Origin of the sequence: Psychromonas sp. Urea-02u-13, from assembly GCF_002835995.1 — a bacterium.
Taxonomy (GTDB): domain Bacteria; phylum Pseudomonadota; class Gammaproteobacteria; order Enterobacterales; family Psychromonadaceae; genus Psychromonas.
Genome location: NZ_PJBZ01000039.1, coordinates 1 through 57671 on the forward strand (window position 1 = coordinate 1; position 57671 = coordinate 57671).

Here is a 57671-nt window from a genome sequence, read left to right on the forward strand (position 1 = left end):
TATATTTGAGAGTGTTGTGGCTTAGTTAAATTGGCTACAGATTTGTAGTTTCTAAGTCTAATGATGGGCGTAAGTGAGTTGGTTCTTTGGCTCGATCGGGGCACATACCGACTTAGGTTTCTAGTACACTCAGTGTGCGTAAGTGAGGAATTATGTAGGGTTACATAATTGTGCATAATTAAGGGTAATTGGCTATCCTATTAGTTACAATCAGCACATTTTCGAGCTGTCTTTCTGAGGTGCCTGGGGCACAAACTGAGATAGGAATTTGTGCTGATTTACTCTAAATCAGTAGCCAAAATCACCGTACCACTACAGCATCTCTTGATCGTTTATTCCTTTTTTAGATTGCTATATGCTTTTTATTTTGAATATCAAGATCACTTAAACCATCCATTTTCCACAGTTTAATGTGACTTAGATTACTTTTTTGTTATTTAAAATAAATTGAACTTGAAGCTGTTTTTTTACCTGTGCATTGTATATATATATAACTACATATAGTGGTAGGGCTTGACTACTCGTACTATATGTTGTGTTTTAGGTGGTTTTATTGGATGGTGTATGAAAAAAATATCTATTGGGAATAATTTGATACTAGGCTTTCATCCAATGCTTGATAGATTAATGGAGAATGATCCTATTTCATTGAAGTCTGGTCCTGATATATCAATATTATCAACAAAGCAGTTGAGCATATTGTGCAAAAATATCATGTTAAATGTAATGCAGTCAGGTGATGGGAAATATTTATTATTATCACCCAATCTAATATATAACCAGCTTATCCAGCACCCTGCAGCAAAAAATGAAGTTGTAAATGTATTGATTCACTCTCCTGAAAGCGAGCAAGAGCTTCTCGCGTTAATTGATACTCTGAATTTAGTTCAGCCAGCCTTATCTTTATTAGAATCTGCTAACAAATCTAAAACTATTAATGCTCGTTATCTTCAACTAAATAAAATGGGCTACAAACCAACGCCTCTCACATTTTTAGCTAAATTGGCTAACAAATGCCCATCTACATTGAGAGGTTAAGAGTATGAGTAATAAGCATATTGAAAAGTCTAATCGCTCTAATGCAGGGGGTACACCTTTTCCTCTTGTGCATGAGCATATGCAGAAGCTTCGTTATTGGTATCAGAGTAAACTGACTAATACACAGTTGTTGGTATTATTACTGACCTGGTTAAAACAAGATTTTAAAGCAGTCACAGAACAACAAACCTTCCCTCTGTTTTATCGCTCTAATTCTAATTATTCTAATCAAGCCGAAAGTAATTGTCTGCGAATTCTTCGTGGGGGCAATAATGTTTCATGGGTGGAATACTCAATTGAGATTGGTAATGAAGAATTTATTTGGATGCCTATTCCTATTGTATTAAGAGGTTTTTTTTGGAGGGTGTTACAAGAGAACTCTTATGAAAAACCACTATTAAATAAGAGGGAAAGTAGGGTTCTTTATGATTTTTGGATAAGCAAAATGGCAAGGCCTAGAGCAGACCGTGGGATTAAGATGGCCAATAAAACAGCCTGGGCCAATTATATTAATAATTACTGTCAGGCTGATACCGTACTTTCTAGTAATTCGAAGGCTCTATACTTCTCCAACCTACATCATTCTTCAGCAGATGCTTATCAAACAGAGACCATTGAGTCCGATCGTTATCAGTTATTTAAATCTATCAATAATAGTATTAACCGTTTAATTTTAGAGGCTGAAAAATGGGGGATATTACCGGATTTTGAGCGCTCTGTTAAAGAACATCACGTTATCCCAAATCGATATGAAAAGTTAGCTCAATATCTTATAGAAACGCCCGGCTTGATCAGCGAGATCAACATTGATTATAAGGAGCATCACCGAGAAGTCACTAAGGTAAGAAGTTCGCGTATTGGTACAAAGAGTGGTGTTGATAAGTTTGCTGTTACTCATTTGTTTAAAGAGCTTAACGATTTATTGTCTGTCAGTAAGCGCAAAGCAAGTAGTCGTTCTGCATTCATTTATTATTATAATCAGTGTACCTATATATTTTCCTTGCAACTTATACTGCTCACCAGCCTACGGCCTACTCATCAAATTAGCCCGTCATTGGCTGCATTATCTGCAGACCGCTTTAGTGTTAAAGATAAAGGTCAGAGTAGAAATATTCTATTAAGTACTTTCTTACAAGAGCAGGTTATTCGTTATCAAAGTATCCAGCGTAAGCTACAAAATATAATGCCTTGTTCAGAGAACTCTCCATTTTTGCTTTTCCTGATTGATGATGATTTTAAGCCTGCGCAATTATCAGCTAAAAAGCTGCGCATATTTACGAATAAGCACTGGCCTGGTCATGTTCCTTATCAGTTAAGAAAAATGTTTTCCCAAACATTGATGGAATTAAAACTGCCTAATCATTTACTTGATCGTGCAATGGGGCACTCTCGACTTGGGGAGCACGATGGTGCAATGACTGTCTTCCCACATGAGGAAAAAGTAATGCTTAATGCTCTAAATCAATTGCCTGATATCTTCAAAATTAAGCTATTTGATGATTAGTTTTAAAAGTGTAACCGACTGGTTAAATACACAACTAGAAGTCCCGCCTATGAGTGACGAGCTCCGTTGGGTGCTGAATCATTGGTCTGAGGTACACAGTGCAATGCAGCCTGTCTTAAGTCGATCAATGTTGGTTGCTATTAACTCTAAAATAAGAAAAATCTCAACAGGGAAGAGGAGAGGATATCAAAAAGCACTTTCAGTGATTACCGTATATTTATCAGAGTACTTACAGTGGTCGATTCCTGAAAAAGAAAAAGTAAAACTTCAAGATGCCAATAATAAGTGGTTTGAAGAGGTCACTGCTCAGTCTGCAAATTCGGAGTGTTTAGTTAATAGCCATCAAAAGCTCATAGAGGATGCAGTAAAGCAGCCTATTAAAGTTAATGCTGCCATGCTGAGTATTACACTCTTATTAGAAACTGCACCGATATCACTACCTGCTATTTTTTACCTACTTACCCATCCTGCTGTGCTAGAAGAGGTGGGAGGTATTGCTACGGTTTGTTATCCAGTTTCGCTCGATGATGAAGGTGAACAGAGGCAATATGCTCGTTACAAGTTGTCAGCACTTTCATATCGTTTATTGAAAGAATATTTTAGAGCTGGTGGCCCTCTTAAAAACATAAAGGCATTACGTCTTAATATTCGAGAGTACCTTGGTTCAGCGCCATTTTATCTGGAAAATGTTTCTGATAGTCAATTACTGAAAATGATCACCTGCTATTGGCAAAAACGACTACCGAACTTTTTCGTAAAAGATTTTATTAATCCATCCAATCAATTTGCACTACACCCAGCCCGCTATTTGATTGCAGCTAATTGTTCAGATAATTCAAGGCTAACTCAAAATAAAACACTATTTCATACTCATACCACCTTAGATATTAATCCGAGTGGTAAGCAAAAGTGGCCACATAAAAAACTATTAAAGGAATATAAAAAACTAGGTAAGAAAGCAGTGTTAAAGCTGCTTAAAAGTGAACCTTCAGTAGTCTGGCCACAAGACAATATTCTGCCTCAATTATATTACTTTTATGTTGCAGAGTTAATTGAGTTTGGTGGGGTTAAAAAAGATACTCTTAGGGTGTCTACGATCGAAACTTATACCAATGGCGATGAGTACCTTAATCTACACCCACTCAGTTTTGATGATGCAATATCTGAGGAAGCTTTGAACAATTGGGCTGAAGGTTTTTATAAAAATGCTCAATCAGAATCAGTCCGATTACATCTGTTTTACTTCTTGCGGTTTATGGCTGAGCAAGAGCTTACCGATGCACTTGATATCGATGCCTTTCAGCCAGTCAATTTACCCAAAACTGTCGATGCTAATTTAGTCTCTGCCAAAGAGTTAAATGAGATCATGCATCTGCTATCAGAAAGTGAGGCTGAAAATAAATTTCAACAACTGTTCTGCTTGGTTGCAGTGATCTTAAGTTTTCATGGTTGTTTAAGGCGTGGAGAAATCCTTAGATTACGCATGCAAGATGTTGAGATAAGTGAACCTAAAGGAACGCTATTTCGGCTAACTATTACTAATACTGCAGAAGGGCGTACTAAAAATGGTAAGTCGAGAGTTGCGCACATTGAATTACCAATTGAGCAGGCTAAGTTATTAAGGTTATTACTTAAAATAAAAGAAGAGGCGCACTATTTAGATCCATTGATTGGCTTTTCTGGAGAACTTATCTCTTCTAGAGAAAGGCAATACATTTTACCTATAACACGTGCCATTAAAAGTGTTTGTGGGCCATCGGCTCGTTTTCATCATTTACGTCATGGTGGCGCATTTGTCCTGGCGAGCCAGGTATTTGTTCTCTTCACAAAAAACGTCTCTTCGGTGAACTGCGTATATTTGTCAGCGCTATTACAGGAACCGTTTGTTAAGAATCGATTTTCTTACTGGCTTGAAGGGCGGGGAATTGAACAGGTAAATTCAGTCGTCGCATTGGATGTTATTGCAGATATGATTGGTCATAGCTTGTTTGAGACCACACGTAAAAGTTATCTGCATGGGCATGAATGGATTGGGGGCTACTTTACGCCTCAGGTACAGCAATATTCTAAACTCCTCCTTCGCTATATTTTGGGGTTAAATGTTGGTTCAAATGACATATCCAGACAAGTAAATATCCTCATAAGTAACGACATAGAAAATTTACAATCTATTTCCCATAGTAGTACTAACTTACTCCCTCGAAGGGTTCATGAGATGGCGGTTAACAAGGCCAGTAAACTATCTTGGCTAGCTACATGTGATACAAATTTAGTAGATCCTAATTGGACTGCTTTTTGGATAGAAAAGCTAGCTAGAACTTCTGATTGCTCTTTAGATTTATTGATACAAAACTCTTTAAATACCAAAGCAATAAATAGCTCTGTGACTTGGGAAGAATTAAGTAAGATCAAGCAATTACTCTACAGAAACAAGCTATCCACTCAATACAAAAAAACGACTTACAAGCTAATTAAACAGCTACTTTGCAAGCTAGATATTAAAGAGTGCTCTTTCGAAATGGAAATGACAAAAAGGGCTGCTGTTAGGTATGAAAAAATATTTAAGCTACCTGAGTTTGCTGTTTTTAATCGTCATTTCACTTTGTTTAAGAACCGAGGGACTTTAAGTGACAAGCAAGAGTTGTTCATTGCGCATGAAATCTTTATCGCTAACGAAAAACTTATGGTAGAGCCCATTCATTTAGGAAAAACAAAGCTTGTTGTTAGGCTGGAGTTATCTGGTATTTCAGAGCAGTGGCTAATCAATATTTATCGACAATTATTTTTATAACTGAGGTGTAGTATGGAAACAACAATTTCTTTATGTGCGGATAAAACAAAAGAACTGATTATTTTATTGGAAACAGCTGATAAAAAGTCTCCTGAATATAGAAAGTTTTTGCTTGAGCTAGATAAAAAATCTGGTGAAATTACATTTGTTGTCGGCAGCTCACAGGTGATGAGTCGCTTAATAGTTGGAGAAGGTAGTCTTGACCAAACTATGAATGACAAAGAGTATTTTTCTCATAATGCAGATTTATTGCTTAACGTTTTATCTAGTCCTGCCACTTCGTTAAATATAACGTTGAACTCAGATAAGACTGGACGAATAGAGATGACTTTTCCTAGCCTACCCAAGTTACGTAAAGGGTATTGTAAAGGCATAGAAGATGTACACCTTCAATATCTGAACGCAATTGATGATGCTAGTGTCAAGAAGTATGACAAAGATACGCTACTTGGATTAGTGCAGTTAGTGGATGAACAATGCCGGCCTTTTGAGTTTGTATTATTGAACTCAGAAGAAGGTGGGGACAGTGTCAAAGTGCAAAGAGATGGCGAAGTATTCTCTGAAAAGCTAGATACGAATACCCATTTAGGTATTGAGCTTTGTTTAGACAAAAAAACAATTAGCATAATCGATGACGTGTGTGAAAGTAGTACTGAAAAAGAGATCGGAATTCATGTAGGGCAAGGAGAAATTATATTCAAATTAAAGGATCGTGTTACCTCGGTATCTATACCAGACCATAGTGATTTTTTGTCAAAGATCGAATCCAAAAAAGACACCGTCATTAGCTTTATATTAAATGGCTATAAATTAAAAGATGAGCTGGGTGGTTATGTAAAAATGCATGACATTAAACAACAAGAGCAAAGTTACTTGCTGTTTCACAAAGGAAAGTTGGTTGTTTGTGCTAAATCAGAAGATCAGGATTGTGCTGATATATTAGATCTCATTGATGTAAGGTCTAGTGAGGATGACTTGTTGTTAATGGTTAATCTACATTTATTTAAAGATTTTAAAGTTAAAGATACAACAGAGCATCATAAACTAAAGGCATCAATAACAAAGTCGCATGATGGAGAGTATTGCTTCTCATTTTATAGTAGTTCTGATCCACGTAATGCGTTTTTCTCTGTTCCTTGTATAGCCGCACCAAGTCATATGAGCGAAATTAAAGATCTACACGCTCAACTGAAAAAGCAGTTAATAGCTCAGAAGAAAAAAGTAAAAGTAAGTCATGAGCAGCTTGATTTGGTTGGATATGGTGAGTTGTTGGATGTGTGAGGCAAGAAAGTCTTCTACCTAATTACTGGCAGAAGACTCGCTATATTACTTGTAATATTGTTTACATCTTTTCGAATTGTGTTTCCAAGAACGAGACAACTCACTAACAATAGATGGATAATCATCCCAAGGGTCTGGTAATACTCGCCCTCTAGCCGCTCTTAATTTAATGGGATAACCTCTAGTTTCAATCAAATGTATGAAGTAGAAGCTCTTTTCTTGCTTTGTGCTAAAAGACTTATGGGTTCCACTGCGTATGCTTGGATATATTTCCCATGAATAATTGCAGTGGCTACGCTTAACGCAATTACGATAATGCTGTTTTAATTTTTTCATTTACCCTCCAGGTTTACAGTACCTAGAAAGGGTCTCCTTCAAAATAATTCATTTATGCTCCAGTTTTAATAAAGTTATAGTGGTATTTTAGTATGAAATTCGAGCAAATACACATGATGATAATAAAAATTCTTATTGTTAGGTTATTAAGGGTAACCCTTACCTCTTGTAGCGTGTAAAGTTTGATTTACCTGCTCAGCCGTGTAATACTTTGTTTACTTGTTATAGCGTGTAAGGTGAAACATGAAAATATCCACAACAAAACAACTCAGTGCATATTTAAAGGATGTTCGTTTAGATAATGAACTATCTCAAGCGGATGTCGCTAAAAAGGTTGGGGTTCGCCAAGATACGGTTTCAAATTTTGAGTTAAGAGCTGGAACGACCAAGATGGATACTTTTTTTAAGCTACTTTCTGCGCTTGAGTTAGATTTTGAAATTACACCTCGTAATGGAAAAAATAGCGATGATGGTTCAGGTTGGAAAGAGGAGTGGTAATGGCTACCTTAGATGTCTACCTCAATGGTTATCTTGTTGGTGAGTTTAAAAAATCGAGCAATGGTGCCCACTCTTTTAGCTACTCAACGAGCTGGCTGGCATTGAATGGAAGCCGACCAATATCATTATCAATGCCACTCGCTAAGTCTGAATATCGTGGTGATGTTGTGTATAACTACTTTGATAATTTATTGCCTGACAACTCAGAGGTCAGACAACGCATTGTTGCGCGTTATCAAGCAGGCTCTTCTTTACCCTTTGATTTGTTATCTATGATCGGTAGGGACTGTGTAGGTGCTTTACAGCTATTACCAAAAGGAGAAGCCCCTCTTAACGTTAAAAATCTAGAATATAGAGCATTAGGTAATGAAGAGTTAGATAAAATAATAATGGGATATCGTGCCGATATGCCACTTGGTATGATTGAAGATCTGCAAGATTTCCGCATATCCGTTGCGGGAGCACAAGAAAAAACAGCGCTATTGAATATCGATCAAACTTGGTGTTTACCCTTAAACTCCACACCTACTTCGCACATTATCAAACTGCCTATTGGGCAGATTCAAAGTCACTCTTACTCACTAGATATGTCTGATAGCGTAGAGAATGAATTCTTATGTATGCAATTACTACAAGCTTACGGCTTATCTGCTGCTGGCTGTGAAATATTAACATTAGAGGAGATGAATGTACTTTCTGTTGAACGTTTTGATCGCCAATATTCAAGTGATAAAAAATGGTTAATGAGAAGACCTCAAGAAGATTACTGCCAAGTATTTAATGTACCTTCAGCCTTGAAGTATGAAAATCAAGGTGGTCCAGGCATTGAGCAAATCATGAATCATCTATTAGGCTCAAAGAATGCAGTAAAAGATAGAGCTGATTTTATGAAAGCACAAGTGCTGTTTTGGCTGATGGGAGCATCAGATGGTCACGCTAAAAACTTTTCTATTTTCATTTTACCTGACGGACAATTTCAATTAACACCATTCTATGATGTGTTATCTGTTTTCCCTGTCGTGAATAAGAAAGGGCTGAATATTCGTCAGGTAAAACTGGCGATGGGCTTAAAAGCGACGAAAGGGAAAAAGTATCATATTAATAAAATCTACCCTCGACATTTTATTGAAACAGCGAAGCAAGTTGGCTTTGAAACAGCCAAAATGGATACTATACTAAGTGAGATTAAAGCTAGCACTGAGCAAGTAATTATTGATATTCAAGCTAGGTTGCCAGTAAATTTTCCTGAAAATATATCAGAAAGTATATTTTCAGGGATGCTAAAACAGCTTAAAAAGTTATAAATTAAGTTTCATATGTTGAATTTTTTCAATAGTAAAGCTCAGTAATTTTGTAGCTTAAGAATTTAAATTGTCGTTATTGTTGTGGCCAAATGGTGGCCAATAATTTAATTTGACCGTTTAATCCGATCAAAAAAGGGCTTAAATGGTGTGGTTTATTGTGTTTTAACTGTTTGTTTTTAATGTGTTTTGTTGTTTTTTAGTAACTTGTGCTAATTTTGTGTTTAAGCCTTCCAAGCTGATAATGCGGGTTCGATTCCCGCTGCCCGCTCCAAGTTTTATCTACACTAAATCAACATTATGGTTGATTTTTTCGTTTCTGCTCTCTTGTAAAATTAAATTTTCTAGTAACTTATAGCACACACTATTTTCATTTATTAGTAATGCTTCGTCACACTTCCATTAACTCGTTCCAATAAAAACATCTCTCTATTTTTAAAATAAATTTTCTGCAAATGATTCTCTGCCACCTACTTTGTATAATTCCTCTATGAGCAATTTAAGATACGCTACATAGTGTATCAATCGACTCAAGTTCTACTCTTGTTATTCTCTCGTCAAATACCTGTTTAATCGTTTTATTTAAAAATTCCTTGATCAATATTAGAGTAATAATTCTTGTAGAAAGCTGCCTCGCTCTATTTTGTAAGGCAGGGACTCTGTAAATACTTGCTTTAGATCTCTTTTTATCTTGGGTAAATACAGTTTATCTATGAGTCTTGCACCAAAATAGCATTTCATTCCATATCATTAACTACCTACTATCGACTTATAACAATTTAAGTGTGACGACTCTGACCGTTGATGTTTATGTGTTTTATTTTATTGAAATCATAATGTTTAACGGGACATGAGAAATTATATTCAGTCATTAGTAAAACAGGAAAAAAAATGGAATTTAAAATCAAGACATTAGCTCGTTTGACCATGCCACTATTTGTTGTAGCAACCTTAGTTGCATGTGGTGATAGCAACAATCAAGAGCCTACACCCGGTGATGATAGTAATGGCGAGCTTAACTATTTACGGAAAGATGCGAGCTATGATGGCTGGGGGTTACATATATGGAATGATAATCCTGATTGTGACGGTGCGGCTGATAGTGCAGTGACAGATTGGGATCATCCGTTATTAGCGACTAGCGTTGGTGAAAACGGTGGGGTTTATGATATTCCATTGAAGCCTGGTGCAACCTGTGTGACTTATCTAATGCACAAGGGAGGGGAAAAAGAACCCGGAGGTGATCGCCAATGGGACATTAGTACTATTGGTAAAAAAGTATACCTAGTTCAAGGAAAAGTAGATCTTTCTGATTCGCCTATTCCATTGTCTATTTATGATGGCTCAAAAGGCATTTTAATTGATGCGTCTACCGTTGCTTGGGATGCAAGTAGTGCTGATACCTTTGAAGTTCATTACTCAGCCAATGGAGGTTTTGAAGTAAATGATGCTACTGGCGAAGTTATTTCTGAAACTCAATTATTAATGCTTACGAGTAAAACTAAGCCTGATGGCGTTGCTAAACGTTATGAAAGTTATCAATTTTTTGGTTTTGAACTACCTGAAAACCTTAACGAAACTAGATTAATGAGTGGGCAATTAGTACTTGTTGCTAAAAATGCAGAAGGTCGTATTTATGATGCAACAGGGGTCCAATTAGCCCCTGCTTTAGATGTAGTATATGCAACAGGTGAGGCAGGAGCACAACATGAAGCTCTAGGTGCAATCGTTTCTGGCACTGATGCAACATTTAAATTGTGGGCGCCAACGGCAAAAAATGTCGCACTTTATCTTTATGATGACAATTTAGCGATGGTTGGTGATGCAATCACTATGGTGCGTAAAGATAATGGGACGTGGGAAGTTGCAGATGTTTCGAATGCGCTAGGTAAATACTATCGCTATGAAGTTGAGGTCTATCACGCAGCGCTAGATAACGTTGAAACACTGCAAGTAACCGACCCTTACTCTCTAAGTTTATCTGTTAATAGTATGTATTCTCAAGTCGTTGATTTAAAAGTTGATGCTAAACCTACAGGCTGGGATACGCACACTATACCAACAGTGACTAACCCTGAAGCTCAGGTTATCTATGAAACACATCTTCGTGATTTAAGCTCCGCTCCGAATGATGGTGGAACAGATGCACTGGATGGTAAATATATAGCAATCACTGAAACGGATCGTGAAAGTGTTAAACAGTTAGCTTCTCTGGCTGAGAATGGTTTAAATACTATTCACTTAATGAATCTATTTGATATTGCAACCGTTGATGAAAATCCTGAAAAACGTGTTGAATTAAGTGATACGGTTGGCAAGCTTTGCGAATTAAATAAAAGCGCAGCTGTTTGTAATGATGGTGTTAATGCTTCAACGATACGTGAAGTGCTCGAAGGTTATGATCCAACTTCAAGTGACGCACAAGCGTTAATGAATGATTTACGTATGTACGATAGCTTCAACTGGGGCTATGACCCATTCCATTACACGGCACCAGAAGGTAGTTACGCAACTGATGCAAAAGGTACTGCACGTATTGAAGAGTACCGCACTCTCATCATGGAACTGCATGCAATGGGTTACCGCGTAGTGATGGATGTGGTTTATAACCACACTAATTCTGCTGGCACTGATGATAAGTCAGTATTGGATAAAATTGTCCCTGGATATTACCAGCGTTTAAATGCATCGGGTTATATTGAAACATCAACTTGTTGTTCAAATACAGCGACAGAAAACATCATGATGGGTAAGTTAATGACTGACTCTCTGGTTACTTGGGCACAAGAATACAAGATTGATGGTTTCCGTTTTGATTTAATGGGTCATCAACCTAAGCAACTTATGGTCGACTCACTTGCAGCTGTCAAAGTTGTAGATGCGGATACTTATTTTTATGGAGAAGGCTGGAACTTTGGTGAAGTCGCAGATGATGCGCTTTTTGAGCAAGCAACACAGGCGAATATGGGCGGGACTGAAATAGGTACCTTCTCAGACAGACTGCGTGATGCGGTGCGTGGTGGTAGTCCATTTGATGATGGCGATACATTACGTGAAAACCAAGGTTTTGCTAATGCTGGAGTTTGGAATGAAATGCAAACAGACTCAGATGCATCGCTAGTTAAGCTAAGAAAAGACGGCGATATCATCCGTTTAGGAATGGCAGGTAACTTAGCCAACTTCGTGCTACTTGATCAACAAGGCAATACTAAGCGTGGCCAAGATATTGATTATAATGGTCAAAAAGCAGGTTATACCATTGATCCGGCTGAGAATATCGCCTATGTGTCTAAACATGATAACCAGACACTTTGGGATAATAATATGTATAAGATCGCATCGGATGTAACCTCTGATCAACGCGCTCAAATGCAGATCATAGCATTAAGTACCAACATGCTTGGCCAAGGTATCCCTTTCTTCCATATGGGATCAGAACTGTTACGATCTAAATCAATGCAGCGTGATAGTTACGACTCAGGTGATTGGTATAATATCGTTAACTACGATATGAGTAGCAATAATTGGAATGTCGGTTTACCACGTGAAGATAAAGATGGCAGTAACTGGCCCTTAATCTCAACTATTATTGCAGATACAAATGCAGAGCCTATGGTCGCAGATATTGAATGGACGAATGCACGCTTTAAAGAGCTACTAAAAATTCGTACCAGCTCACCGCTATTTAGTCTTGAAACGGAAGCAGATATTAAAGCACGTGTTGATTTTCGCAATACAGGTATTGATTCTGTTGCCGGTGTCATTGTAATGAGCATTGATGACGGTGTAGGCCTTGTTGATTTAGATGAGACAGTTGATGCAATTGTTACTGTCATTAACGCAACGAATGAACAGCAAGTTATTCCAGTCGTAGGAGCAACTGATTTTATATTACATGGCGAACTAATAGCAGGTACGGCTTCTTTTTCTGGGAATGAATTTACTGTCCCTGCATTAACGACAGCAGTGTTTGTTAAAGTACAATCTGGTGCACAAGGTGTTGGTTTATCAGTTGATAATAGTAAGAAAGATTTATCATCGATTCCGCCATTTGGTAATGATATTCCTCATGTTCGTGGTGATATGAATAGCTGGGGTGATGCCGATGCAATGGATTTTGTTAGCGCGGGTATTTACAGCATGACGATGACATTGGAAGCGGGTACTTATGGCTTTAAAGTCGCCGATCCAACTTGGAATGCAATTAACTACGGCACTGCAGGAGCATTAGTACTAGGTGAAGCGTTAGCATTAAATGGTAGTGATAATATTTCACTAACATTAGATGCTAAATCAGTCGTTACCTTTAGTTTTGATGCGAATGATAAAGATTTAGCAATGTTAACCGTTACTGCAATTGAAAGTTACCAGTTGTAGTGTATTTGATGACAGTGCGAAACTGCACCACTTACTTTTGATATTTATGTTAAAGGTAATCAATCAGAATGGGGAATTTCACCTGAGTATCAACTCACTTACAAAGGTGGTAAGACTTACCAAGCTAACTTCGATTTTGGTGGGGATGTAGAGTTTAAACTTGCTGGCGATGATTGGGCTAATAATTTTATCGTCGCGGATGGTGCGACCCTGTCTGCTGATGTTGAATACCCTGTCATGCTAGGTGTTGATGGCGCCGCTAATAATAAAGTGACATTACCTGATGGCCGCTGGAGTTTCGGACTTACGTTAGACGATGATTTAACAACTGGTACGTTGTTAATCCAGGAATGCGCTCAGTAGATAGATAACGACAACTAAGCCAATCTCAGCCGGGTTATCCCGGCTTTTTTATATCTGTCACTTTATAATATCAATTACATAATCGCCGATGTTTATTGGATAGAGTAGGGGGATTTTAGTGTTTTTTACAGATAAAAAAGATCCATAAAATTTTTTGATTGTAGTAGATGATTTTTATGGAGAAAAATTAATATTTAAACTATTTTTCTCCATAAAAATTAATATTTAAACTATTTTTCAAAGCCTTGAATTAAATAAACGGTTCATTAAATTCGATTTAATGCATAAGTCTGGCGTGAAGTCTGTCACATAGATTAATTCACTTAATATGACTTAATCTTGAAAATCTCCAACCTACGTCACAATTTAATTGCTAGGTATTTATTGTTGCTATGGTTATTGCGCCTAAATAGCATTTCCTTCTATTTCATTATCTCCCTAATATTAATTTATTAAGTTTAATTAAATTATTATTAGGGAGGATATTCTCAATGAAAACACACTCTATAACGCCTCAGCAGCAAGATAAAAAATGGTGGCATGATGCGGTGGTCTATCAGATATACCCACGTAGTTTTATGGATGAAAATAATGATGGCATGGGGGATCTCGCTGGGATCATCAGTAAATTAGATTACCTTAAAAAGCTGGGGATAAATGTAATTTGGTTATCGCCAGTGTTTAAATCTCCGATGGATGATAACGGTTATGATATATCTGATTATCAAGCGATTTCCTCTGAGTTTGGCACGTTAGAAGAGATGGATAAGTTAATCGCTGAAGCTGCAAAGCACAATATTAGTATTATTATGGACTTAGTCGTTAATCATACGAGTGATGAACACTATTGGTTTACAGAGTCTAAAAAATCAATCGATAACCCTTATCGTGATTATTACATTTGGCGTAAGCCACAAGCCGATGGTTCTGCACCAAATGATTTTCATTCATACTTTGGTGGCAGTGGCTGGGAGTTCGATGCGAATACGGGCGAATATTATTTCCATCAATTTTCTAAGAAACAACCAGATTTAAATTGGGATAACCCTGAAGTGCAGAAAGTCGTGCACGAGATGATGAACTGGTGGTTAGATAGAGGCATTGGTGGCTTCCGCATGGATGTTATCGACTTGATTGGTAAAGAGATCGATAACCAGGTTATGAGCAATGGTCCGCGCTTGCATCCTCTGTTACAGGAGATGAACAAAGCAACTTTTGGTGATCGTGATGTATTAACCGTCGGCGAGTCTTGGAGCGCGACGCCTGAGATTGCCAAACTGTATTCAGATCCTGCCCGTGAAGAGCTATCCATGGTTTTTCAGTTTGAGCATATTACTATTACCTTCGACCCAGTTGAAGGAAAGTGGAAGCCTCGCGCGTTTGATCTGGTTGAATTTAAGCAAGTGATTAGTAAATGGCAAATCGGGTTAGCTGACTGTGGTTGGAACTCTTTATTTTGGAACAATCATGACCTACCTCGCGCAGTTTCAAAGTATGGTGATCCGGGCCGTTACCGAGTGCAATCGGCTAAAATGCTGGCGACAGCATTACATTTTCTTAAAGGCTCTCCTTATATTTATCAGGGAGAGGAAATTGGCATGACCAATGTGCAATTTGATGCCATTGAAGATTATCAAGATATTGAAACACTGAACCTCTATAAAGAACGTATTGCAGAAGGCTCCTCACACGAGGAAATGATGGCAGGTATTCATGAAAATGGTCGTGATAATGCGCGTACACCGATGCATTGGAACAACACTGCTAATGCCGGTTTTAGCAAAACTAAACCTTGGCTAAAACTCAACCCTAACTACGCCGAGATTAATGTCGAATCTGCATTAAATGATCCTGATTCTATTTTCTATCACTACCAAAAACTAATTCAACTGCGTAAAGACCATGAAGTAATGGTTTACGGTGATTACTCTCCGTTATTTGAATTGCATACGCAGGTTTTTGCTTACCAGCGTGGTCTTGGTAATACACAGGTATTGGTGATTAATAACTTTAGCAATGAGTCAGTACAGTTAGCACTGCCTGAATCGTTACAAGGGCTGAAGGGGCAATGTCTGAGTAGTAACTATGAGCAACGTACTGAATTAACTGATGCCTTAGATCTTGCTCCCTATGAGTCTTTTGCTCTGTTATTGAAATGCAATGAACAGGAATAATAAAATGAAAAATTATAGTTTGGTTGGTGATGTCGGCGGTACTAATGCTCGTCTGGCGTTATGTGATATAGAAACGGGCAATATTTCTCATTCTTTAACCTATTCCGGTTTAGATTACCCTTCGCTAGAACAAGTCGTAAAAGCTTATTTAAAAGAGCAGCCATTGAGTGTTGAGCAAGCCTGTATCGCAATAGCATGCCCTATCCAAGGGGATAAGGTGGTAATGACAAATCATACTTGGGCATTTTCTATTACTGAAATGCAAGAAAACCTGGGTCTTAAAAAGTTAATCATTATTAATGATTTTACTGCTGCATCAATGGCAATCCCGATGCTTGCCGATGCTGACAAAGTACAGTTGGGCGGTGGCTCAGCACAGTCTGATAAACCGATTGCTGTTTATGGTGCGGGCACTGGCTTAGGTGTCGCGCATTTGATACCCACTGGTGATCGTTGGTTAAGCATTGCGGGTGAGGGAGGCCATATAGATATGGCCAGTAATAACAAGCAAGAAGCACAGCTGATACAACAATTACGTCAAGAGTTTGGCCATGTTTCGGCAGAAAGGCTGCTCTCAGGACCGGGATTAGTTAATATTTACGCTGCTTTGATTAAGTCTGAAGATCGTGTGCCAGAAATATTAACCCCTCAGCAGGTCAGCGAACGAGGTGTTTCTGGTGAGTGTGATGATTGCCATCAAGCACTAAGTCTCTTTTGTGTATTGATGGGACGTTTTGCTGGCAATCTTGCATTAAATCTTGGTACCTATGGGGGGGTTTATATTGCTGGTGGCGTTGTCACTCGCTTTCTTGAGTTTTTTAAAGCTTCTGATTTCCGCATCGCTTTTGAGGACAAAGGGCGTTTCAAAAATTACCTAGCGCCAATTCCTGTTTACGTAATTACCCATCCTCAGCCGGGACTTTTAGGTGCAGGCGCTTATTTACGTCAGTCCTTAGGGATTCGTTTGTAATAGCAACGCATTGACTAATCCAACTTACTGCTTAAAAGAAACGAAGAGATCCAGTGCTCGCACCACTACTTCTATTCTCGTTTCAGCGGTTTCATAAAATTAAGATAATAAGACCATAATTATGAAAAGTGAAACAAAAAAAAATACAGCAACAATCAGTAACATTAAACGAAATTGGTGGAAAGAGGCGGTGGTTTACCAAATTTATCCGCGTAGTTTTATGGACTCTAATGGTGATGGTATTGGCGATCTTCGTGGTATCACAGAGAAACTTGATTACCTCCAAGATCTTGGCATTGATGTAGTCTGGATTTGCCCTATGTTTAAATCACCTAATGATGATAATGGCTACGATATCAGTGATTATCAGGAGATCATGGAGCAGTTTGGCAACATGGCTGACTTTGATCAGCTACTGGCTGCGATACATGAGCGTGGCATGCGTCTGATTTTGGATTTAGTGGTTAATCATACTTCCGATGAGCACCCTTGGTTTGTTGAATCGAGCTCGTCGAAAGATAACCCGAAGCGCGATTGGTATATCTGGCGTGATAGCCAAGAAGATAAAGCACCAAACAACTGGGAGAGTATATTCAAGGGGCCTGCTTGGCAACATGATGCCACTACACAACAGAGCTATATGCACCTTTTCTCGACTAAGCAGCCGGATCTCAATTGGGAAAATCAAGCGGTTCGTGATGCGATCTACAAAATGATCAACTGGTGGTTAGATAAAGGAATAGACGGTTTCCGCCTCGATGCAATTACACATATGAAAAAAGAGCCTGGTTTAAGTGATATGGCTAACCCTAATAGCTTAAAAAATGTGCCTTGCTGGGACAAAATGATGAATGTCGACGGCGTGCTTAATTATATTGATGATATGTGCCGTAAGACGTTTAACCACTATGACATTATGACGGTGGGTGAGGCGAATGGTGTTTCGGTAGATCAAGCAGAAGAGTGGGTAGGAGAGCAGAAGCAACGTTTAAGCATGATTTTCCAGTTTGATCATCTACAGCTTTGGAACGAAGATTCAGAGTCTCAATTAGATCTTATTGAATTGAAAAGAATTTTTAGTAAGTGGCAAAAAGGACTACAAAATTCTGGCTGGAATGCTCTCTTTCTAGAAAATCATGATATCCCACGCATTGTTTCTAAATGGGGTAACACGGAAAAATATTGGTTTGAAAGTGCCACTGCATTGGCCGTTATGTATTTTCTAATGCAAGGAACGCCCTTTATCTACCAAGGACAAGAGATAGGTATGACTAATACCCAGTTTGACGGTATTGATGATTTTGATTGTGTGGGCGCTAAAAACCATTATGCCGAGTTACGTGAGCAGGGTATGCCTGAACAGGAAATTTTACATCTTCTAAGCAAAATTGGTCGAGATAATTCACGTACTCCTATGCAATGGGATGCAACAGAGCATGCAGGTTTTAGTTGTCATGCTCCTTGGCTTAAAGTTAACCCTAACTATCAAAGTATTAATGTGGCGGAGCAGCTACAAGATTCAGGATCGGTGCTTAATTTCTACCGCCGTCTGATTGCCCTTCGTAAAGCGGAGCCCGTATTAGTTTATGGCGAATATGATTTAGTACTTGAAGCGGATGAGAAAATTTATGCTTATACGCGTAGTTTGGATGAGCAACAACTGCTGATTATTTGTAATCTAAGTAAAGAAAGCGTGCAATATTATTACGATAATAAGGCATTAAGGGAAAAAAATATGATACTTAGTAATTATACCAAGGGGCTTGATAATGATTTCCTACTTCAACCTTTTGAGACGAGAATTTATCGTCTTGGTAAAGCTTAATCGCATCTAGTTATTCCTGCGTAATACACTGATTATATTAATAATCAGTGTGTTTTTTTTAAATAAAAATTCAGTATCGGTTACGTACAATAAAAATTCACTAACAGGCAATTATTTTTTAGCGTTTTATCTATTTTCCTGCGCTATTAGTTTCATATCAATATTATCCTTCTCCCTTAATATGAGGGTTCTCTTTTATCAATGATTTAAACTGCTCCAATAACGCGATACTTTGCTTATCTTGTCGGCCATCTTTATGCAGGTAAGCGCCGATGGTCGCTTTGTTAAAGCATTCTTGCATCTGCAGTGGGACGATATCAAAATTTTCAAAGTATGCTTGCATATCAACCGGGTAAGGTAAAATAGCATCACTATTTTGTAATAAATCAATTGCGGTTAAAAATGAATTTGTCGTGTAAGTTACTTTTTCTTGCAAGTAATGGCGTTTCTGAAAAGAGCTAAGCTCAGGGCTTGGTTGTTGCAAATGCGCATAGCGTTTTTTGGAGACACCTAAGTCAACAGAAGGGAAGCGTGCGATATCTTCATTACTACATACTAACTCCAGCAAAGGGTGGCCTTTCCTAACATAAACTTCTTCGTGGCTACTGAAAAGAGGATAAAAAAGAATATCTTCGTACTGTGCTAATCCGACTATTTCATGTCCAACAAAAATACTGATCTCATTACTGAGTAATAGATTCATCAGCTGTAGATTGTCCCCAACATCAATGGTGATATTAGTGTGCGGATAAGCCGTTCTAAAGTCCTGTACGCAGTCACGAAGAAATAGATGCCACCATGCATCACCACAACCTATTTTAAGCTCCGCCTGGTGTCTTAGCTTGTTTTTCTTAAGCTTGATAAGGGTATTATCGTATAAATGTTGCAATAACTTAGCTTGTTCATAGAGCAGCTCTCCACTGGAGGTAAGCGTAATGCCTTTGGAGTTACGATTAAACAATTTACTCCCAAGCTTCTCCTCTAATTTTTGCATATTATGGCTTAAGGTCGGTTGGCTTAAACACAGCAGGTTGGCTGCTTGAGTAATATTTTGTGTCTTGGCCACCTGTGTAAATTGAAGCATTAACTTGAACATAATTGATCTTATTTGTGCAGGGAAAGTTCTATTTTATGTTGCTTAAGCTTTTATTTCTATACGGGCCTACTGCAAGATTAAGAATCATGAGTCGAAGTGATCATTCATTTTTCTTTCTCATCATTCTTAATAATTTAGTGATCTTGTATAAAAGATGCCGTGTGAATACCAGTGCTTTATTTATTGAAAAAAACACTGTCACCAACATTTTTGATTAACGCTTAAACAAACAGTTAGATACTTCCTTGGGAAAATTAATGGCAATGCTTGCGTGAAAGCAAGCTTCTATTTTTTATTAAGACTACACAACTTCTATAAGTTACGGAAGGTTATAGAGTGCAAACCCGAATGCAGGAAGGGTTAATGTTTCTGCTAATTGACAGGTTTTTTCATTGTAAATATCGATTACCGTACGACCAGAAAGTGCAACCGGAAGCTTCATGATAGAAGGCTTATCATTGTTATTGATCGCGATAAAAATGTTATCTGCATTATTCTGTTTTTGATAAATAACACTCTTCTGGGTGTTATCCGTTACTAACCATTCAATTTTATGAGCTCGTAATGCACTATAGGTTTTACGTAACGTAATAATCTTTTTAATGTGTTGTTTCATATTAAGGTCGTGTTTACTTTCATCCCAAATCATACATTTTCGATTAAGAGGATCTTCTCCGCCCTCTAAACCAATCTCACCACCGTAATAAATACAGGGAGAGCCTGTTTGAGTAAATTGGAATAAGTATGCCAATTTTGCTTTATCTTTGTTTGCTCCACATTGGTCAAGAATACGTGATGTATCATGGCTATCTAATAATAAAAATGAGGCTTCGCTTACATTAATTGGATAACTAACATTTATCTCGTTCACCGCTGATTTAAATTGCTCTGCATTTAAGGTATCAGTGGCAAAAAAACCGAGAATGGCATCGGTGAGTGGATAGTTCATTACCGCATCAAACTGATCTCCACCTAACCAGTTCATTGAGTCGTGCCACACTTCACCTAAAATATAGAGTTCAGGTTTAATCGCCTTTAACTCATCGCGGAAGCGTCGCCAGAAACGTTGATCTACCTCGTTAGCGACATCTAAACGCCAAGCATCAATATCAAAATTACGCACCCAATAGCGTCCTGCCTCGAGTAGATATTCCATCACTTCAGGGTTTTCAGTATTGAGTTTGGGCATGTTTTTCGCGAAAGCAAAAGCACGATAGTTAAGCATTTCTTTACTATGACTATCTCGTTTTGATTCATTAATCAGTGGGAACTGCTCAATATAAAACCAATCTACATACTTTGAGTTTTTTCCATTTTTCAGCACATCTTGCCACTGTATTGAGCTGGCGCCAATATGATTAAAAACAGCATCAAACATGACTTTTATGCCTCGTTTATGCGCTTCGGTAATTAATGTTTTTACTGTTTCTTCATCTCCAAAAGCAGGGTCTACTTTTAGGTAATCTGTCGTATCATATTTATGATTACTCTCACCTTCAGTAATCGGGGTGAAATAGATACCGGTAATACCGAGATCTTGAATGTAATCTAGGTGGTCAATCACACCTTGTATATCGCCACCAAAAAAACTGTTTACTGTTGGATCTTTAGATCCCCAAGGCAAAGCATTTTTAGGGGAAATAGCAGGGTTACCATTAGCAAAGCGTTCAGGAAATATTTGATACCAGGTCGTATCTTTAACCCAAGATGGCGCATTAAATACATCCGCGGGGTTAATATATGGGAAGCCGTAAAAATTAGATAACTGCGATAGCAGAGGATCATTATCGCGGTTATCAATCGCTATGATCTGTTTTTCACCCGCGAGTAATAGTTCGTTATCTTCACTTTCAAGAATAAAGGCATAACGAGCGCGATAGAATTGCGGACGAGCTTCGCAGAACCAATAATCAAATAGTTCAGTTTCACACTCTTTTTCCATCACCATATTTTCAGCCCCTATCCAACCGTCGGCGTTTCCTGCATTTAGATTTCCGCCACCGCCTCCTTTCGACCAATCGAAGGGGTCTCCAATACGAAGTGTGACATTATCTACCTCTCCTTTTGCACTGCGAATACGCAGGTGAAGCGTTTCCTTATCGTATGCGTAAGAGTAACTAGAATGGGACCTGTGGTAGATAGCTGCTTTTGTAATCATTTGTAATACCTTAATACTTTGTTAATTATTTCAATTATTGGTGGCACATATTATTGTGTAATATTTTCTTCGTAATACTTCAGCACGCGTAAGACTTCACTAACACTCCAAGCTTGAGCAAAACATCCACGAGACTGATTCGGATTGTAACCATCATGGATTTCCGCCAGTTGCCCAATACAACCTTCATAAAGTGCCCCTTGGTTATGCTCAATAAATTGTTCGACAATATGCATGAGTGTTTTATCGTTTGAAAAGTGACGTAAAATTCCCATTAAAAATTGTCCTATCATAAAGCCCCACACCGTACCTTGGTGGTAGGCCATATCACGCTCAAAATGCGAACCTGTATGTGTGCCTTTAAACTCTGTATCACTCATGGCAAGCGAACGTAAACCCAATGGTGTATAAAGATGCTGATAGATATTAAGAATTACCGAACGCGCTCTTTGTGGGCTTAAAATAGGAAAAGGAAGGCCAACTGCGTAGGCTTGGTTCGGACGTATTTGTTGATTCACTTCACCGTCTTTAAACCAGTCATTGAGGTAACCGGCGGGGTTATAAAATTGATCGTTAAAACTGTTTTTTACGCGCTCTGCCAAGGCCGGTAATTCGGGCATCGACTTACCAAGTGCGTAATTAAAGTGGTCTAAAATAGATAGAGTGTTATACCAAAGCGCATTGATTTCTACCGCACAGCCATGTCTTGGTGTAGGTAAAGTATCAGCGTACCGAACATCCATCCATGTCAGCTGATCAAAGCCACTGCCACCACTAATTAAGCCACTTTCTAGCATCTTAATATCGAAATCAGTGCCATTTCGATAATGTTGATAAATACTCACCATACAGTCGTAAGCTTCATCACGAATAAAATCGAGATCGCCACTTACTTGGTAATATTCGTAAAGACTGACAACTAAAAGAAGTGCTGCATCTATCGTATTATAAAGAGGGGCTACGCCGGCTTCGGGAAATAGGTTAGGAATAATGCCACGACGCTCATAACGGATAAAAGTACGGAATATTTGTTTGGCATCGGCAAACTGATTGGTGGATAAATTACATCCCCAAAGTGCGATCATGGTGTCGCGTCCCCAATCTGCAAAGAAGGGGTAACCCGCAATAATTGATTTAGACTCGGTCGAGTCGCGTGTAACAACAAATTGTTCGCTAGCGCGTACCAACTGTTGAGCAAATGGACTTTTTAAACCTGCTTGCAGAATATACTGCTGTTGACGCTGGACCTCTTCATCGATCATTGATTCAATATTCTGTGCAGGTAACTGTTTGCCTCGCGCCTCTTCTGCTTCAAAGATAATATAAAAATGTTCTTCTGCTTGCTGGCCATCAAACTTAACCGTGTGTAATGCCATTTGTGCATCGGTGGCCGTGCGATCATCGCGGGCATCATAAGCGAAGTACAGCCCAGGTTCGTAACGCTTGGTTTCAAAGGCATGGTCTACACCATTATGGCGATAGGCGAGAGATTGCCCATTACTGTTAATTAAACCTTCTTTATGATTAAAGCCTTGCTCTTTTGAAAGGCTTTCACCTTTAGCGCAGAAGTGATATTTCGGAGTAACATCAAGCGTGAAGGACTGTTTTAAGGGGTTAAATATTCGGTACTCTACGGCCATACGGTTCAAACCCTGCACCATGACTAGTGTTTTAGTTATCTCAATACCTTGTATTCTATAGGTAAATTTAGGTAAGTAAGTTTGGCTAAAGTTGTCAAATAACAGTGTTGCATCGATACTATCAAAAGGATTTACGTTCGCTTGTGAAGAAAGTGCATAACATTGCCCATCGGATAAAATAATACGGTCGTCCAAATGACGGACGAAACAAAAACGGTTATTGGGCGCAACAAGACTACCCATAAAAAGTGCATGATCATTTCGGCTACAAGAGCCCGCAAGGGTCAATGAAGAGTAACCGCCGAGTCCGTTGGTTAAGAGATAGTTAGATTCTTCAAGGCGATTCATGTCGCGGAAATTTGCTTTGGAAAGAGAAATTTTCATATAAACCTTATATTTTGTTAAATGTTATCCAGTTATTCCTGATTCTTTCTATCAAAGATAAAAATCAGGAATTTCAAAATAGGCAGGAGGATCTTGTTCTAACGTTTAATTTCGTTATAAACGAGTAATAATTTTTGTACTTCACCCTGAGTAAAATCAAGGTTTTTACTCTCTTCGTATCCCCATAGAGGTTCAACAAGCACAGAGTCTTTTAGTGGTGAGACCTTAATGGCGACAATTCGATCTTGATTTTTATCGGAGATAAAAAATAGGTAGGGTTGAGGTGTGCCAAGTAATGCGCTGTAAAGAGAAGAGGGGGTGTAAACGGCATTGACTGCTTTAACGTCTTCGCTGTTATAAAATTTTTGAGCTTGGGCTAAAACTGGCAGTGCCATTTCTTGAAGTTGTTCATAGCTACTCTCAACATGAAATGTGCCACAGTTAGTCGGGATCTGCTCACGTAGCAATTTATATTGTGCTGAAATATCTTCTAATGGTAGTTGTCGATAATCTTTCTCAAAAACATCTGCGCTTAGAAAAAGAGAATCATTATTAACACACTGCTTGAATGCCAGCTGCTGATCAATAAATGCAGCGTGTTCAAATTGTGGCTTTGGTAGATTGCCAGAAACAATAATAAATCCGACAATAAATATGATCACAGCCACGGCGATATGAAACATGTAGTCGTGAATACGTTGGAGTTGTCCGCGAAAAATCAAACTGGTATTCCTTTTGATAAAAAAGTTGGGCTAGTGCTAGAGCTGTTATAGATTATTGCAAGTCAATCTTTGAAAGCGTTCTTAGAATAAACCTGGTGATTAGGGTGAACTCTTTTCCCAATCACCAGAAGTAATGAATGAAACTTACTTCGCTGCTTTCACATTAAACTTTATCGATTCTTCTGTTTCAGAATCAAAAAAGTGAAGCTTAGTATTGTCGATGACTAATGTGATTTTCTCATCAATCTCGACTTCACGTTCACCGGTGCCTAAGGTGCCGACGAACATGTTCATTGGTGCAGCATCAAAAAATACATTGACGCTATCACCAAGGTACTCGACGTTCTTAGCCGTGGTTTCAAAACAAGAATCAGGGAACGCTTGTTCATATTTTTTACCTGAGCGGATCGAACTAGAACGTGCGCCTAAGAAAATTAATTTCCCGTCGTAGCCAGCACCATCGAGAATGATACGGTCAGAATCACATACCAAGATAGTGAATGCTGGGCAACTAAATTGACCATCTTTATATGTTCCTTCAATCAGGTTCATAGATGGCATACCAATAAAAGTGGCAACAAAACAGTTTTTAGGGTTAGTAAAAAGTTCTTTGGGGCTACCAATTTGCTGTACTTCCCCCATGGACATCAAAACGATACGGTCAGCCATGGTCATCGCTTCAACTTGGTCATGGGTTACATAAACAGTGATAGCGCCCTTTGCACGATGCATGCGCGATATTTCGGTTCGTGTTGTAGTACGTAGTTTTGCGTCTAAGTTACTTAATGGTTCATCCATTAAGTACAATTTAGGTGTACGTACCATTGCACGGCCTAATGCAACACGTTGACGTTGACCACCAGAAAGTTCTTTAGGTTTGCGTTCAAGGTATTGAGTTAGAAACAGATCTTTAGATATTGCATCAACCTGTTTCTTGGTTGTCTGGGCCGGATAATTACGCAGTTTTAAACCATAACCAATATTTTCACGTACCGACATATGTGGGTAAAGCGCATAGCTTTGGAAAACCATGGCAATGTCTCGATCTTTTGAACTGACATTGTTAACCACTTCTCCGTCTAGAATGAATTCACCCTCGGTAATATCTTCTAATCCTGCGATCATACGAAGCGTCGTTGACTTGCCACAGCCAGATGGCCCAACAAGTACGATAAATTCGCCTTCTTCAATGTCGAGATTGAAATCTTGTACAGAACAGTGGTCTGCATTAGGGTATTTTTTATTAATGTTTCTTAAAGAAATTTTACTCATTAGCCTTTTACTCCGCCTGACGTTAAGCCGCCAACAATATAATCTTGAAATTTATAGAAAACTAAAACAGGGGGGATTGCTGCTAACACTGCACCCGCTGCAAATACGTTATAATTTGAATCTTTGATATCGTTAATTAACCCCATTAAACCCACTGCCAGGGTTTTTGAATCACTACTCATGCTTGCGATAAGGAATTTTGGCATGATGATGTCGCCGATAGGGCCTAAGAAACAGAAGATGGCAATAACCACAATCATCGGTTTCACAAGTGGCAATAGTATCTCTGTAAAGATTTGCAGTTGAGTTGCACCATCAATCTTCGCCGATTCATCCAAATCACGTGGAATCGAGTCATAATAGCCCTTCATTAACAGGGTATTCATGGTGGTGCCACCCGCGGTGTAGATAAGCATCATAAAGATGTAGGTGTATAGCGTTGCATTCTCTGAGCTGTATATGCCGATCGAACTAGCCATCGCATAAAGCGCAATCAAGCCACTGCCTGATGGTACAATTTGAATCAGCAATAATGACATTAACGCCGTTTTACGTGACTGATAACGGTAACGCGAGTAAACAAAGCCCGATATCACCACAATAATCGTTGAAAGTATCATAGTGACGATCGAAAGAAGGAAGGTATTAAAGTACCAACTGCCGTACGCTGTGTTAGCAAATAATTGTTTGAAATTATCTGTCCAACTAAAATTCTCCGGGAAGAATGAAGTTGAATAGAGTGAATTACTGACATTAAAGGCACTCATGATGGTGATTAATATCGGATAAATAATCACGATCGCCATCGCAATAAGAAATACGTAACTCATAATGGTGCCCATGTTACGGGCAATAAAATTACGATTTAAGGATTTTGTTTTACTCATTACATGACCTCCTCATTTTTAAACGCACCTGCTTTAAGCCACGTATAAAGCACTATTGCACCTACGAAGGTACTCGCGATTAAGGTATAAACAGCGGCTTCGTTATACTTGGCATCCATCATCAAACGGAAACCCAGTGAAGAGATAGTATCCAGTGGTTTATACACTGCACCCACCGTTTGTACCGTGGCTTCACCTAACATATAAACAATGGTGACGTTGTTAAAGTTAAAGGTAAACTGGGTGATAAACACAGGGGCGACACTGATTAGTATCAATGGCAAGGTAATATCAAAGAAATTAGTCCACGCATTGCCACCATCAATACTGCTCGCTTCATAGAGATCATCAGGAATTGTTTGTAATACACCTGTCACTAAAATAAACACATAAGGGAAACCGAGCCATGCTTGGATGAGGATGATGGTTATCTTGGCATAGTCGGCATTAAGGAAGAAACCTATTGCTGTTGATACATCATATTCATTGCCCGTAAAGAAAGGGATAACCATGGTATTCATTCCACCTACTTTTGAGAAAAAGAGTTGGAATACTAAGATGGTTAAAAATGCAGGCACCGCCCAAGGTAAAATATAAACAGTGCGGAAAAACTTTTTCCCTCTGATATTTTTATTGTTTGCAACAACAGCTAGCACGGTACCTAATACAATTGTTAGGACTGAAGCACAGAAAGTCCATGTCATCGTCCAGGTTAAAGTATCCCAGAATCCAGAGGCTAATCGTTCATTAGTAAATAGGCGTTCAAAGTTAGAGAAGCCTTTCCACTCAAGTAAAAATGCGGGTGGTAGTATTGGACGTTTGTAGTTGGTAAACGCAACCGCTATTGACACAATCGCGGGCAAGAAAGAGAAGGCGAAGAGTAAAATAAATTTTGGTGCGGTAATAATATTAGGCACTATTTCGTGAGATAACCCACGGACTTTTTCGGTAAAGGTAATCGCAAAACCATTAATATCTATTTGACGTTTTACATCTTTGGCATCACGTGCAAAGCCATAGTGTAATGCGACAAATACTAATAGCATTATGGCACCGAGGGTTGAACCCACCATGATAAGAAAGGAGTCATCAACAAAGCGCTCCAAGCCAATAGTAATTTTTCCATTCGCTTGTTCGACTGCTAATAATCGGAAATTGGGCAGTATAAATTGGAAGTAAACTAGAATCTCTAAAGCGAGTAATGAGAACCCAAAGAGGGTTTCTCGCACACGACGCAGTAGCATATGGCCACTGCCGGGTATCACCATAGAAAGCCAGAAAATAAAACGTTGACTCATTTGTAACCTACTTTTAATGAATTATTATAAATTTTTGTTTAAGAAGGGATTTTGTTTTATTTTTTACACGATGGCCTGATTATTTGGACATCGTGTAATTAACATAAAAAGAATAAGGATTGGCTTCAAAATTACTTGATCTTTTGTTTTCAAAATAACCAGTCAGTTAAGGTTTTTTGAAAATAATTTAGTGCAAGTTATTTTGTAACGATTCCTAAGCGCAGTAATGGCAGCGCTTATTTCAGGCTACATTTCATCAATATCCATTTTGATATTGTCAACGGCAGCTTCTAATGCGCCTTTCACATCTTGGCCCTGTGCAATCTGAGCAAGGGCTGTTTTCATTGGGCCCCAAACTTTACCGAATTGAGGGATGTTTGGCATAGGTAACCCCGCATTCGTCGCATCAAAAATAGCTTTATGAATTGATCCGTCTTTATAATGAACCGCAAGATTCGGTGAAATTTCACGTGTCATTGCATACCATTTATTTGCATATTCAGGTGTTGCTGCAAATTTAAGGAAAGCACGAGCGCCTTCTTTATTGCTACTGTAACCATTAATCGCGATACCTTTTGTACCCGTTAATGCTTGGTATGGAGTACTGCCATCCCAGCTTGGAATAGGAGCCGCACCTACATTGATACCTGCTTTTTCAATATCTGCAATTGCCCATGGACCATTGATAACAGCGCTGATTTTACCTTCAGTGAAGTTTTTCATCATAATGTCGTAAGCAACGGTATCGTCTTGCATCAAGGTCCAATGTGTTACGCCACTGTGGTAAAGACTTTTTGCTGCAAAACCTGCTTTGATAGAGCCATCATTCGCTAAGCCAATATCTGTAGGGTTATTATCTTTAAAGATATAACCTTGGTTAGCCATAAATAGACCACCAGTGAAATAGAAATCAGTGAATTTTGCGGCCCAGTCTGCAGGTGCAAGTTCTTTTAATGTTTTTGGCACTGTTTTCAGTTTGTCTTTGTTATAAAGGAATAATGTTGTGTCAGTCGACATCGGCAACATGTAATTCTTACCATCGTAACTTGCCGATTTAGTTGATGTATTTGTATATCCTTTTATTTCAAAATTAATTGAGTCAACTAAATGTTGATTTGCTAAATCACCAATACGGTCATTAGGCACCATAAATAGATCCGCTATATTTCCTTTTTGCGTTGGTAATGCATCTAACAAGTCAAACATTTTTGCTGTCGTTACTTCAACTTTGAAATCTTTACCTTGATTGAATTTTGCCGCTAATTCAGTGAAGTAGGGAACATAGGCTTTTTCTACACCGACCATCACATTGTCTGCTGCCATTGCATTGTTTGCCAAAAAAAGTGCTGCAGAAACGGCCATCGTTATTTTCTTAATCATTTGAACTCCTGATAGGGATAAAGTGTTTAAAATAGTAAAAATACGTTTGTGGAAACAGTTCCCTGCCATCATTTACATCAAATGTGATGAGGCTTATTAACCATAAACGCTGTGCGCTTAAAAATTTCTCGTAACTATTGTTGATGATTGTTTGACTGAGATTAATTGGTCATCATGATATGCGAGAGATAAGGGCGGTTGAAATACGATTTACTGTGAATGGCCATAGATAAAATGCATTTCACTACGATAAAGTGTTAACTGCATCAATGATTTTTCTATATCACTCACCTCAATCGGATTAAAAAATGTGATGTTAATGAGAAAAAAATAGTGAACGTGAGATCTCTGTTCTTATTGCTAAAAAACAAACCTACTTTGATCACCTAACCCATAGCTTGACGTTAAGGCACACGGTGCTTATCGGTTATTTTAAGGAGGAGAATAGATTGAAAAAAACAATGCTTATCATTTATTATTTTTCTCACAATAGGGAGGGGGTATTCTATTAGCGCTATGAAATTATTCGCTAAGCTCTCCTTTTCAGATCGCTTATTGTAAACCTGCTGTGTAATTTAAAAGTATCGTAATACCTCCAAACCATTATAAATTCTCTTAAAAAGCAATTAGCTACTAGAGAGTTGAAGAGAAAGAGGGCTAAACAGGCAACCTGCTTTTTTAAAAGCACTGTTTAAGCGAAGTGACTTTGTGATTATTCTTTATGAAAGAAAACGTTTTGCAAAATTCTCTGTAAAACGGGTTACCAAATACCCCCTACAAAACGATCTTACAAAGTAATCGGACAAAACAAACAACAGGCGATAAATGAACTTAAAAAGGGTTAATCCGTTTGCTGTTTTCTAATATTTTCCTCGATACCTGTATATTTTTCATTTGATGTCATTGTTTTTAAGCGTGGTGCATCACTCCATATTTTTGATGACGCAATGAGATTGTTACTGATGTTTTTATTATCCACTGATTAAAAATGCAACGTTTATTAAATAAAGAGAACTTTGTCACGATATTTTAATGTACTTGTTTTTCTCAATACGGGCAGTGATATCAAAATCGCTGTCGGACTTCACGCTTTACCTATCTGGCATGCCTTTTATCTATGGGCATTGCGGGTAAATTGCATTTCCGGCTTCCTCGTGCACTGCATATCATAGCGACCAGTTAAGTTCAGTCAGCATATTTTTAGATTCAGCAGAGCAGAAATATTGACGACAAATTTAATAAAAATGGTATATGGATATTTGATGACAACGTAGTTTTATCTTTCAAAACAGCCTATTCAAAATACTATTTTGAATAGGCTTGTTTCAATTAAGGTGGGCCCATAACTAATGCTTGCTTCGTTGTCTTCGTCCAAAAGTATTTTTAAATCAAAAATAATAATTTAAAAAAGAAAAGGAATGAAACATGAAAATGAATAAATATAACTTATTAGCGATGGCCGTTTCTACTGCTTTATTTTCTGGTGCTGCCTTAGCAGAAACAGACGTTGCTTTGGATGTGATTACCGGTGGCGAAGCTGCACCTAAAGTAGAAAAAACGAATGGAACTGATGTTTTAAAAGATGGCTGGGAAGTACATGGTTACGCTTCTATGAACTTCCGTATGGTTGATGGTGAATCTATCGACACAGAATATGGAAAACGTGACTACAAAACGGCGGGTACTCACGGGAAAAGTACTAATCAGGTTGAATTTGTTCTTAAAAAACACACTGAACATGTCAATGGTGTTTGGTCAGACTTTATTGTCAGAACGGAATACGGTAATGGCAACTCTTATGCTTACTCATCACCTGGTAGCCAAAAAGACAATACTGATGCGCAACTTGAAGTCAAAGAAACCTTTGTTGAAATTGGTGGGTTATCGTACTTAGGTGAGGATACGTCAATTTGGGCTGGTCAGCGTTATTTTAACCGTTCTGCGGGTATTCTTTCCGGTGAGTTTTGGAAGCAATCATCTGGGCTAGGTGCTGGTATTCAATCTAAAATCGCGGGTAATACGGCTGGATTTGCCATTGTTACTGCCGATACAGATGGTGATATTAATAACGGTGTAAACACAGGAGAGCGAACCACATTGACCTCGTATGATCTTTATTATTACGGTGTGGATGCGGGTATTGGTAGTTTAGATTTTGATTTGAAATTTATGCAACAAGCGAATGTCGACGAAGATAGTGGTTTTGGTGCATCGGTTACATTGAACTCTAGTTATTACGGCTTAGATGGTTGGACTCAAACTGCCATTGCTTATGGTAAAGGAACCGCTCAAAACCGAGGTGTAAACTTTGGTAGTTGGTCTGGTGGTGATGATAACGCGGAATCTATTTTCTTCACTTCTTATGGTGTACTTAATATTTCTGAAAGATGGCAAATGGGTTCTGAATTCACTTATTTTGCTGCGTTAAATGAATTATTTACCGCTAAAGATCTAGTACGTTACATCGTCGCAGTTCGCCCTTCATACAAAGCTAACGAAAACCTACGTCTTGAGATGACAGCATCTTATGGTCATGAAGAAGGCGCAGAGGGTTATTGGGGTCGTACTGGTGATGACATTGAAAGTAATATTTTTAATGCAGAATTAGCGGCTGCATTTACTGTTAATGCAGATTACTTTGGACGTCCACAAATTAAGCCATACGTAAGCTATATTTCTGCCGATGATGAAGCAAGCGCACGTCAACTTGGCATTAAAGATGGAACGTCTGAAACTGTCATTGGTGTACACACTGAAATTTGGTTCTAATGGCTGAGGTTTAGTTTTAATTACCAACATGAATAAAGGTAGCAATTAAGCTACCTTTTACTTTTTTGATTAAATTGGAGAGTAACGATGAGCACTAAGACGGTATTTATCAGCTTATTTATAAGCATTTTCTTAAGCGCATGTACTTCGACAGAAACGATTAACCAACCCGTCGAGCCAATCTCTTCTGCGAAAGTCTGCTGTGATGATTTTTCTCAATTTAGATGGATACCACTTAGCACAACAGAAGACATCGATTTCCTATTAGATTCTGATTCACCTATCGGTCACTTCTCCGATGGTAACAGTTATTTTAATGCCTTTAAATTATCGGGTCGATCACAAAAAGTACAATTAAGCCTTTCTAGTTTAATGATTAACAGTTCGGTTGTCGCACCTAAGCTTATTACCCTTAATAAAGAATTTGAGATTGTTAGCAGTAGCGATTTAGAACAGTTTACAGTTAAAACATCGAGTGCTTTCTCTCGTACTCAATTTCAGTTGAATGTTGAATTAGACGCGACTAAAACGCCTTACTTTGTTATCTATTCTTCAGATTCTTATTTAGGGCAATCTATCAAAGTAAAACATCCAGCAAGAGTCAGAGCAGAAGAATTTGGCGAAGTCATGCCAATCGTCACCGATCCTATTTACACCTATGAACGTTTTGGACGATTAACGCTAGCATTAAAAACACTGTCATTACAGGCAAGTAAAATATCAGAAAAGTCAGTTCAAGTAGTAACAAAACCGGTGCAACCAGAAACGCAAAATTTTTATAAAACGGCGATTACCACAGCCATTAATAACAGTGATATTCAGAAAGCATTAAGTTTGCTAGAGGAAGCCAAAGGACTAGGAATAAAAGATGCCGAAAGTGCCTTTATTAAAGCCCTAGAAAATAGCAAAAAATAAATATAACGACTCAGGCCGTCGCCATTTTCGTTACTAAACTGCATTTTTTTCGCATTTTTATAAGCATAAGTGGCTGAATCCTGAGCATTTAAAATAGATATTCATACCAACAGCTCACTCTACCTATTAATAAATCTTCAGGAGAAAATCGTGGTTAAATGGAATACAGAGTTAAAACGAAATGTAAAAACGTGTATTGCGCTTGCAATAGCCGTCTCTTTATCAGCTTGTGTCAGCTCAGACTCATCCTCACCCGCTAAAAGCACCCTTGCTTATGCGTGTGATACAACAACTTCATCAGGCATTAATGATTTACGTATGTATCAAGTGATGGTCGAAAGTTTTGTAAATGGGGATGACAGTATTGGCCACGGTACCGGTTATGGAACGAGCCATCACAACGGTGATATACAAGGCATCATTGATTCGCTGGAGTATATTCAATCACTGGGAGTTAATGCGATTTGGCTAACGCCAATATTTGATTCTACTCCCGTTGAAGGGCAAGACCATTGGGCAGATAGGCTCGATGCAACGGGGTATTATGCAAGTAATTATTTTGCTATTGATCCTCGTTTTGGTTCAATGGAAAAGGCGAAAGAGTTAGTTGAAGAAGCGCATAAACGGGGTTTGTATGTGTTTTTTGATGGCGTATTTGGGCATCATAAAGATAATGTCAGCAATTCTCCTCAAGGAAACTCACCGCAGGGGAAAAGCAATCCGGTTAGCTATCCGGAGAGCATGGCATTCTATAAAGAAGTCGCAACATATTGGATAACCGAATTAAAAATTGATGGTTGGCGTTTAGATCAAGCATACCAAGTTCCTACCGATGCATGGGCAGAATTACGGAAAAGCGTAGACCAAGCTTCTAAAGCCGTGACCTATATAAATGCTGATGGGCAAACGGTTAACCCACTGGGTTATATGGTGGCGGAAATATGGAATAACGAAAACTATATCAATGAAACGGGTTATGGTTCAGCTGAAAATCCAGCATTATGTTCTGCTTTTGATTTTCCTGTTCGTTACAGAATTGTTGAAACGTTTGCTGTTAACGAAAATAGTAATGGCGGAAAAGGCGGTGAATGGCTCGATGAAGGTATGTCGTTACATAGCCTTTATCCCGCGCATGCAAAGCCTAATTTAATGTTAGGTAATCATGATTTGGTACGTTTTGGTGATTTGCTACAGCGTGGCAAGATTGCAGATATTGAAGACGACGAATATTGGCAACGCCATAAGGCTGCGTTATCTTTTCAAGCCGCTTACACGGGCCCTATTACCCTATATTACGGAGATGAAATTGGTGATCAGGTCGAGGGTTTTTCTGATAAAGAGGCCAATTCAAACTGTGCCGTTGAAGGGCTTTGTGATGATCACGTTGCTCGCTCAAGTGCCAAAATAGACGGCGTTACTACTGGGACGCTAACTGCGAACCAAGATGATCTTAAAATGTACGTGAGCAAGTTGATGAAATTGCGTGCAGAGCATCCTGCCTTATCACAAGGTAAGCGAATTAATGTGTTAGCTAACAGCGCGGTCTATGTTGATCACAAGCAGTCTGGCAGTGATATTTTGTTGTATCTGGTAAGCACACAATCACAATCCAACAACATCGAAATAAATGCTTCAGATGCCGGTTCAGAAGGAGATTTGATCGATTTAGTCAGTGGTGAATCTTTCTCAATCAACGCTGGAAAATATCAAATTCCATTAAACGGTTTTGAAGCTCGATTCTTAGCCGTTCAATCGCCATCGACAAGTGGTGCCACAGTAAAAAAAGTGGTATTGGCTGCCACTGGTAGCGGATTTATGGCCAGCTGTAGTAACCCTACTCTGGATGAAAGTGGTCCGATTAATAATACGCTATATGTTGTGGGTGATTTTGCAAACGCAAGCTGGAAGCATAAAGACAATCGATCTTTTGAATACAAAGGAGATAACGTTTACCAAGTTGTTGTTGACGAGAAAGCAGGTAGTTATCGGATGCAATACGCAAGTAAAGATTGGTCATCGCAATTTACTGCTGATGGTTTTTCGCTAAAACTAGGTGTCGAAAATGCATTAATAGCTGGTGGTTATGGAACCGATACGGCAGCCATGTTACCCGAGGTGGGTAAGTATGTTTGGAGTCTGCAATTTTCTGATGTTGGTTTGCCAGAAAAAATAATGGTATCTAAGTGCCAGTGATGATATTCAATCATTACTAGTCACTAATACTCAAAAGGAGTGTTGTTGATAGTATTTACAACGCTACTTTTAACTTAGTCTATCCACTATAAATTATACGCTAACCAGAAAATTAATAGCCCTAACCTCTACGCAGATTGTCGTGATCTATTGTTACCATCGTATTAATTACAGTGGGTTAGTTACTGATAGAAAGAGGATAATAATCGCTGTTGGTTATCAGTTCGAGTTATCTGCTACAGAAATAAATTCAATACTTATCATTTTCCAGCAGCTTTATTTTTCTCATCTTCCGATCCTTTAATCATTCTGTGTGTTTGAGTTGCTTGAAACTCCTTCGGGTTACTCCTATATTTAGAAAGTGCTTTTAACGCTAAAAATTATGCAGGGACGGAAAGGCTAAATCTAAATGATTCAATTAGATAGAAGGTGTTCTTTGAGTCGTAAAGGTTAATCGTGTGGTTGTACGCCTGTGCTTCAATTATTCAACAAGGAACTGAGTGAATGGTGGCTGAACAAAAAGAAGACTCCGCTTTATTAACTCCATTTGATGAGAAGTTACATGATTTGGAAATATATCTTGATACTGTTTTTAATAATACAGGAGACCCTATATTCGTAAAAGATGAAGAGTGCAGGTTGCTCCTTGTTAACGATGCCTTCTGTCATATTTTTGGCTTACCCAGAGATGAAATCATTGGTAAAACACTTGCGGAGAAAGTGCCTCTCAATGAAAGAGATCATTTTTTATCTGTCGATAGGCAAGTGCTTAAAGAGGGGAAGGAGGTGTTATGCGAAGAAACACTGACCATTGCTGGCGAGCAAACTAAAACAATTCTTACCAAAAAAAATCGATTCGTCGACCCCAAGGGTAACTATTTCCTGGTTGGCGTTATTCATGATATTAGCGAACGTAAGCGCACCGAAGAAAAACTTAAATTAGCAGCAGGTGTATTTTCTCATTCTCGAGAGGCGATTTCTATCACAGATGCGAGTGCCACGATTGTTGATGTGAATGATGCCTTTACTCGTATTACGGGCTTTAGCCGATCTGAAGCGATTGGGCAGAATCCTAGTTTCCAACAATCTGGGCGACAATCTGCCGGATTTTATCAAGCGATGTGGAAAGGCCTGCTCAAAAATGGTTATTGGTGTGGTGAAGTCTGGAATCGGCGTAAAAATGGCGAAGTATATGCGATGATGAAAACCATCAGTGCAATCTATGATGAACACGGCACCATTACGCATTATATTGCTTTAGGTCGTGATATTACCGCCATGAAAGAACACCAAGAAGAGTTAGAGCGCATTGCCCATTACGACATACTCACTAACTTACCTAATCGCTCATTGCTTGCCGATCGACTCTCTCAAGCGATGATGCAATGCCAACGTCGTCAACAATCACTGGCAGTGGTTTTCCTTGATTTAGATAGCTTTAAAAACATCAATGATACTTATGGGCATAGTGTCGGGGATGAATTGCTCATTGCATTTTCTACTCGTATGAAAGAAGCATTGCGTGAAGGGGATAGCTTAGCGCGTATTGGGGGTGATGAGTTTGTTGCTGTATTAGTTGATTTAGGCAGTATTGAAGAGTGCAAAGCGGTGTTAGACCGATTGTTATTAGCCTCCTCTCAAGCGGTTAAAGTGGGTGATGTGATATTGAATGTGACAGCTAGTATTGGTGTTACCCTTTATCCGCAAGACAATGTGGATGCAGATATGCTCATGCGCCATGCAGATCAAGCGATGTATAGAGCAAAAGAATTAGGTAAAAATCGCTACCAATTATTTAATAAGGCTCAAGATGATGCTGTGAAAGTACAGCGTGCCTCTCTCGCTGCTATTCGCTATGCATTAGATAATCATCAATTTGTGCTTTATTATCAGCCCAAAGTGAATATGCGCACAGGCGTTGTGGTGGGGGTCGAAGCACTGATTCGCTGGCAACATCCAATAGAGGGGTTATTAAGCCCAATCGAATTTTTACCTATTATTGAAAATAATCCCATGAGTATAGAGTTGGGGGAATGGGTGATTGACAGCGCGTTGACACAAATTGGCCAATGGAAAAAAATGGGTATTAATTTGTCGGTAAGCATCAGTGTGAACATTGCCGCTATTCAATTACAGCAACCTGATTTTACGCCTCGATTAATTGCATTATTAGATGCTCACCCTGATATTGAACCACACTATTTAGAGTTAGAAGTGCTAGAAACAAGTGCATTGGATGATGTAAATAATGTCTCAAAAACCATGGACGCTTGCATCGCATTGGGTATAAACTTTGCGTTAGATGATTTTGGTACGGGTTACTCATCTTTGACTTATTTACGACGCTTACCGGCTAATTTAATTAAAATTGATCAGAGCTTTGTGCGCGATATGCTTGATGATCCTGATGACTTAGCCATCGTGGAAGGGGTGATAGCATTAGCAAAATCATTCAAAAGAGAGGTAATTGCTGAAGGTGTTGAAACAATAGAACATGGCACTGCATTATTACAGCTAGGTTGTGAATTAGCACAAGGTTATGGTATTGCTAAGCCGATGGTAGCCAGTGAAATTCCCGCATGGATTGAGCACTGGAAGCCGGATGTTAATTGGCAAGTATGAGTGAAAAACACAGCGACTAGAGCCTCTGTGAAGCCCTATTAAAGCTGATTGATAGAAGTTAACTGAGCGCTTAATGATGTTAATTGTTTTTCACTAAAAAGCGCTTCACCCGAATTAGTGGCTCATGCTTTGCTTTGCATATTCTGCGTATTATTCTATTGATGAGTATTCCTAATTCTTTAAATGCTTCGGGTGTTGCCTCTTCTAATTCACAATCCTCCAATGGATTATGCGATAATAGAGGGCAGAAAAACCTGCATAATCAACTTACCTAAAATAACTTACCCAATATAATTTGAGCAAATATTATATTTGTCATTTTATGAAATTAAGAGAGCCAATTTTTTTATTAAAAATAAATTAGTAATAATATTATTGACCCTTATCGGCATGATGAGCGCGACTTGGGCGAATGCGACTGAAGCGCTTGTTGAATCCAATGATCATGAGCAACGCTATGTATATAGTGTGTATTATAAAAAATCTCAATTGGCAAGATGGTCCGAGAGTTACAACAAAAAAATCAACAAACCCAAGTGAATATGTTTGTTGATTTATCATTTTTAGCCATTGGTTTTGGTGGCAGTCAATCTTCCGATATTTATTGGGATGAAGCGTCACAGCGATTTATTACTCAGCGTTTTACACGAGAAAGCAAAGGTTTTAGTGATGTTAAAATGCAAGCAGAGTTTTCAGAAAAAGGTCATCGCTCTAGCATCGTTAATAATGGTGAAACCACTACGTTTAATAATGCTAAAGGTCCCATTGTTGATTTTAATGCGATCACACTGCAAATTAGTGAAGGATTAAAATTAGGAAAAGTCGATTTTGAATTTTTTATGCAAACTTCTGATGATATTGCCCATTACTTTTTTAAAGTCACAGGCAAAGATGTCATTAAAACTAAGTTTGGTGAATTTGAAGCTTTTCGTGTTGAACAAGTGAAGAAAAGTGATCGTAAATTTGTCGCATGGTTTGCGCCTGAGATTGAGTATCAACTGGTTAAATTTCACTATAAACGCAAAGTATTAGATATTCGTGGTGAATTGACTGAACACTCAATAACACATTTTTAACCGCTAATGCGTTGTTAATTTGGCTGCTGGGAATAACGAAACAGCAGCTGCTTTCCCCTTTGTTGGATAATGTGCGCTATCGCGAAGTCTCCCTTACAAAAACCTGCCTAAGGTCGGATCAAATTTTAAATCTGCGGTGGCGAGTTTTGTTTCTAATAAGCGTCGATCAATGGCATGCGTTTTGGTTAGATCATCGAGATCCCCACTAAAGTCATTACGTAATTTCATATTAATAATGCTCATCAACATCATAACTTCCATTGTTTCAAATTTTTCCAAGTACATTGTTACCCCTTAAATATGACTTGTTTTAAAAGTACCTGTTTATTTTTTAAATAAACCGCTTTTAATAGGCAACAAAAATAAATATTTATTGCGATTAGTTAGTATATGTATATGCTAATGATATCTATTATCATTTGCAAGTGGTGTTATGGCTAGTACATACTTTTTTAAAGCAGTTGGGCAGTGGCGTGGAAGAACAAATTCGCAATTTACCCTTAAATATAAAAGGGCACTGCTCCCGATTATACTAGTTGCTTTGCTCATTGCGGAGCCAACACGTGAAATTGCTATTAATACCTTAGCGGATGCTTTTTGGGCGGTGTCTGCCTATGTTGCATTTACATTGGCGATTTACCACTACCTGTCTTTATGGATGAATAAAGAGAGTAAAGTGGTTCGCCTGTACAATAGCTCGCGCAATTACCAAGTGTTTTTTGCTGCTTTGTTAGGTGCACTGCCTGGTTGTGGTGGTGCGATTATTGTTACCACTCAATTCATTAGTGGCAGGGTTGGATTCGGCGCTATTGTCGCGGTATTAACTTCAACAATGGGTGATGCCGCTTTCTTATTACTGGCGAGCATGCCAGAAGTGGGGTTTAGTCTTGTGGCGATGGGGATTGTGGTGGGAACATTATCAGGGCTAGTTGTTAATACTATTCACAAAGATGATTTTTTACGTCCAGCTGTAAAAGAAAAAATAACCGAGTTAGAAAGTAACAAAATCCTCACTTCCTTCGAAAAATCCGCGATTAATTTACAGGGTTATTTTTGGAAGCTACTGATCGTCCCTGCTATTATTATTGCTTCGTTAGGCTCATTTCAAATCGATATTAATGCGTTATTTAACTTACCGAACTTAAGTATTGAATGGATAGGTACGATATTAATTATTATCTGCATGATGTTATGGGCACTGACCAAAGAGATTGATGATTATAAATCGACGGTATCAGAAGATGAAAAATGCATCGAATCACATCCGTTACAAAAAGCCGCTCAAGATACTAATTTTGTCACTGCTTGGGTTATTGTTGCTTTTTTAGTGTTTGAATTGAGCACCGCATTAGCGGGTATTAATCTGGCGGATCTATTTTCAGGCTGGGGAGTTTGGATGCCGTTGGTGGGGTTAAGCGTGGGTTTATTACCGGGCTGTGGGCCACAAATTTTGATCACGAGTTTGTTTATTTCAGGCGCGGTGCCTATGTCGACTCAATTAGCGAATGCTATCTCTAATGATGGCGATGCGCTCTTCCCTGCTATTGCGTTGGCGCCACAAGCGGCACTTGTCGCGACGTTTTATTCCGCGGTGCCGGCTTTAATTGTTGGTTATGGTTATTATTGGTTATTTGAATTTTAAATGAGCATGCAGGGTTTAAATTTTGCTAAATTTTTCTCGACCCTGTACTTTTTAAGTCATTAAAAATTACATTTCAAGTGTGATAAACAAGGTTTCGTTCTTCACTTTTACCGACTTTAAAACAGATTTAGCTAATTGCTCTTTTAAATTATCATCTTTAAATCGATATACGGGATAAGCCGTCATCGCTTTTGAAAGTGTCATTTGCGCAATTTTTTTAATTTCAGGCATAAACTCTTCTGCTACATCATCAATGGTTAAACTCACAATCCTTGGGTTTCTTAAATTAAATTCACCTTCAGTGGCATCATAATCTAAGGTGCCATTAATCATTATTTTTCCCTTACCTTCCATTATGCCTGGCGCGTCAGCTTTAATATTTGCCAGTAAACTAATTTCATCGGTCTCTTTTAATAAATCAATGATGGGATTTGATATGCTGATGGTGACAAAATACTTTGTTCTTTCAATAGGCATAAACGCGGAGACTTCTGCTTGTATCTCTTGTTCTGTTATCTCTTGTACATATTCTAATGCGTGGGTCATTTGGCTAATTGCGACTAATACAGTAAAAATTAATGTGCGAAACATGGTTTTCCTTAGGGCTAAAAATAGAGGGCAAACGCTGATTTATAATGAATAGATTATACTAATACCAATTACAATAAATAGCTGATCTATTTGGCTAGTTAAAATAACTTACTTTTACGTTGTAATGTTCGTAATGGGTATAAGCGCTTATATGGGTCATTATTGATCTGTTTTCTCAGCAAAATGATTTTTAATCTGCCTTCCCCAAAACCATCGCTGAGAATATTCGAGAACAAAGCAATTTGATGTCTCATCCTCCATGAAAAGTAACTATGCTAAAAGTAGTATTATATTTATCACCTTTTTTATTAAGGTCTTGTGGTTAGCCGCCGATACAAGAGCTTATAAATACATAATGAGGTTGAAATATGCATAAAATTTTAAATATATTAATCTTAGCTTTTCTTTTTCAGCCCGCTCTCGGGTTCGCTAAGGCTTCTGTACTCTTGCTTAGTCCCGGTAAAACGAATGAAAGTTTTTGGAAAGATGTTGATACCTTCGCTAATGCGGCGGCGACACGTCTTAATTTAGATTTTAATGTTTTCCATGCTGAACGTAACAATTATTTAATAATAAAAGAAGTTGAGCGATTAATTGAAGATGAAGAGTTACCTGATTATCTATTAGTCGTAAATGAAAAAAAATATTACCTAAGCTACTGACTTTATTAGAAGGCCATAAGGTTTATCTTTTAGTTATTTTAAACGACTTGAATGCAGAGCAAAAAGCACAGCGATTAAAGAGCAAGCATTGGAAAAAATACCTATTAAGTAGCCTGATTCCCGATAACTATTGGGTAGGACAGCAAACCGCCAAGGCGCTACTCGAAGCAGGTAATCATCAAGCGGGTGACGTGATGATGATCTCTGGGGATAAAACTACTCCTGCATCGAAACAACGACAAGCGGGTGCGACAGATTATTTTAATTCTAAAGTTCACATAAACCTTAAATATGAACTTTATGCAGACTGGAACCAAGCACTTAGTTACCAAAAATCACATGTACTGATTGGTCGCTCAAAGAATCTGAAATATATTTGGACTGCAAATGACCTGATGGCATTTGGTAGTATAGAGGCATTAAAAGAGCTCGCGCTAAAAAAACCCAAAGAAATTAGTGTATTAGGTGCGGGCATTTTACGTCTGCGGGGTGGGCGTTAGTCATGATCAATAGCCATAATAAAGGGCAAACATTGCCACAAACATCATTAGATCCACTCTTTCAGTTAATTGAGCCCAATACTGATTTTTACCGCTGTTTAGTGACTAAAAATTGGGATGCATTGCCCTTTGAAAAAATTCAGCCTGACGCGCAGGGCGACTATAAATTTAAAATAAATGCGCATCAGCTCAATAAATAATAACTGACCAAACTTTGATGGACCCCGAAATACATATTATATTTCGGGGCCATCACATATGATTATTCTCTGTTTATTGATCCGCGTATGCACTGTTTCGAAAAATGAACGCCCGCTATTCTGGTAGTTTTTTATCTTTTTTCCACCATAAATCATAGAGTGACAATAAACACATTAGTACCAGTGCCGTTATCTCCAAGGCGCCAGATCCTGCAATAACATAAGCAAATACAGATGAAAATTTTGCCATCCACCAAGCACTGATATCTAACCATAACATTGACCAAGCGGTGCAGATTAACACTGTCTTAGGCATTGAAGGGAAGCTACTCAGGCTGAATATACCTGTGACTAATACCATCACTACAGCGATGCCAAGTAGGTGAATATGTGCACTTTTAGCCATATGTACCCATGAGTAACCTTTTTCGGTATAAGTGAGTAAATCGTCATAATTATTAAGTGGCATGGAAGGAATTGCACCGGTCATGGTTGAGGTTCTGCTGTGGCATTTTTGGCAATCGGCTTCAATAATATACATCACTTCATCGTTGAAATAATCATTATCGGGAGCGCCATCTTTTACCCATTTTTCAACTACGCCGATATCTTCATCTACAGTAACATGTTGATACATTGAACTTTTCATTGCACCCACTAATAATGATTCACTGTATTTTGCTTTTACCTTATCGATTTCAGGAATATTAAAACCACTATTACTACTCGAATACAGTAATCCGATTAAGGTGGCGGCACTGAGTAAGCCAAGCATAATGGTCATTAAAAACCCAGAAAGCCCTAACTTGCTATGAAAACTAAGTCCATTTAAACGCATCGTTCACCTCCACACTAAATCGGAAAAATGACCCGCAATGACAGCGGGTCGATGGTTTTATTTGAAGCTTAACGCGAGAGATCCATCATGATAAACATGATTTATTTGGGAGTTATCAAAAACAGAAATCGCGAAAGGATAGATTTTAGATAAGTCTGTAAACTGCACATCTTGGCTATTAGCTTTATCCCCAGTGGTCACTAGTTTACGTTTTATCTCAATGGTCCATACGCCATTTTCCCAGTTACCTTTTGCCCAAATATCTCCCCTTGAGCCAGTAAAAACCTCAGACATAATGCCTGGGATTAAATCACCGCTTTTAAAGGTATCCACAAAAGGTGTTTTTTGAGAAGGCACAATAGTAAAGTCATTCAGGCCATCTTGTGTGCGGTTCATAAATGCCGGGCCTGATTTATCTTTATTAGTATTATTGACGTATCCACCGCCGGTTTTACTGTCACCATGACGGCCCCAGTTTTTATTAACCGCGGGGTCTTTAACATGATCAACAAATTGATCATCAATGATACCCAGTGGATTCATGCGCACACTTTTCCAGTGCCACATATCGAGTGTTTCCCCCGCTCTGCGTGTATATTTTCGGCCAGCCGTTTTCCCTTTTTGATCGATTCCGTTAATTTTTCCGTCATCATTCACTAAGTGACAAGCAACCGCACAGCCCTTTTTAGCAAAGCCCGGTGCTTTTATGTCCCAGAAGAAGGCAAACTTGTCTTCGTAATAGTTATTTGAATGGCCAGTTTGATCTTTATCTTTTAACTGTTTCCATTGACCGTCGGATTGTTTTTGCCAAGGAAAGCGTTGTAGGCTTTTGGTGGGGTCTGAATACTGTACGAGGAAGTAGATATGTTCATTATCGTATAACGATTTCAAGCTCACTTGTGTTTCTTTTATGCCTGAATAGTTATTTGCTTGGTAGGGAAGTTTATCTACTTTGACTTGTAACGCGGAGGCTTTCTGCCAAAGAGGTTCTGCGACTCCATCTAATATAACGGTACTGTCTATTTTGATGCTGCTAAGAGTGTTTTCGGCTGCTTGTAAATTTCCATTAAGAGAACTTCCGAGCAAAATAACCGAGGCGATAAATAACTTTTTGTGTGTTGTTTCAAACATGAGATATCTCCTTTTTTACAAAATAAAGATAACGGCAAAGCAAAACAAATTTTTAAAGGTTTTGATAATGTCTTTTTGTGCATTTATCATTTTTAAAATGAAAACGACGGTTTGCTCTAACCATGCTAATAAACTGTTTTTTCAAGGAATAATTTTTACTGAATAAGATTGTTTTTTAGAAATTGATTTATATCAATAAAAACCATTAAAAAAAAGTGGCTACTTACTGTTTTACTATAGCTCAAAAATATTTATTGGGTATTTTTGAAGATGATTTTTAAGCTGGGGATATTTATGGGCACGATTAGCGCGAGAGGGTTAAATAAATTAATCGCTCAACAGCGACAACTTACACTTTGAATCAAGCCGTTTGCCACCATAAAACTTAGATCGCAGACTTAGCTTTATTTTTATTATGTACAAAAAAAACCTTATCTAGATAGGGTAATTTCCCGCTTGAATTAGCGTATTCATTGGGCTTAACTACTGATGAAGAAAAACCATTTAGCTGAAATTAGTATTAATAAAGCTTATCTTTAAGATATATAGCGACCATGACAAAACAGCTATTTTAGTTTGCCTTTTACGACCCTATTAATGAAGTCAATATTGAAACTGTGCAAGTGGTAACCAATGCTTTATTGCTATTCTAATCCCATTAAATAAGCATTATAAAGTAAAATGGTCATGCTGTTTTTAACATATTAGCTACTTATATGAAACATCACTAAAATTACGCATGAACAGGGTTTTTCTTCTCTTAAATAATGCATGCTAGGTACATCTATTTTATTGTTCAGTGAGGTCATTCGACTGAGCAAAGAATTTAATTAATAAATACATATCATTAACCTAGTCATTCTATCGAAGGTAAAAATCATGCACACACAACACAATATTATTATCGCAGGATCAACTGGGTTAATTGGTGCTTTGCTGGTTGATGAAGCATTAAAGCATGATCAGATAGGCAGTGTAGTGAGTTTAAGTCGCCATGCGCTTAAGCAAAACCTAACCGACTCAAGCAATAAGCTGGTTCAAATTATCAGTCCAGACTTACATATAGATGAAAAACGATTAACATCAGGTAGACCGACTATTGGCTTTATTACCTTAGGCTCAACGAAGAAAAAAGCGGGCAGTAACAGTGCGTTAAAAGCGGTTGATGTCACCTTAGTGGTGAACGTTGCACACGCGATGAAACAAGCGGGCATTAAATCGATTTATGTTGTGTCATGTATTGGCGCTTCAGAGACCGCTTTGTCTCATTATTTGCAGTGCAAAGGTGAGATGGAAAGGTTAGTAGAAGCCATTGGTTTTGAGCAGATTGTATTTATACAACCCGGTCCCCTTGCAGGAAAGCGTGAATTACAACGCCTTGATGAACGCTTATTACAAGGCATGATGTTATTGCTTAGTCCGATTATGAAAGGTCGGTTATTAAATTATAAACCAATCGAAGCAGAGCTTGTTGCGCAAACGATGTTACATTTAGCGCTTAAAAAGCACGGTAACAATGCGATTAAAAGAGTCAGCTCACAGGCAATGTTTACATTACAATCAAGCTTATAAGTAGCGTAATGGAGGTTAGGTTTAGTGACTTACAAGCTTTACGAAAAGAAATTTAAGCTATACAAAATGGAAATGCCTAAGCTATAGGTAATCAACGAGCCAGCGGTGGTGATGGCAATAATGTTTGCGGCCAAATTAGCATTACCACCCATTGAACGGGCCATTACATAGCTTGCTGCTGCCGTAGGTGCTGCTGTCATAAAGAATAACAAGCCTAATTCCAATCGGCTAAATCCCCATAAATAAGCGCCGCCAGTGATCAATGTTGGTGCGAGTAATAATTTAAAAAAGCTCGCAAACCATGCGTCTAACCCTTTATGACCTAACTCTCTTAAATTCAATGTCGCACCTGTACACAGTAGCGCTAAAGGTAAGGTCATATTGGCAAAATATTGGCCGCTATCTAAGAGTACAGTGGGTACTTTTATATCTAGAATTAAAAGTAAAACACCGAGCGTAATGCCGATAATTAATGGATTTTTAGCAATGGACCTAGTGACGTCTTTTAAGCCCTGCAAGCCTAATTTTGACTGTGTGGAGGTTAAACAGATCACCGCTAATATATTATAAAGAATGGTCGTGCTTGCCACATAAACTGCGGCTAGGGCAACACCAGCATCACCATAAACATTAGCCACATAAGCAAGGCCGATAATGGCCGTATTCGCGCGGAATCCCCCTTGAATAATCACGCCATGATCTTGTTTTTCTTTAATAAATAGTTTGCATGAGAAGGTGGTCAGTAGAAAGAAGGATAAATTAGCCATTAACCCATACGCGATATAAAGCGGGTTTATTTCAACGGATTGATCGGCATTTACAATGCTTAAAAATAACAGCGCAGGTAGGGTTACTTGAAAAACCAGCTTTGATGCATTATCTACAAAGGCATCATTAATCAGTTTGATACGTTTTAAAAACCAGCCTAAAAATAGCAAGATACAGATAGGACCTGTCACAGAAAATGAGAATAAAAGAGATTGCCAAAACATGGACGATTCCTATGTAACCCCTAAGTAAGCAGAGTTAGGATGAATAAAAAATGAGTGAATAGTAGGCTATTCTGGACTAATTTAACGCAGATAGGTGAAAAATGGCAGTATTGCTTAATATGGTTTTTATTAATGGTTAGAATTACTTTCAAGCAGAGCACACTGCTTGAAAGTAACTATTTTTGTCGATAAGGCTACCGCTAAAATTAGCGTATTACATTTAGTTTTCTGAGCGAGGTGAATGTTCCTGCATCATATCTTGTACGGTAGAAACCATGTTTTTACTGCCACAAAAAAACGGTATGCGTTGATGTAATGTGTTGGGTTTGAGCGCCATAATACGTTGGAAGCCATCACTCGCGGTGCCGCCTGCTTGTTCCATTATAAATGCCATCGGATTACATTCGTACAGTAGTCGTAGTTTCCCCTGTGGTGCTGAGGCGGTAGACGGGTAGATATAAATACCGCCTTTTAATAAATTACGGTGAAAATCAGAAACTAAAGAGCCGATATAACGTGAGGTATAAGGACGGTTAGTATCATTGTCTATCGCTTGGCAATATTTTAAATATTTTTTAACACCTTCAGGAAAGGTTAAATAATTACCTTCATTGATAGAATAAATTTGGCCATCAGTAGGGATTTTAATATTTTCATGGGAAAGATAAAACACACCAAGTGACGGGTCACAGGTAAAGCCATGCACACCATTACCTGTGGTATAAACGAGCATGGTAGAAGAACCATAAATAATATAACCGGCAGCAACTTGGGTAACACCGGGTTGTAAGAAATCTTCTAAAACAACAGGTTCGCCAACAGGGCTAATACGTTTGTAAATTGAGAAAATAGTACCAATAGAAACATTTACATCGATATTTGATGAGCCATCAAGCGGGTCCATTAAAACAATATATTTACTGTTCAGACTACGTTTGTCATCAAAGGTTATAAAATTTTCTTCCTCTTCCGATGCAATACCACACACTTCACCACGTGCTTCTAATGCGGCTTTGAAAACATCGTTGGCGTACAAATCCATTTTTTGTTGGCTTTCACCTTGGATATTTTCAAGACCTGTGGTGCCAATAATATCGGCAATGCCCGCTTTATTGATTTCTCGATTAACGACCTTGGCGGCTAAACGAATCGCCCCGAGTAAAAGAGTTAACTCACCGGATGCTTCAGGAAAGTCGTGTTGCTTTGCAATAATGTATTCGCCTAGAGTGATCATTGATGTGCCTGTATAAAAGCAGGGCAACCAAGGCGCCTGCTGTGGTTAAGTTATTGCACCCTATCAATTTAAGGTGCCCCAAAAATACTTATGCGTTCATGTTGTCGATTCAATGTGCTTGTTTGGCTTTTTTAACTGACTTGGGCGATGCTGATATTTCTGTAATTTTTAACATAAAGATCCACACTTGCCTGTTGCTCTTGGTTTAAATAGAGCCCTAATTTTGTTCTGCGCCAAAGGATATCTTGTGCATTTTTAGCAAATTCATGATCAATAAAATAATCGATTTCACGGCTATATAAACCACTGCCAAAATGCGTGCCAAAGGAAAATTCTGACTCATATCCTTCAAATAAGCGCCAAGCTAATGTGCCAAATTGGCTGACATAACGGTGCGCGGTTTTAATCGCTAACCAACCATTCTGCGCAACTAAATTTTTTGCTAACTGTTGAGGCGAGTAATTAAAGTTACCTCCAGGTAGCGCAGTATTGGCTGTCCAAGTATCACTCAAGCCTTCAAAATAAGGTTTAATTAATGCCATCGCTGAGTCTGAACGTTTTCGATAAGTTGTTAATTTTCCACCAAAAACACAAAGTAGGGGAGCTTGATGACCTTGTTGTTCCAAGGTGAGCGTGTAATCGCGTGTTACTGCATGAGGTGGCTCGGATTTCTCGTCGCATAACGGGCGTACCCCTGCGAATATGCTGACCACATCTTCTTTTTTGAGCTGCTTTATAAAGTGTTGGTTTACCACGCTAAGCAAGTAATCGATTTCATTATTAGAGATAGTGGCTTGATGCGGGTCGCCGACATATTCACTATCGGTGGTGCCCACAATAGAAAAGTCATTCATATAGGGGATAACAAACACAACGCGATTATCTTTATTCTGTAACAGGTAGGCTTGTTCTTTATTGTGCAGGCGTGGCACAACAATATGCGACCCTTTCACTAAACGGATATTATTAGCACTGTTGTCGGCTTGGCTATGATTAAAAAATTGTTTTATGTATAACCAATCTTCAGTGTTTTCGACTTCATCGGGTTGGTTATCTTCAAAAAAGGGTTTGGTCCAAGGTGCGGTTGCATTAACTAAGGCACGTGCTTTACGCTGAAAACGCAGATTAGTTTGGGTATTAAGAATAGTCACGACCCATAAACCATTCTGTCTTTGTGCTTTTACGACTCTGCTGTAATTTTTAACTTCAGCGCCGTTGGTTTTTGCAGAGATAGCATTAAGCAAAACCAATCGTTCTTCATCAACCCAGCAGTCTGAATATTCAAAACCTTTGGTGATCTCTTTTTTTAACAAACCAGAGCTAGTTAAATTAACTTGCTGGCTTGACGATAAGGTTGTGTGTTTACCTAAGTGGTCATATAAAAATAAACCACTACGAATTAACCAAGCAGGGCGTAAAAATTCACTATGAGGTAAACGAAAGCGCATCGGTTTAACAATATGAGGCGAATTTTTTAATAATGTTTCGCGTTCAGAAAGCGCTTCAGCCAATAAGCGAAATTCATAATGCTCTAAGTGATGTAAACCGCCATGCATTAATGTTGAACTTGCAGAAGAGGTTTCCGAGGCAAAGTCCGCTGCGTCGTATAAACCCACCATCAGACCTCTGCCAGCCGCATCGGCAGCAATCGCGCTGCCATTGATACCCCCACCGACAACAATAAGATCTAAAATGGTGTTGTTTTTTTGTGTTTCACTATACATATTAAATGGGCCTATTTTATCCTTTGTCGGTCACGCGCTTTGTTCGCTAAATTTTCAATTTAAACAGGGTTTAAGCTGAATTTTTTAGCGCGACATCTGGCTGGATATGGACTTTTCCACAAAATTCATCCATTTTCTGTTGCGCCTGCTCGCCAAACAATCTTTCACTAACCGCTTGTAACCCTTGAGCTGAATGTAAGTCTTCTTTGCGGATCACTAAACTGGCTTTTGAGCGTCTACGTAGCAGATCTTCCAGATTAACGATCATCTCGTTATCGGCTACCCAATCAATTTCAGCCCAAGTAAATTCTGTATGCTCCAGTGCAAGCTTCGCCTTTTTAGGATCTTGTTTAATAGCCTCTAAGAGTGTGAATGCATCTTCACCGTAACGGCGCCAAAAGCGACTAGATAAAGGTTCAAGTGCGCCTTTAGGGGTTAAGTTATCAATGTTGAATGCTTTGATACTGGCCATGAATCGCGCTTTAACCGGATCTGCTGGCTCGCCATACCAAAGTGAATCTTCTGTTTTCATTGATATATTCAGGTCTGCAACGATGCCTGCAATTTCTTCACCGACGTTAATACAATCAGTTAGTTTCCCGCCAAAAATACTAATGTGTTTATCTGCTTTATTAACATCAACCGCGTGTTTACGTGATAAGGCAACCCAATCTGCCACACCATCTTCTGCTTCAATCGCAAGAGGGCGTACACCACATCGTTCTGAAATAATATCTGCTGTGGTTAATGGTTTTTTTAATTCTAATAAGGTATTTGCGTTGTCGAGAATAAATTGGCGATCCGCATCAGTCACTGATGTATTGTGATTTTGTACTTGGTCATCGGTAGTGCCAATACAGGTTTTTGAGCCCATCGGTAAGACAAAAAATAAACGTCCGTCACTGGCAAAAAAGGTTAATACACGCTGTTCTTTGGAAATACGATCAACAATTAAATGCACTCCTTTAGAAAACAGATGATGGTGCGATGTTTTTTGTCCGGTGCCTTTATTAACGAGATCCACTTGCGGACCACAGGCATTAATAAGCACTTTTGCTTTGATGGTGAAATGTTGATTGTTGGTGGTGTCTTTTGCTTGGATTTCCCAACGGTCATTTTCTCGAACCGCTTTTACTGATTCAACGTAGTTAGCAACAATGGCTGATTTTTTTGCAGCTGCGCTGATAAAGTTAAATACAAAACGTGAGTCATTATCTTTTAAGAAAGCATCTGAATATTCAAAACCGGCTTGAGCACCTGCCACTTTAATAGTCGGTTCACGTTTCTTTATCGCGTTAGGTGTTAGGTATTTAGGTGCTAGGGTGAAAAATCGGCCGAATAACCAATAAACCAAGGTGCCCATAAAGACAAACCATACCGGAAAGCGGAAGCCTTTTTGAATGGTGGTTAAGAAGCGCACCTCTGTCACTGATGATGGGTAATGTTGCATCAGGTTATTGCGGCTTTTACATAACTTGTTGACCAATGCATATTCGTGGCTTTCTAAATACTTAATACCACCCCAAGCAAGGTTTGATGAATTAGAGCTTGTTTCTCCTGCAAAATCGCCTTTATCAATAAGGCCAACTTTTACTCCACGGGCTGCTAAAGAGGCGGCGGCTACAGCACCATTAATGCCTGCACCTAAAATAAGGACATCTAGCTCTTCTTCAGCCAGTTTTTTAATATTGTTTGCTCTATGGAGGCTCATGTTCTAATCCTTGTTTAAATGCGCTTTCGCGTTCGAAAATGTTCGGTTTACATTCGTATGTTCGTATTTGAGCATATTGTCGCTCTAATTAAAATGTTTTTTAACAAGTTATTGACATAAATCGAAAGTCTATTCAGCCAAAGGTCACTGTTTTCTACGCTGAACATGGTCTTTGAAAATGAAGTTAATTTGCAATGTCCTTTAAATATAGGGCGTCTGGAGGTGTTGTGGACTTTTAATTAGTAATTTATGAGCTTGAACGTCACCAATCACAAATTGATTTATATTTCGACATCGAACTTATTGTTTGTTTTTTCGGCTTGTATTGGTGTTTTTTGTACGTTTGTTATGCTTTTTAACAAGGTGATGCAGGTTGTTACTGTTATTTTCTCGATGTGATGGGTAATCGCGCTTTATTTTTAAGCGTAAAAGTATTGATTACCCTTATTTATGTTAACTACATCTTGTTTTTATACTTTAAATGTTCGTTTTTAATCAATTGCGTGGTTTTTGTTGTTCGTTTACGTAATGATTGTGTAACAAAACTATCGTGAAATTGAACTGACTGCGTATTCGTGAGCGAATTGCCTGTTTTTATTCTCTTTGGGGTTCGTTTACTCAAAGTGTATGTACTAATCACACTAAGGAACAACCCATGTTTGGTTTATTTAAGCCTGCTGCACATATTGGACTTCTGCCGGAAGGGCAGATTGATCCGGTATACAAACGCTTACGTTGGCAACTATTTTTAAGTATTTTTGTTGGTTATGCCGGCTATTATCTGGTGCGTAAAAACTTTAGTTTAGCGATGCCTTTTTTGATTGAAGAATATGGCTATAGCCGTGGTGATCTAGGTGTTGTGTTGGCTGCTGTCTCTATCGCTTATGGTTTATCTAAATTTTTAATGGGTAATGTTTCAGACCGTTCTAACCCTCGTTATTTTATGGGCGCAGGTTTGGTGATGTCTGCTTTGGTTATGCTCTGCTTTGGTTTTATGCCTTGGGCGACCAGTAGTATTAGCGCAATGTTTATTCTTTTGTTTTTAAACGGTTGGTTTCAAGGAATGGGCTGGCCTGCCTGTGGACGAACCATGGTTCATTGGTGGTCTCATAAAGAACGTGGTGGCACAGTATCGGTTTGGAATGTGGCGCATAACGTCGGTGGAGGTTTAATTGGTCCGCTGTTTTTATTAGGTTTATGGGCATTTAATGATGATTGGCGTGCAGCCTTTTATGTACCGGCTATGTTTGCGTTATTTATTGCTGTGTTTACCTTTCTGACCATGCGCGATACCCCACAGTCTTGTGGTTTACCCGCCATTGAAGAATATAAAGATGATTACCCGGAAAATTATACTAAATCTTTTGAGACTGAATTAAGCGCTAAAGAGATCTTCTTTAAGTACGTATTTAAGAACAAATTATTATGGTACATCGCCATTGCTAACGCATTTGTTTACATGATTCGTTACGGCGTATTGGATTGGGCACCTGTTTATTTAAGTGAAGTAAAAGAGTTTTCAGTTGATAAATCATCTTGGGCATATTTCTTATATGAGTGGGCGGGTATTCCCGGCACATTATTATGTGGTTGGATGTCAGATAAAGTATTTAAAGGCCGTCGTGCACCTGCCGGAATTTTATTCATGGTATTAGTGACAATTGCGGTACTCGTTTACTGGTTTAATCCTGCCGGTAACCCGATGGTAGATATGTTGGCTTTAGTGGCTATCGGGTTTTTAATTTACGGTCCAGTTATGTTAATTGGCCTATACGCACTTGAACTAGCACCGAAAAAAGCGGCTGGTACTGCGGCGGGTCTAACCGGACTGTTTGGTTATTTGGGTGGCGCTGTAGCAGCAAATGCACTGCTCGGTTATACCGTGGATCACTTTGGTTGGGATGGTGGTTTCTTCTTGCTAATCGTTTCATGTGGTCTGTCTATCTTGTTCTTTATCTTGGCTATGTTTGGTGAAAATAAAATCCATGCACAGCGTAAGCTTGATAAAGAAAATGATGAGCTCGTGCCTGCTGCTATATAAGTTTGCACGACTAAGTTAATGAGCACTACAAATGCCCTGTTTTAGGGCATTTTACTTTCCAATTTAATAAAAGATTCATGCTAGATGTTTAGTCTAGAGGATGAAAAGCTGATCTGTTTCATCAGAGCTACACACTTTATTGCAAGGAATAAACCATGTTTAAACCATTATATAATCCTAAAAAATTACTACTGAGTTTACTGATCGGTTCGACACTAAGTAGTTTTGCGTATGCTGAAAAGATAGTTGTTGCCCACCGAGGTGCGAGTGGTTACTTACCTGAACATAGCATGGCGGCTAAGTCGATGGCCTATGCGATGGATGTTGATTACATTGAACAAGATGTAGTGATGACTAAAGATAATGCCTTAGTGGTATTACATGATCATTATTTAGATGGTGTGACTAATGTCGCCGATCGCTACCCAGGTCGCCAACGTAAAGATGGCCGATATTACGCAATAGACTTCACGCTAGCAGAAATAAAAACGCTGGAAATGACTGAAGCCTTTAAAATGAAAGATGGAAAAGCAAAAGCTGTTTACGCGCGCCGTTTTCCAATTTGGGCCTCTGATTTTAAAGTACATACGTTAGAAGAAGAGATAGAGATGATTCAAGGTCTCAATATCAGTACCGGTAAAAACATTGGTATCTACACGGAAGTGAAAGCCCCTTGGTTTCATCGCCATGAAGGTAAAGACATTAGTACTGCTGTGTTAAAAGTTTTCAAGAAATACGGTTATACAGAGAAAGAAGATTTAGCTTATTTCCAGTCTTTTGATGCGGAAGAGTTAAAACGCGTTAAATTTGAGTTATTACCAAAATTTAATATGGATGTTAAATTGGTGCAGTTGATAGCAGAAACAAGCTGGGGGGAAACTATGCAATATATCGATGGCAAACCTGAAGCTTATAATTATGACTGGATGTTCAAACCCGGTGCAATGAAAATAATTTCTAAGTATGCAGATGGTGTGGGTCCTTGGCATCCGATGGTGGTTGCGCCTGAATCAACTAAAGATAAGCTAGTATTTACTTCGATGGTTAAAGACGCACATCAGGCGGGCATGAAAGTTCATCCTTATACCTTTAGATTAGATGAAGGGCAGATTCCTGCTTACGCACAGGACTTTGATAACTTATTAGATATTTTCTATAACCAAGCAAATGTTGATGGTGTGTTTACTGACTTTCCTGATCGCGCCGTTGATTTTTTAAAGCGCCAGAATAATCATTAAGCATTAGTCATAAAAATAAAAAAACATCATAGCGCTAACTAACTTTGTTATACCAGTTCCATTAATTTAATGGTTTAATATTGCGCAGGAAAAAGTAGCGAGTTCAAGGCGGAAGTTGCTGTAAATGGTTGTTCCCTTTACAAAACTTACAACGCGGAAATCGTTGCTTTTAACCAGCAAGATTGAGCAGTTACTTAGTGGAATTGGTATTAATCGCTTTGATGTTTTTTACGTTGTTGCTTGTGGTCATTTTATTACTGATGACGGCTTACTTACTAAGTAGTAACGATCCCACACTTGTTTAAATTTATGCGTATGGGATAACTATTTTTAGCTTGTAGAAGGGGCTACTTCAAAAGGAATATTGTGCTCTTTTAATAAAACAACAATCTCTTCAGGTGGTGGCAGGTCAGTAATTAACATATCTAATTCTGCAATATTACCCAGTTTAACCATCGCATTCCGACCAAATTTAGTATGGTCAACCGCAAGATAAACACTACGACTATTCTCTATAATCGCTTTTTTAACGCGTACTTCATGATAATCAAAATCAAGTAATGACCCATCGTAATCAATGCCACTAATACCTAAAATGCCAAAATCTAAACGAAACTGCTTAATAAAGTCGAGTGTCGCTTCGCCAACAATGCCGCCATCTTTATTGCGTACTTCGCCGCCAGCAAGAATCACTTTAAAGTCTTCATTACCCATTAAGATAGTGGCTGCATTAATATTATTAGTCACAACACGTAGATCTTTATGACCTTTGACTAACTCTCTGGCAATAGATTCTGGCGTGGTGCCAATATCAATAAACAGGGTTGCACCGTTAGGAATATATTTCACTATCGCTTTTGCAATGCTGTCTTTCTCGTGTAATTGCATCACTTTACGGGTGTTATAAGAGGTATTTACAGAGCTTTGAGGAGTCGTTGCACCACCGTGATGACGACGTATTTTGTTCTCATTAGCGAGTTCATTTAAATCGCGACGGATGGTTTGTGGACTGACTTGAAACTGTTCAACAAGGTCCTCAGTACTGACATAACCATTTTTTTGTACGATATCGATGATCTTTTGGTGCCTGGTAGTTTGCTTCACGAAACACTGCTCCTTTGTATTACGGCTAAATTGAATGAAATAAGTTTACCGTGACGGGCGTTAATAGCAATGAAATAAGCCATCTTATGAGTGTTATGATCTATATTGGTTTCGCATTGCAACAAATTGAGGCTTAAAGCAGGGTGATAGGTTGGTTTGTTTTGAACGAAAAAAAAGAGCATCTGGCGATGCTCTTTGTATGTGAAGCTAAGTGTTAATAACCTATTTTAATAGGCTATTAATCTTTAAGTGTTATTCATCATCTTCGCTGTGAAGTTTTGCCCATTCCTGAGTACAGTGAACCGCACGTTTCCAGCCGTTATAACGTTTTTTACGTTTAATCGGGTCTGCTTTAGGCTCGAATGAACGCTCAATTGTCGCTTTACCTGATAACTCTTCTAAGCCATCCCAGAAACCAACCGCAATACCCGCAAGGTAAGCCGCACCTAGCGCTGTCACTTCCGTTACTTCAGGACGATGAACTGTTGTGTCTAATACATCAGACTGGAACTGCATTAAGAAGTTATTTGCCACGGCGCCACCATCTACACGTAATGCAGAAAGCTTAATGCCAGAGTCGACTTGCATTGCATCAAGTACATCACGTGTTTGATAAGCAATACTCTCTAATGTTGCACGGATAATATGATTTGAATTAACACCACGTGTTAAACCAACAATCGTACCACGTGCATAAGGGTCCCAATAAGGTGCGCCTAAACCAGTAAATGCAGGCACAACGTAAACGCCATTTGAAGAGTCTACTTTTGTTGCAAAGTATTCAGAATCTTTAGCATCTGCGAGTAGTTTCATTTCATCACGTAACCATTGGATAGAAGCACCACCCATGAATACGGCACCTTCTAATGCATAACTCGGTTCACCTTTTGGTCCACAAGCTAACGTCGTTAACAAACCGCTTTTAGAGGTTACTTTCTCTTGGCCAGTATTCATTAATAAGAAACAGCCCGTGCCGTAGGTATTTTTTGCTTGTCCTTGATGCACACACATTTGACCGTATAAAGCCGCTTGTTGGTCACCCGCAATACCAGCAATAGGGATACGTGTACCGCCATGTCCACCAATGTTCGTTTGGCCATAAACTTCCGAAGAGCTTTTCACATCAGCCATCATAGAGCGAGGAATACCAAAGGCGTTAAGTAGTTTCTCATCCCACTGTAATGTATTGATATTAAACAGCATGGTACGTGATGCATTGGTGTAATCAGTGACATGAACACGCCCTTGAGTCATTTTCCAAACAAGCCATGTATCAACCGTACCAAACATTAGTTTACCGGCTTCAGCGTCTTCACGTGCGCCTTCAACGTTGTCTAAAATCCACTTGATTTTGGTACCCGAGAAATAAGGGTCAAGTACTAGACCGGTATTTTCACGGATATATTCTTCTAGGCCTTCCTGTTGTTTTAACTGTTCACAAATAGTCGCTGTACGACGACACTGCCATACGATTGCGTTGTAAACCGGCTTGCCTGTTTCTCTGTTCCAAACAATCGTGGTTTCACGTTGATTGGTAATACCAATGGCTGCGATTTGATCACTTTCGATGCTTTCTTTTGCTAACGTTTCAGTTAATACAGAACTTTGTGTTGCATAAATT

General features: G+C 38.6%; 40 protein-coding genes (1 of these 40 running past the window's edge). 22 read left to right on the top strand and 18 right to left on the bottom strand.

The annotated features are described in order from the left end of the window. Positions 1-564: 564 nt before the first annotated feature. The 10 genes from CXF74_RS02305 (at position 565) to CXF74_RS02355 (ending at position 18458) form a co-directional block, all read left to right on the top strand. The gene (locus CXF74_RS02305; protein ID WP_101080784.1) at positions 565-1038 is read left to right on the top strand and encodes a hypothetical protein; all 474 of its coding nucleotides are present in this window, start codon (positions 565-567) and stop codon (positions 1036-1038) included. Between the two features lie 4 nt (positions 1039-1042). Next, entirely contained in the window at positions 1043-2542 is a 1500-nt protein-coding gene (locus CXF74_RS02310) for a hypothetical protein (protein ID WP_101080785.1), read from the top strand. A 103-nt stretch (positions 2543-2645) separates the two neighbouring features. After that, positions 2646-5333: a hypothetical protein gene (locus CXF74_RS02315; RefSeq protein WP_157822315.1), complete on the top strand. Its 2688-nt coding sequence runs from the start codon at positions 2646-2648 to the stop codon at positions 5331-5333. A 12-nt stretch (positions 5334-5345) separates the two neighbouring features. Next, positions 5346-6614 (top strand): hypothetical protein, encoded by a 1269-nt coding sequence (locus tag CXF74_RS02320; protein WP_101080787.1) that lies wholly within the window; start codon positions 5346-5348, stop codon positions 6612-6614. 579 nt (positions 6615-7193) lie between these two features. After that, positions 7194-7448, top strand: coding sequence for a helix-turn-helix domain-containing protein (locus CXF74_RS02330; protein WP_101080789.1), 255 nt, complete (start codon positions 7194-7196; stop codon positions 7446-7448). After that, positions 7448-8752 (top strand): type II toxin-antitoxin system HipA family toxin, encoded by a 1305-nt coding sequence (locus CXF74_RS02335; RefSeq protein WP_101080790.1) that lies wholly within the window; start codon positions 7448-7450, stop codon positions 8750-8752. The genes CXF74_RS02330 and CXF74_RS02335 overlap by 1 nt, the downstream gene beginning before the upstream one ends. Before the next feature lie 888 nt (positions 8753-9640). Beyond that, positions 9641-13126 carry a pullulanase-type alpha-1,6-glucosidase gene (gene pulA / locus CXF74_RS02340; RefSeq protein ID WP_101080791.1) on the top strand — a complete coding sequence of 1162 codons (3486 nt, stop codon included), beginning with the start codon at positions 9641-9643 and terminating at the stop codon, positions 13124-13126. An 854-nt stretch (positions 13127-13980) separates the two neighbouring features. Then, positions 13981-15663, top strand: a complete 1683-nt coding sequence (locus CXF74_RS02345; protein ID WP_101080792.1) for a glycoside hydrolase family 13 protein — start codon at positions 13981-13983, stop codon at positions 15661-15663. Positions 15664-15667: 4 nt separating this feature from the next. Further along, a complete protein-coding gene (glk, locus tag CXF74_RS02350) occupies positions 15668-16633 on the top strand; it encodes a glucokinase (protein WP_101080793.1) in 966 nt (321 codons plus the stop codon). 121 nt (positions 16634-16754) lie between these two features. Continuing rightward, the gene (locus CXF74_RS02355; protein WP_101080794.1) at positions 16755-18458 is read left to right on the top strand and encodes an alpha-glucosidase; all 1704 of its coding nucleotides are present in this window, start codon (positions 16755-16757) and stop codon (positions 18456-18458) included. 163 nt (positions 18459-18621) lie between these two features. Here CXF74_RS02355 and CXF74_RS02360 read toward each other — a convergent pair whose 3' ends face one another. The 8 genes from CXF74_RS02360 to CXF74_RS02395 form a co-directional block, all read right to left on the bottom strand. Next, complete coding sequence (locus CXF74_RS02360; RefSeq protein ID WP_101080795.1) at positions 18622-19554, bottom strand: LysR family transcriptional regulator; 933 nt, start codon at positions 19552-19554, stop codon at positions 18622-18624. Positions 19555-19873: 319 nt separating this feature from the next. After that, entirely contained in the window at positions 19874-21712 is a 1839-nt protein-coding gene (locus CXF74_RS02365) for a glycoside hydrolase family 13 protein (RefSeq protein WP_101080796.1), read from the bottom strand. A gap of 50 nt (positions 21713-21762) precedes the next feature. Further along, the gene (locus tag CXF74_RS02370; RefSeq protein WP_101080797.1) at positions 21763-23736 is read right to left on the bottom strand and encodes an amylo-alpha-1,6-glucosidase; all 1974 of its coding nucleotides are present in this window, start codon (positions 23734-23736) and stop codon (positions 21763-21765) included. A gap of 98 nt (positions 23737-23834) precedes the next feature. Further along, entirely contained in the window at positions 23835-24458 is a 624-nt protein-coding gene (locus tag CXF74_RS02375) for a hypothetical protein (RefSeq protein ID WP_101080798.1), read from the bottom strand. 144 nt (positions 24459-24602) lie between these two features. Further along, the gene (locus CXF74_RS22785) at positions 24603-25730 is read right to left on the bottom strand and encodes an ABC transporter ATP-binding protein (protein ID WP_101080799.1); all 1128 of its coding nucleotides are present in this window, start codon (positions 25728-25730) and stop codon (positions 24603-24605) included. Beyond that, entirely contained in the window at positions 25730-26617 is an 888-nt protein-coding gene (locus tag CXF74_RS02385) for a sugar ABC transporter permease (RefSeq protein WP_101080800.1), read from the bottom strand. The genes CXF74_RS22785 and CXF74_RS02385 overlap by 1 nt, the downstream gene beginning before the upstream one ends. Then, entirely contained in the window at positions 26617-27915 is a 1299-nt protein-coding gene (locus tag CXF74_RS02390) for a carbohydrate ABC transporter permease (RefSeq protein WP_101080801.1), read from the bottom strand. Before CXF74_RS02390 ends, CXF74_RS02385 begins: the two co-directional genes overlap by 1 nt. Before the next feature lie 246 nt (positions 27916-28161). Next, positions 28162-29295, bottom strand: a complete 1134-nt coding sequence (locus tag CXF74_RS02395; RefSeq protein ID WP_101080802.1) for a sugar ABC transporter substrate-binding protein — start codon at positions 29293-29295, stop codon at positions 28162-28164. 1425 nt (positions 29296-30720) lie between these two features. Between CXF74_RS02395 and CXF74_RS02400 the strand changes: the two genes are divergently transcribed. The 5 genes from CXF74_RS02400 (at position 30721) to CXF74_RS02420 (ending at position 38870) form a co-directional block, all read left to right on the top strand. Further along, the gene (locus CXF74_RS02400; RefSeq protein WP_101080803.1) at positions 30721-32064 is read left to right on the top strand and encodes a carbohydrate porin; all 1344 of its coding nucleotides are present in this window, start codon (positions 30721-30723) and stop codon (positions 32062-32064) included. A gap of 87 nt (positions 32065-32151) precedes the next feature. After that, positions 32152-32979 carry a MalM family protein gene (locus CXF74_RS02405; protein WP_101080804.1) on the top strand — a complete coding sequence of 276 codons (828 nt, stop codon included), beginning with the start codon at positions 32152-32154 and terminating at the stop codon, positions 32977-32979. 150 nt (positions 32980-33129) lie between these two features. Next, positions 33130-35172 (top strand): alpha-amylase family glycosyl hydrolase, encoded by a 2043-nt coding sequence (locus CXF74_RS02410; protein WP_198552753.1) that lies wholly within the window; start codon positions 33130-33132, stop codon positions 35170-35172. 504 nt (positions 35173-35676) lie between these two features. Next, complete coding sequence (locus CXF74_RS02415) at positions 35677-37794, top strand: sensor domain-containing protein (protein ID WP_101080806.1); 2118 nt, start codon at positions 35677-35679, stop codon at positions 37792-37794. A 497-nt stretch (positions 37795-38291) separates the two neighbouring features. After that, on the top strand, positions 38292-38870 hold the full coding sequence (locus CXF74_RS02420; RefSeq protein WP_232772414.1) for a DUF3108 domain-containing protein: 579 nt from the start codon (positions 38292-38294) through the stop codon (positions 38868-38870). A gap of 93 nt (positions 38871-38963) precedes the next feature. Here the strand turns inward: CXF74_RS02420 and CXF74_RS02425 are convergent, their stop codons facing one another. After that, entirely contained in the window at positions 38964-39155 is a 192-nt protein-coding gene (locus tag CXF74_RS02425) for a DUF4250 domain-containing protein (RefSeq protein ID WP_101080807.1), read from the bottom strand. A gap of 148 nt (positions 39156-39303) precedes the next feature. Between CXF74_RS02425 and CXF74_RS02430 the strand changes: the two genes are divergently transcribed. Continuing rightward, positions 39304-40512 carry a putative manganese transporter gene (locus CXF74_RS02430; RefSeq protein ID WP_101080808.1) on the top strand — a complete coding sequence of 403 codons (1209 nt, stop codon included), beginning with the start codon at positions 39304-39306 and terminating at the stop codon, positions 40510-40512. Between the two features lie 66 nt (positions 40513-40578). Here the strand turns inward: CXF74_RS02430 and CXF74_RS02435 are convergent, their stop codons facing one another. Beyond that, positions 40579-41103, bottom strand: a complete 525-nt coding sequence (locus tag CXF74_RS02435) for a DUF1439 domain-containing protein (RefSeq protein WP_101080809.1) — start codon at positions 41101-41103, stop codon at positions 40579-40581. Positions 41104-41471: 368 nt separating this feature from the next. Here CXF74_RS02435 and CXF74_RS22375 point away from each other — a divergent pair, with 368 nt between their 5' ends. Genes CXF74_RS22375 through CXF74_RS22385 form a run of 3 tightly spaced genes read left to right on the top strand, consistent with a single transcriptional unit; the run spans position 41472 to position 42465 of the window. Continuing rightward, positions 41472-41765, top strand: coding sequence for a hypothetical protein (locus tag CXF74_RS22375; protein ID WP_232772415.1), 294 nt, complete (start codon positions 41472-41474; stop codon positions 41763-41765). 47 nt (positions 41766-41812) lie between these two features. Further along, positions 41813-42265: a substrate-binding domain-containing protein gene (locus tag CXF74_RS22380; protein WP_232772416.1), complete on the top strand. Its 453-nt coding sequence runs from the start codon at positions 41813-41815 to the stop codon at positions 42263-42265. A gap of 2 nt (positions 42266-42267) precedes the next feature. After that, positions 42268-42465, top strand: coding sequence for a hypothetical protein (locus CXF74_RS22385; protein WP_232772417.1), 198 nt, complete (start codon positions 42268-42270; stop codon positions 42463-42465). 115 nt (positions 42466-42580) lie between these two features. Here the strand turns inward: CXF74_RS22385 and CXF74_RS02445 are convergent, their stop codons facing one another. After that, positions 42581-43303 (bottom strand): hypothetical protein, encoded by a 723-nt coding sequence (locus tag CXF74_RS02445; protein WP_101080810.1) that lies wholly within the window; start codon positions 43301-43303, stop codon positions 42581-42583. A 57-nt stretch (positions 43304-43360) separates the two neighbouring features. Further along, entirely contained in the window at positions 43361-44434 is a 1074-nt protein-coding gene (locus tag CXF74_RS02450; RefSeq protein WP_101080811.1) for an ethylbenzene dehydrogenase-related protein, read from the bottom strand. 879 nt (positions 44435-45313) lie between these two features. Between CXF74_RS02450 and CXF74_RS02455 the strand changes: the two genes are divergently transcribed. Beyond that, positions 45314-46006, top strand: a complete 693-nt coding sequence (locus CXF74_RS02455) for an NAD(P)H-binding protein (protein WP_101080812.1) — start codon at positions 45314-45316, stop codon at positions 46004-46006. Positions 46007-46044: 38 nt separating this feature from the next. Here the strand turns inward: CXF74_RS02455 and CXF74_RS02460 are convergent, their stop codons facing one another. From CXF74_RS02460 to CXF74_RS02475, 4 genes are all read right to left on the bottom strand, one after another. After that, positions 46045-46998, bottom strand: a complete 954-nt coding sequence (locus CXF74_RS02460) for an AEC family transporter (RefSeq protein ID WP_101080813.1) — start codon at positions 46996-46998, stop codon at positions 46045-46047. A 220-nt stretch (positions 46999-47218) separates the two neighbouring features. After that, a complete protein-coding gene (gene fbp, locus CXF74_RS02465) occupies positions 47219-48232 on the bottom strand; it encodes a class 1 fructose-bisphosphatase (protein ID WP_101080814.1) in 1014 nt (337 codons plus the stop codon). 131 nt (positions 48233-48363) lie between these two features. Beyond that, the gene (gene glpD, locus CXF74_RS02470; RefSeq protein ID WP_101080815.1) at positions 48364-49956 is read right to left on the bottom strand and encodes a glycerol-3-phosphate dehydrogenase; all 1593 of its coding nucleotides are present in this window, start codon (positions 49954-49956) and stop codon (positions 48364-48366) included. A gap of 70 nt (positions 49957-50026) precedes the next feature. Continuing rightward, a complete protein-coding gene (locus CXF74_RS02475) occupies positions 50027-51667 on the bottom strand; it encodes a glycerol-3-phosphate dehydrogenase/oxidase (protein ID WP_101080816.1) in 1641 nt (546 codons plus the stop codon). 655 nt (positions 51668-52322) lie between these two features. On the opposite strand from CXF74_RS02475, the gene glpT reads away from it, so the two are divergent. After that, the gene (gene glpT, locus CXF74_RS02480) at positions 52323-53708 is read left to right on the top strand and encodes a glycerol-3-phosphate transporter (protein ID WP_101080817.1); all 1386 of its coding nucleotides are present in this window, start codon (positions 52323-52325) and stop codon (positions 53706-53708) included. Positions 53709-53863: 155 nt separating this feature from the next. After that, positions 53864-54946, top strand: a complete 1083-nt coding sequence (gene glpQ / locus CXF74_RS02485) for a glycerophosphodiester phosphodiesterase (RefSeq protein ID WP_101080818.1) — start codon at positions 53864-53866, stop codon at positions 54944-54946. Positions 54947-55276: 330 nt separating this feature from the next. Here glpQ and CXF74_RS02490 read toward each other — a convergent pair whose 3' ends face one another. Together CXF74_RS02490 and glpK are read right to left on the bottom strand one after the other, a co-directional pair. After that, entirely contained in the window at positions 55277-56050 is a 774-nt protein-coding gene (locus CXF74_RS02490) for a DeoR/GlpR family transcriptional regulator (RefSeq protein ID WP_101080819.1), read from the bottom strand. Positions 56051-56302: 252 nt separating this feature from the next. Continuing rightward, a protein-coding gene (gene glpK / locus CXF74_RS02495; RefSeq protein WP_101080820.1) for a glycerol kinase GlpK crosses the window boundary here: on the bottom strand, positions 56303-57671 show its 3' portion. 155 nt of this gene lie beyond the right edge of the window; only the last 1369 of its 1524 coding nucleotides appear in the window; its start codon lies off the right edge, out of view — the gene reads right to left on this strand; it ends in the stop codon at positions 56303-56305.

What these genes read in the sequence shown, in the direction of transcription:
- CXF74_RS02400 (WP_101080803.1), top strand. Translation starts at nt 30,721, where the DNA reads ATGAAAATGAATAAATATAACTTATTAGCGATGGCCGTTTCTACTGCT.
- glpT (WP_101080817.1), top strand. Translation starts at nt 52,323, where the DNA reads ATGTTTGGTTTATTTAAGCCTGCTGCACATATTGGACTTCTGCCGGAA.
- CXF74_RS02390 (WP_101080801.1), bottom strand. Translation starts at nt 27,915, where the DNA reads ATGAGTCAACGTTTTATTTTCTGGCTTTCTATGGTGATACCCGGCAGT.
- CXF74_RS02335 (WP_101080790.1), top strand. Translation starts at nt 7,448, where the DNA reads ATGGCTACCTTAGATGTCTACCTCAATGGTTATCTTGTTGGTGAGTTT.
- CXF74_RS02405 (WP_101080804.1), top strand. Translation starts at nt 32,152, where the DNA reads ATGAGCACTAAGACGGTATTTATCAGCTTATTTATAAGCATTTTCTTA.
- CXF74_RS02330 (WP_101080789.1), top strand. Translation starts at nt 7,194, where the DNA reads ATGAAAATATCCACAACAAAACAACTCAGTGCATATTTAAAGGATGTT.
- CXF74_RS02310 (WP_101080785.1), top strand. Translation starts at nt 1,043, where the DNA reads ATGAGTAATAAGCATATTGAAAAGTCTAATCGCTCTAATGCAGGGGGT.
- CXF74_RS02360 (WP_101080795.1), bottom strand. Translation starts at nt 19,554, where the DNA reads ATGTTCAAGTTAATGCTTCAATTTACACAGGTGGCCAAGACACAAAAT.
- CXF74_RS02455 (WP_101080812.1), top strand. Translation starts at nt 45,314, where the DNA reads ATGCACACACAACACAATATTATTATCGCAGGATCAACTGGGTTAATT.
- CXF74_RS02415 (WP_101080806.1), top strand. Translation starts at nt 35,677, where the DNA reads ATGGTGGCTGAACAAAAAGAAGACTCCGCTTTATTAACTCCATTTGAT.
- glk (WP_101080793.1), top strand. Translation starts at nt 15,668, where the DNA reads ATGAAAAATTATAGTTTGGTTGGTGATGTCGGCGGTACTAATGCTCGT.
- CXF74_RS02450 (WP_101080811.1), bottom strand. Translation starts at nt 44,434, where the DNA reads ATGTTTGAAACAACACACAAAAAGTTATTTATCGCCTCGGTTATTTTG.
- CXF74_RS02425 (WP_101080807.1), bottom strand. Translation starts at nt 39,155, where the DNA reads ATGTACTTGGAAAAATTTGAAACAATGGAAGTTATGATGTTGATGAGC.
- CXF74_RS02370 (WP_101080797.1), bottom strand. Translation starts at nt 23,736, where the DNA reads ATGAAAATTTCTCTTTCCAAAGCAAATTTCCGCGACATGAATCGCCTT.
- CXF74_RS02345 (WP_101080792.1), top strand. Translation starts at nt 13,981, where the DNA reads ATGAAAACACACTCTATAACGCCTCAGCAGCAAGATAAAAAATGGTGG.
- CXF74_RS22385 (WP_232772417.1), top strand. Translation starts at nt 42,268, where the DNA reads ATGATCAATAGCCATAATAAAGGGCAAACATTGCCACAAACATCATTA.
- pulA (WP_101080791.1), top strand. Translation starts at nt 9,641, where the DNA reads ATGGAATTTAAAATCAAGACATTAGCTCGTTTGACCATGCCACTATTT.
- CXF74_RS02460 (WP_101080813.1), bottom strand. Translation starts at nt 46,998, where the DNA reads ATGTTTTGGCAATCTCTTTTATTCTCATTTTCTGTGACAGGTCCTATC.
- CXF74_RS02475 (WP_101080816.1), bottom strand. Translation starts at nt 51,667, where the DNA reads ATGAGCCTCCATAGAGCAAACAATATTAAAAAACTGGCTGAAGAAGAG.
- CXF74_RS02355 (WP_101080794.1), top strand. Translation starts at nt 16,755, where the DNA reads ATGAAAAGTGAAACAAAAAAAAATACAGCAACAATCAGTAACATTAAA.
- CXF74_RS22375 (WP_232772415.1), top strand. Translation starts at nt 41,472, where the DNA reads ATGCATAAAATTTTAAATATATTAATCTTAGCTTTTCTTTTTCAGCCC.
- CXF74_RS02385 (WP_101080800.1), bottom strand. Translation starts at nt 26,617, where the DNA reads ATGAGTAAAACAAAATCCTTAAATCGTAATTTTATTGCCCGTAACATG.
- CXF74_RS02430 (WP_101080808.1), top strand. Translation starts at nt 39,304, where the DNA reads ATGGCTAGTACATACTTTTTTAAAGCAGTTGGGCAGTGGCGTGGAAGA.
- glpQ (WP_101080818.1), top strand. Translation starts at nt 53,864, where the DNA reads ATGTTTAAACCATTATATAATCCTAAAAAATTACTACTGAGTTTACTG.
- CXF74_RS22785 (WP_101080799.1), bottom strand. Translation starts at nt 25,730, where the DNA reads ATGAGTAAAATTTCTTTAAGAAACATTAATAAAAAATACCCTAATGCA.
- glpD (WP_101080815.1), bottom strand. Translation starts at nt 49,956, where the DNA reads ATGTATAGTGAAACACAAAAAAACAACACCATTTTAGATCTTATTGTT.
- CXF74_RS02305 (WP_101080784.1), top strand. Translation starts at nt 565, where the DNA reads ATGAAAAAAATATCTATTGGGAATAATTTGATACTAGGCTTTCATCCA.
- CXF74_RS02315 (WP_157822315.1), top strand. Translation starts at nt 2,646, where the DNA reads ATGCAGCCTGTCTTAAGTCGATCAATGTTGGTTGCTATTAACTCTAAA.
- fbp (WP_101080814.1), bottom strand. Translation starts at nt 48,232, where the DNA reads ATGATCACTCTAGGCGAATACATTATTGCAAAGCAACACGACTTTCCT.
- CXF74_RS02420 (WP_232772414.1), top strand. Translation starts at nt 38,292, where the DNA reads ATGGTCCGAGAGTTACAACAAAAAAATCAACAAACCCAAGTGAATATG.
- CXF74_RS02445 (WP_101080810.1), bottom strand. Translation starts at nt 43,303, where the DNA reads ATGCGTTTAAATGGACTTAGTTTTCATAGCAAGTTAGGGCTTTCTGGG.
- CXF74_RS02365 (WP_101080796.1), bottom strand. Translation starts at nt 21,712, where the DNA reads ATGATTACAAAAGCAGCTATCTACCACAGGTCCCATTCTAGTTACTCT.
- CXF74_RS02395 (WP_101080802.1), bottom strand. Translation starts at nt 29,295, where the DNA reads ATGATTAAGAAAATAACGATGGCCGTTTCTGCAGCACTTTTTTTGGCA.
- CXF74_RS02435 (WP_101080809.1), bottom strand. Translation starts at nt 41,103, where the DNA reads ATGTTTCGCACATTAATTTTTACTGTATTAGTCGCAATTAGCCAAATG.
- CXF74_RS02320 (WP_101080787.1), top strand. Translation starts at nt 5,346, where the DNA reads ATGGAAACAACAATTTCTTTATGTGCGGATAAAACAAAAGAACTGATT.